At 44.8% G+C, this 55,195-nt stretch carries 73 protein-coding genes and 1 other annotated feature (1 of these 74 cut by a window edge); of the genes, 3 read left to right on the top strand and 70 right to left on the bottom strand.

What is annotated here, in order from left to right:
• Positions 1-190 precede the first annotated feature (190 nt).
• Positions 191-421 carry a hypothetical protein gene (locus PCH02S_RS28580; protein ID WP_090826664.1) on the bottom strand — a complete coding sequence of 77 codons (231 nt, stop codon included), beginning with the start codon at positions 419-421 and terminating at the stop codon, positions 191-193.
• Positions 422-577: 156 nt separating this feature from the next.
• Positions 578-1,189 (bottom strand): stage II sporulation protein M, encoded by a 612-nt coding sequence (locus tag PCH02S_RS28585; protein WP_164819777.1) that lies wholly within the window; start codon positions 1,187-1,189, stop codon positions 578-580.
• 111 nt (positions 1,190-1,300) lie between these two features.
• Between PCH02S_RS28585 and pdaB the strand changes: the two genes are divergently transcribed.
• The gene (pdaB, locus tag PCH02S_RS28590; protein ID WP_127457518.1) at positions 1,301-2,083 is read left to right on the top strand and encodes a polysaccharide deacetylase family sporulation protein PdaB; all 783 of its coding nucleotides are present in this window, start codon (positions 1,301-1,303) and stop codon (positions 2,081-2,083) included.
• Positions 2,084-2,110: 27 nt separating this feature from the next.
• Here pdaB and PCH02S_RS28595 read toward each other — a convergent pair whose 3' ends face one another.
• Complete coding sequence (locus PCH02S_RS28595; protein WP_127457519.1) at positions 2,111-2,707, bottom strand: KinB-signaling pathway activation protein; 597 nt, start codon at positions 2,705-2,707, stop codon at positions 2,111-2,113.
• Between the two features lie 159 nt (positions 2,708-2,866).
• Here PCH02S_RS28595 and gerD point away from each other — a divergent pair, with 159 nt between their 5' ends.
• Positions 2,867-3,616: a spore germination lipoprotein GerD gene (gene gerD, locus PCH02S_RS28600; RefSeq protein WP_164819778.1), complete on the top strand. Its 750-nt coding sequence runs from the start codon at positions 2,867-2,869 to the stop codon at positions 3,614-3,616.
• A gap of 47 nt (positions 3,617-3,663) precedes the next feature.
• Here gerD and PCH02S_RS28605 read toward each other — a convergent pair whose 3' ends face one another.
• The 63 genes from PCH02S_RS28605 to PCH02S_RS28915 all read right to left on the bottom strand — a co-directional run bounded on the left by PCH02S_RS28605 (position 3,664) and on the right by PCH02S_RS28915 (position 50,849).
• Positions 3,664-4,770, bottom strand: a complete 1,107-nt coding sequence (locus tag PCH02S_RS28605) for an Mrp/NBP35 family ATP-binding protein (RefSeq protein WP_127457521.1) — start codon at positions 4,768-4,770, stop codon at positions 3,664-3,666.
• 57 nt (positions 4,771-4,827) lie between these two features.
• The gene (gene cwlD / locus PCH02S_RS28610; RefSeq protein ID WP_127457522.1) at positions 4,828-5,589 is read right to left on the bottom strand and encodes an N-acetylmuramoyl-L-alanine amidase CwlD; all 762 of its coding nucleotides are present in this window, start codon (positions 5,587-5,589) and stop codon (positions 4,828-4,830) included.
• A gap of 71 nt (positions 5,590-5,660) precedes the next feature.
• A complete protein-coding gene (gene sat / locus PCH02S_RS28615) occupies positions 5,661-6,833 on the bottom strand; it encodes a sulfate adenylyltransferase (RefSeq protein ID WP_127457523.1) in 1,173 nt (390 codons plus the stop codon).
• Between the two features lie 30 nt (positions 6,834-6,863).
• On the bottom strand, positions 6,864-7,556 hold the full coding sequence (locus tag PCH02S_RS28620; RefSeq protein ID WP_127457524.1) for a phosphoadenylyl-sulfate reductase: 693 nt from the start codon (positions 7,554-7,556) through the stop codon (positions 6,864-6,866).
• A gap of 263 nt (positions 7,557-7,819) precedes the next feature.
• A complete protein-coding gene (gene rpsI / locus PCH02S_RS28625; RefSeq protein WP_090826682.1) occupies positions 7,820-8,212 on the bottom strand; it encodes a 30S ribosomal protein S9 in 393 nt (130 codons plus the stop codon).
• 18 nt (positions 8,213-8,230) lie between these two features.
• Positions 8,231-8,668 carry a 50S ribosomal protein L13 gene (rplM, locus tag PCH02S_RS28630; protein ID WP_127457525.1) on the bottom strand — a complete coding sequence of 146 codons (438 nt, stop codon included), beginning with the start codon at positions 8,666-8,668 and terminating at the stop codon, positions 8,231-8,233.
• A gap of 172 nt (positions 8,669-8,840) precedes the next feature.
• A complete protein-coding gene (gene truA, locus PCH02S_RS28635; protein ID WP_127457526.1) occupies positions 8,841-9,602 on the bottom strand; it encodes a tRNA pseudouridine(38-40) synthase TruA in 762 nt (253 codons plus the stop codon).
• 108 nt (positions 9,603-9,710) lie between these two features.
• A complete protein-coding gene (gene rplQ, locus PCH02S_RS28640) occupies positions 9,711-10,076 on the bottom strand; it encodes a 50S ribosomal protein L17 (protein ID WP_057304263.1) in 366 nt (121 codons plus the stop codon).
• A 24-nt stretch (positions 10,077-10,100) separates the two neighbouring features.
• The gene (locus PCH02S_RS28645; RefSeq protein ID WP_029196443.1) at positions 10,101-11,045 is read right to left on the bottom strand and encodes a DNA-directed RNA polymerase subunit alpha; all 945 of its coding nucleotides are present in this window, start codon (positions 11,043-11,045) and stop codon (positions 10,101-10,103) included.
• Positions 11,046-11,171: 126 nt separating this feature from the next.
• Positions 11,172-11,567, bottom strand: coding sequence for a 30S ribosomal protein S11 (gene rpsK, locus PCH02S_RS28650; protein ID WP_028557470.1), 396 nt, complete (start codon positions 11,565-11,567; stop codon positions 11,172-11,174).
• 18 nt (positions 11,568-11,585) lie between these two features.
• On the bottom strand, positions 11,586-11,954 hold the full coding sequence (gene rpsM / locus PCH02S_RS28655; RefSeq protein WP_127457527.1) for a 30S ribosomal protein S13: 369 nt from the start codon (positions 11,952-11,954) through the stop codon (positions 11,586-11,588).
• A 19-nt stretch (positions 11,955-11,973) separates the two neighbouring features.
• Positions 11,974-12,087, bottom strand: a complete 114-nt coding sequence (gene rpmJ, locus PCH02S_RS28660; protein ID WP_029196444.1) for a 50S ribosomal protein L36 — start codon at positions 12,085-12,087, stop codon at positions 11,974-11,976.
• Positions 12,088-12,194: 107 nt separating this feature from the next.
• Positions 12,195-12,413: a translation initiation factor IF-1 gene (infA, locus tag PCH02S_RS28665; RefSeq protein WP_009676800.1), complete on the bottom strand. Its 219-nt coding sequence runs from the start codon at positions 12,411-12,413 to the stop codon at positions 12,195-12,197.
• A 2-nt stretch (positions 12,414-12,415) separates the two neighbouring features.
• Entirely contained in the window at positions 12,416-12,721 is a 306-nt protein-coding gene (locus PCH02S_RS28670) for a KOW domain-containing RNA-binding protein (protein WP_127457528.1), read from the bottom strand.
• Between the two features lie 10 nt (positions 12,722-12,731).
• Positions 12,732-13,484 carry a type I methionyl aminopeptidase gene (gene map / locus PCH02S_RS28675; RefSeq protein ID WP_127457529.1) on the bottom strand — a complete coding sequence of 251 codons (753 nt, stop codon included), beginning with the start codon at positions 13,482-13,484 and terminating at the stop codon, positions 12,732-12,734.
• Entirely contained in the window at positions 13,484-14,134 is a 651-nt protein-coding gene (locus tag PCH02S_RS28680) for an adenylate kinase (RefSeq protein ID WP_127457530.1), read from the bottom strand. Before PCH02S_RS28680 ends, map begins: the two co-directional genes overlap by 1 nt.
• A gap of 85 nt (positions 14,135-14,219) precedes the next feature.
• Positions 14,220-15,524: a preprotein translocase subunit SecY gene (gene secY / locus PCH02S_RS28685; RefSeq protein ID WP_127457531.1), complete on the bottom strand. Its 1,305-nt coding sequence runs from the start codon at positions 15,522-15,524 to the stop codon at positions 14,220-14,222.
• Complete coding sequence (rplO, locus tag PCH02S_RS28690; RefSeq protein WP_127457532.1) at positions 15,524-15,964, bottom strand: 50S ribosomal protein L15; 441 nt, start codon at positions 15,962-15,964, stop codon at positions 15,524-15,526. The genes secY and rplO overlap by 1 nt, the downstream gene beginning before the upstream one ends.
• A 36-nt stretch (positions 15,965-16,000) precedes the next feature.
• Positions 16,001-16,189 carry a 50S ribosomal protein L30 gene (gene rpmD, locus PCH02S_RS28695; protein WP_079417994.1) on the bottom strand — a complete coding sequence of 63 codons (189 nt, stop codon included), beginning with the start codon at positions 16,187-16,189 and terminating at the stop codon, positions 16,001-16,003.
• 11 nt (positions 16,190-16,200) lie between these two features.
• A complete protein-coding gene (rpsE, locus tag PCH02S_RS28700) occupies positions 16,201-16,698 on the bottom strand; it encodes a 30S ribosomal protein S5 (protein ID WP_029196451.1) in 498 nt (165 codons plus the stop codon).
• Between the two features lie 26 nt (positions 16,699-16,724).
• Entirely contained in the window at positions 16,725-17,093 is a 369-nt protein-coding gene (gene rplR / locus PCH02S_RS28705; protein ID WP_127457533.1) for a 50S ribosomal protein L18, read from the bottom strand.
• A gap of 100 nt (positions 17,094-17,193) precedes the next feature.
• Positions 17,194-17,736, bottom strand: coding sequence for a 50S ribosomal protein L6 (gene rplF, locus PCH02S_RS28710; RefSeq protein WP_127457534.1), 543 nt, complete (start codon positions 17,734-17,736; stop codon positions 17,194-17,196).
• A gap of 29 nt (positions 17,737-17,765) precedes the next feature.
• Positions 17,766-18,164 carry a 30S ribosomal protein S8 gene (gene rpsH, locus PCH02S_RS28715; protein ID WP_029196454.1) on the bottom strand — a complete coding sequence of 133 codons (399 nt, stop codon included), beginning with the start codon at positions 18,162-18,164 and terminating at the stop codon, positions 17,766-17,768.
• Between the two features lie 32 nt (positions 18,165-18,196).
• Positions 18,197-18,382, bottom strand: coding sequence for a type Z 30S ribosomal protein S14 (locus PCH02S_RS28720; protein ID WP_029196455.1), 186 nt, complete (start codon positions 18,380-18,382; stop codon positions 18,197-18,199).
• 36 nt (positions 18,383-18,418) lie between these two features.
• Positions 18,419-18,961 (bottom strand): 50S ribosomal protein L5, encoded by a 543-nt coding sequence (gene rplE, locus PCH02S_RS28725; RefSeq protein WP_127457535.1) that lies wholly within the window; start codon positions 18,959-18,961, stop codon positions 18,419-18,421.
• 33 nt (positions 18,962-18,994) lie between these two features.
• Positions 18,995-19,348, bottom strand: coding sequence for a 50S ribosomal protein L24 (rplX, locus tag PCH02S_RS28730; protein ID WP_209856245.1), 354 nt, complete (start codon positions 19,346-19,348; stop codon positions 18,995-18,997).
• A gap of 51 nt (positions 19,349-19,399) precedes the next feature.
• Positions 19,400-19,768 carry a 50S ribosomal protein L14 gene (rplN, locus tag PCH02S_RS28735; RefSeq protein ID WP_028557485.1) on the bottom strand — a complete coding sequence of 123 codons (369 nt, stop codon included), beginning with the start codon at positions 19,766-19,768 and terminating at the stop codon, positions 19,400-19,402.
• 35 nt (positions 19,769-19,803) lie between these two features.
• Positions 19,804-20,067, bottom strand: coding sequence for a 30S ribosomal protein S17 (rpsQ, locus tag PCH02S_RS28740; protein ID WP_127457536.1), 264 nt, complete (start codon positions 20,065-20,067; stop codon positions 19,804-19,806).
• A 27-nt stretch (positions 20,068-20,094) separates the two neighbouring features.
• A complete protein-coding gene (gene rpmC, locus PCH02S_RS28745; protein WP_028557487.1) occupies positions 20,095-20,292 on the bottom strand; it encodes a 50S ribosomal protein L29 in 198 nt (65 codons plus the stop codon).
• Positions 20,282-20,716 carry a 50S ribosomal protein L16 gene (gene rplP / locus PCH02S_RS28750; RefSeq protein ID WP_127457537.1) on the bottom strand — a complete coding sequence of 145 codons (435 nt, stop codon included), beginning with the start codon at positions 20,714-20,716 and terminating at the stop codon, positions 20,282-20,284. The genes rpmC and rplP overlap by 11 nt, the downstream gene beginning before the upstream one ends.
• Positions 20,717-20,719: 3 nt before the next feature.
• Positions 20,720-21,382 (bottom strand): 30S ribosomal protein S3, encoded by a 663-nt coding sequence (gene rpsC / locus PCH02S_RS28755; RefSeq protein ID WP_127457538.1) that lies wholly within the window; start codon positions 21,380-21,382, stop codon positions 20,720-20,722.
• 13 nt (positions 21,383-21,395) lie between these two features.
• Complete coding sequence (gene rplV / locus PCH02S_RS28760) at positions 21,396-21,728, bottom strand: 50S ribosomal protein L22 (protein WP_028557490.1); 333 nt, start codon at positions 21,726-21,728, stop codon at positions 21,396-21,398.
• 31 nt (positions 21,729-21,759) lie between these two features.
• Entirely contained in the window at positions 21,760-22,038 is a 279-nt protein-coding gene (gene rpsS, locus PCH02S_RS28765) for a 30S ribosomal protein S19 (RefSeq protein ID WP_029196461.1), read from the bottom strand.
• Positions 22,039-22,086: 48 nt separating this feature from the next.
• Positions 22,087-22,917, bottom strand: coding sequence for a 50S ribosomal protein L2 (gene rplB / locus PCH02S_RS28770; protein ID WP_127457539.1), 831 nt, complete (start codon positions 22,915-22,917; stop codon positions 22,087-22,089).
• A gap of 30 nt (positions 22,918-22,947) precedes the next feature.
• Positions 22,948-23,238: a 50S ribosomal protein L23 gene (gene rplW, locus PCH02S_RS28775; protein ID WP_127457540.1), complete on the bottom strand. Its 291-nt coding sequence runs from the start codon at positions 23,236-23,238 to the stop codon at positions 22,948-22,950.
• Positions 23,235-23,861 (bottom strand): 50S ribosomal protein L4, encoded by a 627-nt coding sequence (gene rplD, locus PCH02S_RS28780; RefSeq protein ID WP_127457541.1) that lies wholly within the window; start codon positions 23,859-23,861, stop codon positions 23,235-23,237. The genes rplW and rplD overlap by 4 nt, the downstream gene beginning before the upstream one ends.
• A gap of 16 nt (positions 23,862-23,877) precedes the next feature.
• Entirely contained in the window at positions 23,878-24,501 is a 624-nt protein-coding gene (rplC, locus tag PCH02S_RS28785) for a 50S ribosomal protein L3 (protein ID WP_029196463.1), read from the bottom strand.
• A gap of 45 nt (positions 24,502-24,546) precedes the next feature.
• On the bottom strand, positions 24,547-24,855 hold the full coding sequence (rpsJ, locus tag PCH02S_RS28790) for a 30S ribosomal protein S10 (RefSeq protein ID WP_028557496.1): 309 nt from the start codon (positions 24,853-24,855) through the stop codon (positions 24,547-24,549).
• Between the two features lie 239 nt (positions 24,856-25,094).
• Complete coding sequence (tuf, locus tag PCH02S_RS28795) at positions 25,095-26,285, bottom strand: elongation factor Tu (RefSeq protein ID WP_127457542.1); 1,191 nt, start codon at positions 26,283-26,285, stop codon at positions 25,095-25,097.
• Between the two features lie 133 nt (positions 26,286-26,418).
• Complete coding sequence (gene fusA / locus PCH02S_RS28800; RefSeq protein ID WP_127457543.1) at positions 26,419-28,494, bottom strand: elongation factor G; 2,076 nt, start codon at positions 28,492-28,494, stop codon at positions 26,419-26,421.
• Between the two features lie 38 nt (positions 28,495-28,532).
• On the bottom strand, positions 28,533-29,003 hold the full coding sequence (rpsG, locus tag PCH02S_RS28805; RefSeq protein ID WP_127457544.1) for a 30S ribosomal protein S7: 471 nt from the start codon (positions 29,001-29,003) through the stop codon (positions 28,533-28,535).
• A 44-nt stretch (positions 29,004-29,047) separates the two neighbouring features.
• A complete protein-coding gene (rpsL, locus tag PCH02S_RS28810) occupies positions 29,048-29,467 on the bottom strand; it encodes a 30S ribosomal protein S12 (protein ID WP_028557500.1) in 420 nt (139 codons plus the stop codon).
• A 160-nt stretch (positions 29,468-29,627) separates the two neighbouring features.
• Positions 29,628-29,879 carry a ribosomal L7Ae/L30e/S12e/Gadd45 family protein gene (locus PCH02S_RS28815; RefSeq protein WP_127457545.1) on the bottom strand — a complete coding sequence of 84 codons (252 nt, stop codon included), beginning with the start codon at positions 29,877-29,879 and terminating at the stop codon, positions 29,628-29,630.
• Between the two features lie 183 nt (positions 29,880-30,062).
• Complete coding sequence (gene rpoC / locus PCH02S_RS28820; protein ID WP_127457546.1) at positions 30,063-33,683, bottom strand: DNA-directed RNA polymerase subunit beta'; 3,621 nt, start codon at positions 33,681-33,683, stop codon at positions 30,063-30,065.
• 69 nt (positions 33,684-33,752) lie between these two features.
• The gene (gene rpoB / locus PCH02S_RS28825; protein ID WP_127457547.1) at positions 33,753-37,292 is read right to left on the bottom strand and encodes a DNA-directed RNA polymerase subunit beta; all 3,540 of its coding nucleotides are present in this window, start codon (positions 37,290-37,292) and stop codon (positions 33,753-33,755) included.
• 379 nt (positions 37,293-37,671) lie between these two features.
• Positions 37,672-38,268: a class I SAM-dependent methyltransferase gene (locus tag PCH02S_RS28830; RefSeq protein ID WP_127457548.1), complete on the bottom strand. Its 597-nt coding sequence runs from the start codon at positions 38,266-38,268 to the stop codon at positions 37,672-37,674.
• Positions 38,269-38,402: 134 nt separating this feature from the next.
• Positions 38,403-38,768 (bottom strand): 50S ribosomal protein L7/L12, encoded by a 366-nt coding sequence (gene rplL / locus PCH02S_RS28835; protein ID WP_127457549.1) that lies wholly within the window; start codon positions 38,766-38,768, stop codon positions 38,403-38,405.
• 62 nt (positions 38,769-38,830) lie between these two features.
• Positions 38,831-39,340 (bottom strand): 50S ribosomal protein L10, encoded by a 510-nt coding sequence (gene rplJ, locus PCH02S_RS28840; RefSeq protein WP_127457550.1) that lies wholly within the window; start codon positions 39,338-39,340, stop codon positions 38,831-38,833.
• 65 nt (positions 39,341-39,405) lie between these two features.
• Positions 39,406-39,559, bottom strand: a sequence feature (ribosomal protein L10 leader region).
• Between the two features lie 55 nt (positions 39,560-39,614).
• The gene (gene rplA, locus PCH02S_RS28845; protein ID WP_127457551.1) at positions 39,615-40,307 is read right to left on the bottom strand and encodes a 50S ribosomal protein L1; all 693 of its coding nucleotides are present in this window, start codon (positions 40,305-40,307) and stop codon (positions 39,615-39,617) included.
• Positions 40,308-40,422: 115 nt separating this feature from the next.
• Entirely contained in the window at positions 40,423-40,848 is a 426-nt protein-coding gene (rplK, locus tag PCH02S_RS28850; RefSeq protein ID WP_029196472.1) for a 50S ribosomal protein L11, read from the bottom strand.
• A gap of 89 nt (positions 40,849-40,937) precedes the next feature.
• Positions 40,938-41,471 (bottom strand): transcription termination/antitermination protein NusG, encoded by a 534-nt coding sequence (nusG, locus tag PCH02S_RS28855; RefSeq protein ID WP_126144113.1) that lies wholly within the window; start codon positions 41,469-41,471, stop codon positions 40,938-40,940.
• 24 nt (positions 41,472-41,495) lie between these two features.
• Positions 41,496-41,708, bottom strand: a complete 213-nt coding sequence (gene secE, locus PCH02S_RS28860) for a preprotein translocase subunit SecE (RefSeq protein ID WP_127457552.1) — start codon at positions 41,706-41,708, stop codon at positions 41,496-41,498.
• Between the two features lie 19 nt (positions 41,709-41,727).
• The gene (gene rpmG / locus PCH02S_RS28865) at positions 41,728-41,877 is read right to left on the bottom strand and encodes a 50S ribosomal protein L33 (protein WP_079418041.1); all 150 of its coding nucleotides are present in this window, start codon (positions 41,875-41,877) and stop codon (positions 41,728-41,730) included.
• 232 nt (positions 41,878-42,109) lie between these two features.
• Positions 42,110-42,754, bottom strand: coding sequence for an RNA polymerase sporulation sigma factor SigH (gene sigH, locus PCH02S_RS28870; protein WP_028557511.1), 645 nt, complete (start codon positions 42,752-42,754; stop codon positions 42,110-42,112).
• 118 nt (positions 42,755-42,872) lie between these two features.
• Positions 42,873-43,385 (bottom strand): NYN domain-containing protein, encoded by a 513-nt coding sequence (locus PCH02S_RS28875; RefSeq protein WP_127457553.1) that lies wholly within the window; start codon positions 43,383-43,385, stop codon positions 42,873-42,875.
• A 5-nt stretch (positions 43,386-43,390) separates the two neighbouring features.
• Entirely contained in the window at positions 43,391-44,131 is a 741-nt protein-coding gene (gene rlmB, locus PCH02S_RS28880) for a 23S rRNA (guanosine(2251)-2'-O)-methyltransferase RlmB (protein ID WP_127457554.1), read from the bottom strand.
• 54 nt (positions 44,132-44,185) lie between these two features.
• Positions 44,186-44,617, bottom strand: coding sequence for a Mini-ribonuclease 3 (locus PCH02S_RS28885; protein WP_127457555.1), 432 nt, complete (start codon positions 44,615-44,617; stop codon positions 44,186-44,188).
• Positions 44,614-46,014, bottom strand: coding sequence for a cysteine--tRNA ligase (cysS, locus tag PCH02S_RS28890; RefSeq protein ID WP_127457556.1), 1,401 nt, complete (start codon positions 46,012-46,014; stop codon positions 44,614-44,616). The genes PCH02S_RS28885 and cysS overlap by 4 nt, the downstream gene beginning before the upstream one ends.
• A complete protein-coding gene (cysE, locus tag PCH02S_RS28895; protein ID WP_127457557.1) occupies positions 45,995-46,666 on the bottom strand; it encodes a serine O-acetyltransferase in 672 nt (223 codons plus the stop codon). The genes cysS and cysE overlap by 20 nt, the downstream gene beginning before the upstream one ends.
• 346 nt (positions 46,667-47,012) lie before the next feature.
• On the bottom strand, positions 47,013-48,467 hold the full coding sequence (gene gltX / locus PCH02S_RS28900; RefSeq protein WP_127457558.1) for a glutamate--tRNA ligase: 1,455 nt from the start codon (positions 48,465-48,467) through the stop codon (positions 47,013-47,015).
• A 30-nt stretch (positions 48,468-48,497) separates the two neighbouring features.
• Positions 48,498-48,983, bottom strand: a complete 486-nt coding sequence (ispF, locus tag PCH02S_RS28905) for a 2-C-methyl-D-erythritol 2,4-cyclodiphosphate synthase (protein WP_127457559.1) — start codon at positions 48,981-48,983, stop codon at positions 48,498-48,500.
• A complete protein-coding gene (gene ispD / locus PCH02S_RS28910; RefSeq protein WP_127457560.1) occupies positions 48,980-49,684 on the bottom strand; it encodes a 2-C-methyl-D-erythritol 4-phosphate cytidylyltransferase in 705 nt (234 codons plus the stop codon). Before ispD ends, ispF begins: the two co-directional genes overlap by 4 nt.
• A gap of 97 nt (positions 49,685-49,781) precedes the next feature.
• Positions 49,782-50,849: a PIN/TRAM domain-containing protein gene (locus tag PCH02S_RS28915; protein WP_127457561.1), complete on the bottom strand. Its 1,068-nt coding sequence runs from the start codon at positions 50,847-50,849 to the stop codon at positions 49,782-49,784.
• Positions 50,850-51,005: 156 nt separating this feature from the next.
• On the opposite strand from PCH02S_RS28915, the gene PCH02S_RS28920 reads away from it, so the two are divergent.
• A complete protein-coding gene (locus tag PCH02S_RS28920) occupies positions 51,006-51,401 on the top strand; it encodes a DUF1573 domain-containing protein (RefSeq protein ID WP_127457569.1) in 396 nt (131 codons plus the stop codon).
• Positions 51,402-51,480: 79 nt separating this feature from the next.
• Here the strand turns inward: PCH02S_RS28920 and pssA are convergent, their stop codons facing one another.
• The 4 genes from pssA to clpC form a co-directional block, all read right to left on the bottom strand.
• A complete protein-coding gene (gene pssA, locus PCH02S_RS28925) occupies positions 51,481-52,230 on the bottom strand; it encodes a CDP-diacylglycerol--serine O-phosphatidyltransferase (RefSeq protein ID WP_127457562.1) in 750 nt (249 codons plus the stop codon).
• Between the two features lie 86 nt (positions 52,231-52,316).
• The gene (disA, locus tag PCH02S_RS28930; RefSeq protein WP_127457563.1) at positions 52,317-53,396 is read right to left on the bottom strand and encodes a DNA integrity scanning diadenylate cyclase DisA; all 1,080 of its coding nucleotides are present in this window, start codon (positions 53,394-53,396) and stop codon (positions 52,317-52,319) included.
• Between the two features lie 40 nt (positions 53,397-53,436).
• Positions 53,437-54,804 carry a DNA repair protein RadA gene (gene radA, locus PCH02S_RS28935; RefSeq protein WP_127457564.1) on the bottom strand — a complete coding sequence of 456 codons (1,368 nt, stop codon included), beginning with the start codon at positions 54,802-54,804 and terminating at the stop codon, positions 53,437-53,439.
• Between the two features lie 156 nt (positions 54,805-54,960).
• On the bottom strand, positions 54,961-55,195 hold the 3' portion of the coding sequence (gene clpC / locus PCH02S_RS28940) for an ATP-dependent protease ATP-binding subunit ClpC (protein WP_127457565.1). 2,207 nt of this gene lie beyond the right edge of the window; 235 of the gene's 2,442 nt are visible here — the last part of the coding sequence; its start codon lies off the right edge, out of view; it ends in the stop codon at positions 54,961-54,963.

Raw genomic sequence — 55,195 nt, forward strand, 5'->3', positions numbered from 1 at the left:
AATTTCTTCCGTTTATCACCACCTCTGTTTAGCGGCGACTTTTTAAATATACCACATTCGCCCGGAACATTGCAAGTCTTTTTTTGAAATAACTTTTCGAGTCATTTTAAGTCAGCTTGCTTGTCCTTATTTTTCAAGGGGCGAGATATAAAATAACACATAAGGAGAGGGTAAGTCAAGAACATACCCCCTATTTTTTTTGAGCCTGGTAGTTGCGGTTTCTTGCATATTTCGAAATTTCTTTGGGAGTCGCTAAACGAGCATACATCCTGAAGATAACTTTATATCTGGATTCTATGGCCCCTTTAATTTCTTGATCGATTCGTTTGTCGTTTAAATCAAATAACATTTCATCTAATTCTTTACGTAATACGTAATCTAACTCTCTGCATTCCCGATCATTGAACAAAAATCCGAGCATACATCCACCCAAACCCCTCTCGACTGTAGAGATTAATGGCACTAACAGTAGAGTCGAAAGAAGCGGCCAACTCAAACCCTCGTTTGCCCGCCACCCTACTGCTTTACTGTTATGCTCAGATTTTGCCATTTTTATGACAAGATCCCTGAAAAATTTTTACAGATGAACCAACCAGTAGGTGAGTGTACTTTCAATGATTGCCGCAAGGAACAAAAGAACAACGATTGCAACACTTAGAGGTTTGGTTAAGGTTAGTACTTTCTTAAGTTCTGGAATAGCCGTTCTATTGGCTGCAGGAATAAATATTTGCGCGGCACTTTTCCAGACCAACATGCCTATTTTAAGTCCATAAGCACAGGCAAGAAGTATAACTGGGATTTCGATGATACCATGCGGAAGAATCCCTTTGAGCACAATAGCTAGGGTACTCTCATGTGTTTGCAGCGATAGAACATACCCTAATATCATACCGTTTGCAACCAACATGAAGAGCGGCAGCACACCCAAAGGAAGCCCAAGAAAAATAATGGCCACAGATTTGATGGCATTATTCAGGAAGATAATAAAGAAAAACCATATTTGCGGATTGTCTTTCTTACTGAGCGATTGACTTATCGACTTAATTCCTTCTAGTTGATCTTTTAAAAAGTGTGAAAATTGATCTGAGTTTGCCCAGCCTAAATAGAAACTGACGCCAAATACTAAAACAACGACGATGAAATAGTGCTTCATTTCTTTAAAATGCTGCAATAAAGGTTTAAATGTCATTTCTCTTTCCTCCAATTTCGGAAGCATAAGTACTGTGTACGAGCATACATTATTTATCAAAGAGTATACAAGCCTTACCCGTTGTAAGGCATAAGGAGGTACAGGCTGTAAATGAACTATTTTTTTGTACTGAATGCCAAGAAACTCAAGCAATATGTATTTATTGCCCTTGCCATCGTATTCGCAGCAGCTATTGTCTATTCGGAGCAAAGCAACGTGTCTGTCTTTTCTAATGCTGAGCCTTCGGCGATTTATAGTGTGCAGACAGAGAAAAAGGTTATTGCATTAACCTTCGATATTTCCTGGGGAGAGAAACGAGCTGAGCCCATTCTGAACATTCTTAAAGATAAAGGGGTAAAGGACGCAACTTTCTTCCTCTCCTCGCCTTGGAGTAAAACTCACCCCGATATCGTAGAACAAATTAAGAAAGATGGCTTCGAAATCGGCAGTCACGGTAATAAGCATGATAATTACAGCACACTTAGCGATGAAGAAATACGCAAACAAATAACGACAGCACATGGTATATTGACGGAATTAATCGGAAAAGAGCCCAATCTGATCCGATTGCCCAATGGGGATTTCGACAAACGTGTGCTACGAATCGCCAACGATCTAGGTTATTCCGTTATTCAATGGGATACAGACTCGCAGGACTGGCTCAACAAAGGCGTGGATACGATTATAAACCGCGTTATTACTAAGGCTCATCCAGGAGACATTGTTTTGCTGCATGCCAGTGATTCTTCCCAACAAACCCATGAGGCCTTACCTGTTATTATTGATCAATTGAGATCCAAAGGTTATGAATTCGTTACAGTTAGTGAACTAATCAAACAAACTGAAGTACAAACAACCCCTGTGGAAGACAGAACAATGAAACAACTTAATTAATTTCCACAAAAAAAAGAGCTAATTGAATTAGCTCTTTTTGTTATCTAATATTTTATGTAAAATCAGAATTTGCCATGCATTACAAACCAATAGTGGAGCTAACATAAACAAGCTCGAAGCAGCATTGTCTAATTTAAGCGCGGGAACGGCTTCAAGCACGGATACGGCGCACATAAAGAATAAGGTCGGAATAAAGGCGTTTCGATTCGTCATTTTGACTTTCCAGTAAGCAACTCCCAAAGAAATTATCAGTATGATCAGCGGCAAAATAAAGTAACTTAATACGGAATCATTTCCTTCAAAATTGGTCATTCTGAGATACACAAGGTCAATCAATACGACGATGACAATCGTTAGTTGTAAAAGATCCCACACCGTCTTGGATTTAATAATACCCGCGGCAATAAATCTAACGATCAGATAAGCGAAAAAGCCCATTTGACTTAGGACGCTAATCGTCGCTCCCCCAAGCAGCATATTTACCACATTGAAGCCTACAGCCGACAACCCCATAACAGAGAATTCTTTATCGGAAAATTGTAAAATTAGCCCGATTCCTATAGAGACAATCATTCCTAATAATAGTGTTGTCCAAAATAAATGAAACCATTTGCGAAGCGTCACGTGCATTCCCTCCATCATAGACTCTAATTGTTAATTGTACCAACGATTGAGATAAAAAGCCAATGATTTGCCCTTATAATCTATCCCTAACCACGCATACTAATATTACTTAGCTAGGGAAGGGAGCTTTTTCTCATGATAATAAGAAGGTTAAGCCCAATGATGGTCCTGCCGCTCATTACTATCGCTTTACTTCTTTCTTCGTGCGGGACTGACAAATCATCGCAGGGTCAATCACAAGCGGGTACGTATAAAGAACAAAAGACCATGATTCTTGATATTTTAAAGTCAGAAGACGGCAAAAAAGCAATTAGTGCAGCCAATCGCAGCATCATGAATGGCGATGTTGGTGCCACAGGCGTAGCTGGCCAGTCTCAGATCAAACTACTCTCAGCCAACGAATCTTTGCAACTACAAATGGCCGTCAAAGATGTTTTAACAGCAAAAGAAAATAACATGTTTCTCACAGATATGATGAAGGATCCAAAATTTGCAGGAGATTTCGCAAAAGCCATTCAAAAAGAAACAAAACAAATGTTTAAAGAATTGTTAAAAGATCCTGAATATCAGAAGTCACTTGTTGATGTGATGAAAAATCCTGACTACGAGAAAATGATGCTCGATGTCATGAAAACTGCAGCTTATCGTCAGCAAATGATGACCGTAATGGAAGAGTCGATTCAAAGCCCTCTTTTCCGCGCACATATGGTCGACTTACTTAAATCCGCTATTGCTCAGCAGAGCAAGCCTGATCAAATGCCTACGGCAAAAGCCGCTCAAAAGAAGGATGAAAGTGGCGGGGATAGTAAAGATAAAGGTAGTGGAGACAATAAACAAAAGGATGAGAAAAGCGACTCTGAAGATACCGACAAGAAGAAGAAAGAATCCGGTTCATCCGATTCGCAATAAAACACGAAAAAGGGCTAACGGAGAGGTTCTCCGCCAGCCCTTTTCTATTACTTTTCTAATTTGGCGATGATATTCGCGGCCACATCCAGATAGATTTGACCTGTTTTGGATTCTTGTTTATACACCGAAGGTGAATAATCAATTTCTGAAATGTGATTATCAGGAGCTCCCAGCGGTATCTGAGCTAATAATTCACTGTGCAAATCATCCGCAAGTCTAGCTCCGCCGCCTTTTCCAAATACGTAATCCTTGCTGCCGCAATCTTTGCACTCATAGTAGGACATATTTTCAACAATCCCTAACACTTCATGGTTCGTTTGAATCGCCATTGCGCCAGCTCTAGCCGCTACGAAAGCTGCAGTTGCATGCGGCGTAGTCACGATCACTTCTTTACTTTGTGGAATTAGCTGATGCACATCAAGTGCAACATCCCCTGTGCCTGGAGGAAGATCTAGAAGGATATACTCCACATCCCCCCAGTTCACTTCGTTAAAGAAGTTCCGCAGCATCTTACCCAGCATCGGCCCACGCCAAATAACGGGTGCATTATCTTGAACAAAGAAACCCATAGAAATAACTTTGACACCGAATTTCTCTACTGGCAGGATGACATTATCAACGAGCTTAGGCTGTTCTTCAATGCCCATCATATCTGGGATGCTAAAGCCGTAAATATCTGCATCGATGATGCCTACTTTTTTCCCTTGGCGTGCTAACGCAACAGCTAGATTCACCGTCACGGTCGATTTACCTACGCCCCCTTTACCACTGGCAACAGCAATAAACTGTACCTTGGACGCTTCACCCAATATGGGTTGATCGATAGGAGGTTGTACGGGTTTGGTGTCCTTAGTGTTATCTGAAGCGCTTGAAGTTGGTTTATGTAGCTCCTCAATCTGATTTCGTTCATAGTCCGTCATCAATCTAAAGCGAATATGAACCTGCACTGCTCCTAGTTGTTCTATAGCTTCACGAATAAAGTTCTTCGCCGTGTCTTTATAAGCTTCATCTTCCGTTGCAACGATCAAACTTAGCGAGACACTTTCTTCTTTTATTAAAATATCCCGAACCAAATTCAGCTCGACAACACTTTGGTTATATCGAGGCTCTTGCAGAGGTTTTAAAGCTTCTAATAGCAACTCTTTATTTATCATAGCCACTCACCTTTATTAAGAGATCGTAATTATATTAGTGGCCTTTATTATAACACATTATGATTCAGAACCCACTTTCTCGCCGGCATAAAATCTAAGAACACCCTGATAAATGGCGGCGGCGACCATTTTCTGATATTTCTCGTCAGCAAGAAGTCTTGCTTCATCCGGATTAGAAAGGAACCCTACTTCTACGAGTGCACTCGGAATTTTTAAAGTTTTTAGCAAATACACCGTTTTGTCTGCAGGCTTCGCGACACGATCAGTATTTTCCAAATTTCTTTTTAATTCGAGTTGAATTAGTGCAGCAAGGTTGGAGTTATTGGGATTATTCGTGTAGTAGAACGTTTGTGCCCCTTTCCACTTGGGTGAAGGAATACTGTTCAAATGAACGCTCAGGAACATATCGGCATTTTTCTCATTTATCATATCCGCTCGATTGTGGAGATCTTCTGTTTTCCTTTTACTGTACCCTTTGGTACTTGGGTCTGCTAGATCTGTATCCGTTTCTCTGGTCATTACAACGAGCGCCCCTGCTTGCTGTAAATAATCACGCAATTGCAAAGTAATGGCTAGATTGATATCTTTCTCAATCACACCTTCTTTGCTCGAAGCACCGCCGTCCGGACCGCCATGCCCGGCATCCAGCGCGATGGTTTTACCCGATAACGGTAATGTCCAGTCTGACCATGTTTTCGTCGCCGGAAGCTCATAGGCATAGATAAAAACAACGAGCGCTACCAGTAAAGTCGAAAGTGCTAGCTTGAGGCTGCTGTGAAAAGTCAGCCAGACGACCAACCGCTTCTTCCTTTTACGCATAAAAAATCCACCTCTGTTCCCCATAGACTCTGTATCATCTATATGGGACAGGGTGGACAAATATACCTTGCTTACACGTGATAATCAGGGTCTCGAAGCCCTTCAATTAAAACTTGAGCAACCTCTTGACGAGTAAACTCCGGCGGCGGGCACTGTCCATCTCTAAGAAGGCCGCGTACCTTCGTACCAGAGAGGTGCATGTGGTATGACTTATCATGTGGACAAGTTTTACTAGACGCCATGTTACCGCATTTGGTGCAGTAGAAGCTGTGCTCAAAAAATAGAGGAGTGATCCCCAATTCATCTGCTGTAAACCCGCTGAAAATCTCTTGCGCCTCATACGTACCGTAGTAGTCGCCTACGCCTGCGTGGTCGCGTCCAACGATAAAATGAGTGCAACCATAGTTTCTACGCACTATAGCGTGCAGAATCGCCTCACGTGGCCCTGCATAGCGCATAGCGGCCGGATAAACGCCAAGATGCGTACGATTCTTTGGATAGTAGTTCTCGAGGAGAACTAGATAGCTTTTCATCCGAACATCAGCGGAAATGTCATCGGACTTTGTTTCACCAACAAGCGGGTTGAGAAATAGAGCATCCACAATTTCCATCGCAGATTTCTGAATGTATTCATGCGCACGATGGACCGGATTACGCGTTTGGAAACCAACAACGGTTTTCCAGCCATTTTCCGCAAAAATACGACGCGTCTCCGATGGATCATAGTAGAACTCTTCAAACTTCTTCGGCTTAGGACGATTCAGCATCTGGATCGGTCCACCGATATTGGTAGAGGATCGAGAAAAGAGCTTATTAACACCTGGATGAGCCGTATCATCCGTTTTGAAAACTTTAACAGCTTCGTTCACTTGGTCAACTTTGTAGATGCTAGTCGTGTCTAAAATAGCGTAAGGTACGCCATCTTCCTCGCCTACAAGCGCAACCTGCTCACCAATAGTAATGGAAGCAGCAATGTCAGGAGGAATGGACAACGTAATTGGAATACTCCAGACCGTCCCATCTGTCAGGCGCATAGTTTCTACAACAGTATTGTAATTTGCTTCATCAAGAAAACCGATTAGAGGGGAGAACGCGCCTACTGCAATAAGATCAAGGTCAGAAATGGTCCATGAGTTTACACGAATTTGTTTCAAGGAAGCCGCGATTTTGAGAAATTCTTCTCTATGCTCTGCCGGTACCAAGCGGTTGATTAATTCGCCACCATGTGGTTTGATCCTCGTCATTGACGTAGTCCCCCCATCATCCCGCCATTCTTATTTATGGAGACCGCATTCCGTTTTCTCCGTATTCGCCCAACGGCCTGCGCGTGGATCTTCTCCTTCTGCTACTTGACGTGTGCAATGCGTGCAGCCAATGCTGGGATAGTTACGATCATGCAGCGGGTTATAAATTACATTATTCTCACGAATGTAATTCCATACATCTTCTGACGTCCAGTTAGCCAACGGATTGAATTTAATCAAACCAAATTTCACATCATATTCTACTTTTTTAGCATTTGCACGAGTCGGAGCTTGATCGCGGCGGATTCCCGTAATCCATGCATCATAGTTTTTTAGAATATCTGTAAGCGGATCGACCTTGCGAATGTTGCAGCATTGATTTGCATCGCTTTTCCAAAGCTCGTCGCCAAATTTCTCAGCTTGTTCTTCAAGCGTAAGTTTCGGCAGTACTTGAACGAACTTCGTTCCGTAATGCTGCTCAAGACGATCCCGAGTTTCATAGGTTTCTGGAAAATGAACATTCGTATCCAAGTAGAAAATATCTACGTTCGGATTAATCTTTTGAAGCATATCAACGAGTACAACATCTTCCGCACCAAAACTACATGCAAGTGTTAAACTAGGGAATTTTTCAACAGCTAATCTCAAAACAGCTTCAGCTGGCTGATTTTCAAATTCTTCAGCGGCTTTAGTAACAAAGGCTTCTTTTTCGAAAAGATTCATGGGTACTTTACCTCCATTTTTAATTCCGAGTGATATTGTATGATTTATACTTAATTATAACTGAGTTATTCTTTCTGTCAATGACTTATCATCATTTTGGTATTAACTTCACCTTATTTATACCCTTATATATATTCAAACGATGAAAAATGGCACGTGTTGAGAATACTTTTCAACAAAAAAATAAAAACCTGCATAAAGACAAAAAAACCTCCCCAGCAAGCTGCCAGGAAGGTTTCTTTTGAGCGCCGAAGCGCAAGATCTTAACGTTTGGAGAATTGAGGAGCGCGACGAGCGGCTTTCAATCCATATTTTTTACGCTCTTTCATACGGGAATCACGTGTTAGGAATCCAGCTTTTTTCAAGGATCCACGGTATTCAGGATCAGCTTTCAACAAAGCGCGGGAGATACCGTGACGGATTGCTCCAGCTTGTCCGCTGATTCCACCACCATTAGCAAGAACCAAAACGTCGTATTTACCGACAGTTTCTGTCAAAGCCAAAGGTTGTTTAACGATAAGTTTCAAAGTTTCTAGACCGAAATACTCATCTAGATCACGTTTATTGATAATGATGCGTCCTTCACCCGGTACTAGGCGCACACGCGCTACCGAATGTTTACGACGACCCGTTCCATAATATTGAACTTGTGCCACGAAACGTTCCTCCTTATATTAACCGCGAAGATTCCAAACTTCTGGTTGTTGTGCTAGATGTGGGTGTTCTGCTCCACCGTATACTTTAAGCTTTGTTTTCAAGCTGTCGCCAAGACGGTTCTTAGGAAGCATACCGTGTACAGCGAATTCGATCATACGGTCAGGTTTGCTGTTAAGCAAGTCCTGAGCGGAAGTCACTTTCAAACCACCTTGGTATAAAGAGTGACGGTAGTACATTTTGTTTTGCATTTTTTTACCAGTAAGCTTAATTTGGGAAGCATTGATAACAACTACGAAATCACCAGTATCTACGTGTGGAGTGAACTCCGGTTTGTGCTTACCGCGGATAATGCTAGCAACTTCACTTGCAAGACGACCAAGTGTTTGGCCTGCAGCGTCAACAATGTACCATTTACGCTCTACTTCATTTGGCTTCGCCATATATGTCGTGCGCATGCTGAATCCTCCTAAAAATATATCTCAAATACATATTTATTATAGTTAACTTACATAATCGATGGATGGTTGTGGCAGCTGCGGATCAGGGGCTGTGGGATAGCCGATCACGAAACGCCAAGTTATATTTTACACGAAACCTAGTGAAGAAGCAAGAAAAGTTTCAACTTTTTTAATACTCTACTTTCCACAACATTAACCCCATCGCTTCGGCAGTTGGCCCTGCTTCAGCCCGGTTTCTGGCCTCAAGAATGCGCTGCATATCGCTGCTAGGTCTCTTGCCTTCGCCAATCTGAATTAACGTGCCTACAATAATCCTAACCATGTTATAAAGGAAGCCGTTCCCCGTCACAATGATCCGAATCCTTTCAACCTGACCCCCACCGATTAACTCGTCGGTTTCAAGCACCATACGAGCCTCGTAGAGGGTTCTCACCTTTACTTCCTTATCCGTTCTCACCGTGCAAAACGAAGTGAAATCATGCTCTCCTAGCAAACAAGGGAGCGCCTCTCTCATGGCTTCCACGTTTAAATGCGTAGGGTGATGGTATTCATAATTGCGGTGAAAGACATCAGGGAAGCGCACCGAACGAATCGTGTAACAGTAAGTCTTGCGTTTCGCGGCTTTGCGGGAGTGAAAAGAAGGGGGGACCTCCTCCGCCGTATGAGCGACGATGTCCTTGGGTAGTCTAGCGTTTAGAGCTAAACACCAACGTTCCACAGGTATCTTGGAATTCGTGGTAAAATTAATAACTTGCGCTTTGGCGTGAACACCCGCGTCAGTGCGCCCCGAGGAGGCCACTTTCACTTGCTCACCAGTCAACAGATAAACAGCCTGTTCTAACCGCTGCTGGATGGTATCCGCATTGGGTTGAATCTGAAAGCCTGAGTATGCTGTGCCATCATAACTTATAGTAAACCGTAGATTTCTCAAGGCTTGTTCCTCCATGAGTCATCCTTCCTACCGTATAGGTCAGGTAAAAGACTGCAAAAAAAGGGCTTCACCAGAATCTATGATTCCGTCCACCCTTTCCCATCCGTCTTATGCGCGATCTACTAGCTCTAGGTATACCATTGGTGCTGCGTCACCGCGGCGTGGTCCCAGTTTAAGGATACGCGTGTATCCACCTGGACGCTCGGAGTAACGAGTAGCCAAATCGGAGAAAAGTTTTTGAATCGCATCTTGATTTTCGTTTGCAGCCTCTCTACGAACAAAAGCAGCAACCTGACGGCGAGCATGAAGATCTCCGCGTTTCGCAAGAGTGATTAACTTCTCAGCGATGGAACGAATTTCTTTTGCTTTTGCTTCTGTAGTTTGAATGCGTTCATGTATGAACAAATCTGTAACCAGATCACGGAACAATGCTTTACGATTACTGGAATCGCGGTTCAACTTCCTGTAGTTCATTGAATTAACCTCCTTCTGACAAGACTATTCCTCGGTACGAAGACCCAAACCAAGCTCTTCGAGCTTTTCTTGAACTTCTTCAAGCGATTTGCGACCTAAGTTCCGAACTTTCATCATGTCTTCTTCTGTTTTGGTAATAAGCTCTTGTACGGTGTTAATCCCTGCACGCTTGAGACAGTTGTAAGAACGAACAGATAGATCAAGCTCTTCGATAGTCATCTCCAGAACTTTCTCTTTCTTATCTTCTTCTTTCTCCACCATAATCTCAGCATCTTTGGCTTCGTCCGTCAAACCGACGAACAAGTTCAGATGTTCAGTTAAGATTTTGGCGCCCAAGCTTACTGCTTCTTCTGGTCTAATACTTCCATCGGTCCACACTTCGAGGGTCAACTTATCATAGTTCGTCACTTGGCCGACGCGAGTATTCTCGATACTGTAATTTACTCGGGTAATAGGCGTGTAGATCGAATCAATTGGAATCACACCGATTGGTTGCTCTTCATGCTTATTTTTATCCGATTGGACGTAACCGCGTCCTCTGCCCGCATGAATCCTCATGTGAAGACGCGCATCCGGAGACAAGGTTGCAATATGCAGATCCGGGTTAAGAATCTCCACATCGCTATCACCGCGAATATCTGCCGCAGTAATATTACCTTCTCCTTCTGCATCAATTTCAAGCACTTTCTCCTCATCGGAGTGAATTTTCAACGAAAGTCCTTTAAGATTAAGGATAATTTCCGTTACATCCTCAAGCACGCCAGGAATCGTTGAAAACTCATGCAAAACGCCATCGATTTGGACAGAGGTTACTGCAGCCCCGGGTAAAGAGGACAGTAAGATACGACGTAGTGAGTTACCTAATGTTGTACCATAGCCACGCTCCAAAGGCTCTATGATAAATCTTCCATAAGCGCCGTCTTCACTTAAAGCTACAGTTTCGATTTTTGGCTTTTCGATTTCGATCATGAAATGTACCCTCCATTCAATACGTCGTTTCCCTCTGGATACTTCGCTTCAAAATTTCATAGTATGCCTATCCTTCAAACCATTATTCACGTTTTTAAGATAATTATACTACAAAGTAATCCTGAATTATACGCGACGACGTTTTGGAGGACGGCAGCCATTGTGAGGAACCGGAGTCACGTCTTTAATCAGGTTTACTTCAAGACCTGCTGCTTGCAAAGAGCGGATTGCTGCTTCGCGGCCAGCGCCTGGACCTTTAACCATAACTTCAACAGTTTTCAAGCCGTGCTCCATAGCTGCTTTAGCTGCTTTTTCAGCTGCCATTTGTGCCGCAAAAGGTGTACTTTTACGGGAACCTTTGAATCCAAGGTTTCCTGAAGATGCCCAGGAAATTGCGTTGCCATGAGGATCCGTGATCGTTACGATCGTATTGTTAAACGTTGAACGGATATGTGCAACTCCGGACTCAATATTTTTACGGTCACGACGTTTCGTACGGACTACTTTTTTAGGTTTTGCCATTAGCTCTAACCCCCTTTATTATTTCTTCTTATTAGCTACTGTACGACGAGGACCTTTACGTGTACGAGCATTAGTTTTAGTACGTTGACCACGAACAGGAAGACCACGGCGGTGACGAAGACCACGGTAGGATCCGATTTCGATTAGACGTTTGATGTTCAGGGAAATCTCACGGCGAAGGTCGCCTTCTACTTTAAGGGTTTTGTCAATTACATCACGGATTTTGCTCACTTCATCTTCCGTCAGGTCGCGAACGCGAGTGCTGCCGTCAATACCTGTTGTAGCGATGATTTTCTGAGCAGTTGTAGTGCCGATACCGAAAATGTAAGTCAACGCGATTACTACTCGTTTGTCACGAGGTAAGTCAACTCCAGCTAAACGTGCCATCTACAGATTGCACCTCCTTTTAACCTTGTTTTTGTTTGTGCTTTGGATTTTCGCAAATTACCATAATGTTACCTTTACGGCGAATAACTTTGCATTTCTCGCAAATCGGTTTAACCGATGGTCTAACTTTCATTTCTAAGCCCTCCTTATCATCGTAAGCAACCATGTTGCGTTTTCTGTTAGAAAACTTGCTTCGTAAGCATACGCCTTGAGAGAGTAACTTACATGTAAGCCGAACATTTATTTAAAGCGGTAGGTTATACGGCCTCTCGTTAAATCATAAGGCGATAATTCTACGGTAACCTTGTCTCCAGGTAAAATGCGGATAAAGTGCATTCTGATTTTACCAGATACATGGGCTAGGATTTTATGACCATTTTCCAATTCAACCTTAAACATTGCATTCGGAAGAGGTTCAATCACTGTACCTTCTACTTCAATTACATCTTCTTTGGCCACAGTCATTCTCCTTTCTCTTGTGCTTCAACTTGCTTGAGTTCAACGAATTTGGCAATTGCGAAGCGCAACTTTCCATTAGTAACACGACCTGTTTCCCTAATGCTTGACTCCACTTCACTACTAATCGTTTCTTGTATTTGAAGATGATTCAGGTTCTTCTTCTTCGGCTGATCGAATTTCCGATTTACGCCGTCTGCAAGCCAGACAAAGCGATCATCGACAATACCAATCACGACCGCATATTCTCCGGGGTCTCTACCGCGAAGCACCTTTACGATTTGACCCACCTTCGGCATCAACCTATCCATTCATCATCACCTACGATCTAGGCAAGGTTAATATTTCGTAACCAGAAGCCGTTATAGCAACCGTATGTTCAAAATGAGCGCATAATGTACGATCCGCGGTGACAACAGTCCAATCGTCTTCGAGTGTTTGGACGAATCTTTCGCCAACGACCACCATGGGTTCAATGGCTAGGACCATGCCTGGTTTGAGACGGGGACCTTTGTCAGGTACACCGTAATTCGGAATTTGTGGTTCTTCGTGAAGATCCGTTCCGATACCGTGACCGACATACTCTATAACCACGGAGAAGCCTGCGTCTTCAATACAAGTTTGGATTGCATGCGACAACGTGTAGAGTCTAGCATCCGGTTTAGCTTCTGCTATGCCTCGATACAGTGATTCTTCTGTCACGGCTAACAAACGTTTAGCTGTTTCAGATATCTCACCGACAGGATACGTCCAAGCAGAATCTCCATGATAACCTTTATACTGAGCGCCAATATCAACAGAGATAATATCGCCCTCAACCAGCTTTCTTGGACCAGGAATACCATGAACTAATTCTTCGTTGACTGAAGCACAAATGCTTCCAGGAAAACCGTTATAGCCTTTGAAAGATGGAATTGCTCCCTGACTGCGAATGTAATCCTCAGCGATCTGATCAAGTTCTTTCGTTGTAATGTTCGGACGAATTGCCCTCGCCAATAAGCGATGCGTATCTGCTACGATACGACCTGCTTCTCGCATAAGGTCTAGTTCAACCTCGGACTTACAAATGATCATTACGCTAGACCTCGTAGCAGTGAACTAATTTGTTCGGTTACCGCATGAATGTCTTGTTCCCCGTTAACCTCACGCAATAATTCCCTCTTTTGGTAGTAATCCAGCAGCGGAGCGGTTTTGTTGATGTACTCATCCAAACGCGTTCCGACTTTCTCTTCCGTATCATCAGATCGTTGGTACAACTCACCTGAACACTTATCGCATACGCCATCTTGCTTTGGTGGGTTGAAGATTACATGATACGTAGCACCACAGGATTTACAAATTCTTCGGCCGGTTAGTCGTGCGAGCAAAAAGCTGCGATCAACGGAAAGATTGATTACTAATTCAATCTTCTTGCCTAAGGAATCTACAATTTCAGCCAAAGCATCTGCCTGAGCAACAGTTCTCGGGAACCCGTCAAGCAGGAAACCTTTATCGCAGTCCGGTTGAGCAAGACGCTCTCTTACAATACCGTTTGTGATTTCATCAGGAACAAGAAGCCCCTTATCCACATAACCTTTGGCTTCAACACCAAGTGGTGTTCCTTGGCTCATCGCCAAGCGAAACGCATCTCCAGTTGAGATATGAGGAATTTGAAATTCACTTACGATCTTTTCAGCTTGCGTACCTTTGCCTGCACCAGGAGGCCCCATAAAAATTACGTTCAACTTTAAATCCTCCCATCGCACTCGGCATTACGAACAGCACAATAGGTGCCGATGTCGCATAATTTGCCCCATCAGAACCTATTTGCTATTTATTGATAAACCCTTTGTAATGCCGTTTAATCAATTGGCTCTCGATTTGTTTCATCGTTTCAAGACCAACGCCTACTACGATAAGTAAAGAAGTACCACCAATCCGAACCGAACTTGGCAAACCTGCAAGACCTCCAAAAAGCATAGGGAGAATCGAGATTGCTGAAAGAAACAGAGCTCCAGAAAGAGTAATTCTAGTCATTACACGAGTCAGATAAACAGAAGTTGTTTTACCAGGTCTGATCCCCGGTATGTAGCCGCCATTTTTCTTCATCTGATCAGCCATTTGAACTGGATTAATTTGTACGAAAGTGTAGAAGTATGTGAAACCGATAATCAACAGTACATACAGAACAATCGCTAACGGAGCAGTCTGGTTAATACTCAAGTTGTTAATAATCCATTCTGCAACGACATTACCTCTCCAGTAACTTGCAATGGTTGGAGGGAACATTAATAACGAAAGTGCGAAGATAACTGGGATTACACCAGCAGCATTCACTTTAAGTGGAATGTGCGTAGTTTGACCACCATACATTTTACGACCAACTACACGCTTAGCATATTGTACAGGAATCTTACGAACCCCTTGTTGTACAAAGATGACACCAGCAATAATCAGCACAACAACGATAGCAATAATGATCAGTTTTACGATATTCAGGAATAAAGCTCCTTCGGTCGCAAACAGTGACTTGTAGATTTGCTGTATGCTTGTAGGAATCGCCGCGACGATACCTGCAAAGATGATAATGGAAATACCGTTGCCAATCCCAAATTCAGTGATTTGCTCCCCGAGCCACATCAAGAAAGCTGTACCAGCAGTCAGTACGATAGCAATCAAAGCAAATGTTGCGAACCCTGGATCAATAACGAGCCCGTTATATAAGCGGTTGAACCCGATTGAAAGACCGAATGCTTGCACAATACCTAGGATGATCGTACCGTAGCGAGTAACTTGCGTCATCTTCTTTCTTCCAACATCGCCTTCTTTCGCCCATTGCGCAAAGCGCGGGACTACATCCATGGACAAAAGCTGAACGATGATAGAAGCTGTGATGTAAGGCATAATTCCCATCGCGAAGATGGAGAACTGGAAGAGCGCACCGCCGGAAAACGTGTTAAGCAAACCAAAGACATCGCTCTGATTCGCTTGGTCTTGAAGTTTAAGAACATCTGTATTTATGTTAGGCACCGGAATGAACGCACCTAAACGGTAGACGATTAACAAGATGAGTGTAAAAACAATCCTTCTACGCAAATCCTCTACCTTGAAGATGTTGGCTATGGTACTGAACATTAAATCACCTCGGTTTGACCGCCGGCAGCTTGGATTTTCTCAATCGCTGATTGAGAGAACTTATTCGCTTTAACGGTTAATTTTACTGTGATTTCACCGTTTCCTAAAATCTTGATGCCGTCTTTAGGAGCTTTAACAATACCAGACTCCATCAAAACTTCTGGAGTAACTTCGGTACCAGCTGCGAAATTGTTCAAATCTTCAAGGTTCACGATTGCGTACTCCGTACGGAAACGGTTCGTGAAACCACGTTTTGGTAAACGACGGTATAATGGATTTTGTCCACCCTCGAATCCAGGACGAACGCCACCACCGGAACGTGCGTTTTGACCTTTGTGTCCGCGAGTTGATGTTTTACCCATACCACTACTTGTTCCACGTCCAACACGTTTGCGAGTTTGACGAGCGCCTGTAGCAGAACTTAGTTCATGTAACTTCATCGTTGTACACCTCCTCTAGATCTTAATATCGTGCAATTATGCTTCGATTTCTTTAACTTCTACCAAATGGCTCACTTGATTAACCATACCTCTGATTGCTGCGTTGTCTTGGTGAAGAACAGTTTGGTGCAGCTTGCGCAGACCAAGAGTTTTCACAGTAACACGTTGCGTTTCAGGGCGGCCAATCAGGCTGCGTTTTAGGGTAATTTGTAGTTGTTTCGCCATGTTTACCCCTCCTAACCTAGTAACTCTTGAACAGTTTTACCACGAAGCTTTGCAACTTCTTCCGCTTTTTTCAAACGGCTTAAGCCTTCAAGCGTTGCGTTAACCATGTTCATAGAGTTCGATGAACCCAGGGATTTTGTCAAAATATCGCCGATACCAGCAAGTTCAAGAACTGCACGAACTGGTCCGCCTGCGATAACTCCTGTACCTTGGGAAGCCGGTTTAAGCAGAACGCGTCCTGCTCCAAACTTACCAGTTACAAGGTGAGGAATAGAAGTGCCTACGATTGGAACATGAATCAAGTTCTTTTTCGCATCTTCAATTCCTTTGCGGATTGCATCAGGAACTTCGGATGCTTTACCGATTCCTGCGCCAACCCAGCCATTGCCATCGCCAACGACAACAAGTGCGCTGAAGCTGAAACGACGTCCGCCTTTTACTACTTTAGCTACGCGATTAATATTAACAACTTTTTCTGTTAGCTCTAAAGTATTAGGATCTACACGCAAGTCTTTTACCTCCTTATATCTATTTCCTAGAATTCTAGTCCAGCTTCACGAGCTGCGTCAGCCAATGCTTGAACACGTCCATGATAGAGGTAGCCACCGCGGTCAAATACCACTTTGTCTACACCTTTCTCTTTCGCACGTGCTGCGATCAATGCGCCAACTTTACGAGCAGCTTCTACGTTACCGCCGTTACCGATATCGCTTTTCAGATCTTTATCTTGAGTGGATGCTGCAGCGATTGTAACACCAGTTGTGTCATCGATCAGTTGAGCATACATGTGTTTGGAAGAACGGAAAATGTTCAAACGTGGGCGAGCAGTTGTACCTTCAATTTTCTTACGAACGCGAAGGTGTCTTTTCAAACGTGCTTTGTTTTTATCGCCTTTAGTAATCATCTATACTTACACTCCTTTCATCACTTATGATGCGAGGCTTACGCTTAGATAGCAAGCTTTCTCACGAAAGCTCTTAGCTATTACCCGCGATCTAACGTTCTTATTTCTTCTTACCAGCTTTACCTTCTTTACGAAGAATGCGCTCGCCTTCATACTTGATACCTTTACCTTTATACGGCTCAGGCTCACGTACGGCACGAACTTTAGCTGCCATTGCACCTACGCGCTCTTTATCAATTCCGCGAACGATGATTTTTGTGTTTGAAGGAACTTCAAACTCAATACCGCTCTCTGGCGTGATTTCAACTGGGTGAGAGTACCCAACGTTAAGAACCAGTTTGTCACCGCTTTTGTTAGCACGGTAACCTACGCCTACTAGATCCAAAGATTTCACGAAGCCTTCCGTTACACCACTTACCATGTTGGCAACAACACTACGTGTTGTACCATGCAAAGCACGGTGGAGCTTGTTGTCGGAAGGACGCTCAACGGAAATCTCGTTTTCTAGAACACTAACTTTCATATCTTTATGAAGTTCACGGGACAAGGAACCTTTAGGGCCTTTAACCGTGATTTGAGTATTCTCTAGTGTTACATTTACACCACTTGGAATGGTGATTGGTTTGCGACCAATACGAGACATGTTTGCACCTCCATTCAATTACAATTGTATTACCAAACGTAGCAGATAACCTCTCCGCCAGCTTTGGATTGACGAGCATCTTTATCCGTCATAACTCCTTTAGATGTGGAGATGATGGCAATCCCTAATCCGCCCAATACACGAGGGATTTCTTGTGATTTCGTATAAACGCGTAGTCCTGGTTTGGAGATTCTCTTCAAACCGGAGATAACACGCTCATTGTTTGAACCGTATTTCAGGAACAAACGAATGATACCTTGTTTGCTATCTTCAACGTACTCAGCATCACGGATAAATCCTTCTTTTTTAAGGATTTCAGCGATTTCCCTTTTCACTTTTGATGCAGGGATTTCAACTGTCTCATGACGTACGATATTCGCATTACGAATGCGAGTTAGCATATCTGCAATTGGATCTGACATGACCATTTGTGTAAACCTCCTTCCCGAAAATAGGGTGATTACCAGCTTGCTTTTTTCACGCCTGGAATCTGACCTTTGTGTGCTAATTCGCGGAAACAAATCCGACAAATTTTGAACTTGCGAAGCACTGAATGCGGACGTCCGCAGCGCTCACAACGTGTGTATGCTTGCACTTTAAACTTCGGGGTACGTTGTTGTTTGACTTTCATCGAAGTTTTTGCCACTTAATATAACACCTCCTGATAGGTACGACCTGGAACCTATTTAACGAAAGGCGCTCCGAGTTGTGTTAAAAGCTCGCGAGCTTCCTCGTCGGACTTAGCCGTTGTTACGATAACGATATCCATACCACGAACTTTATCAACCTTATCATACTCAATTTCAGGGAAAATGAGTTGTTCTTTCAAACCAAGCGTGTAGTTTCCACGGCCATCAAAAGCCTTGTTGGAAATACCGCGGAAGTCACGTACACGTGGAAGTGATACGTTGAAAAGTTTATCCAAGAAATGATACATGCGCTCGCCGCGAAGTGTAACCTTCACACCGATTGGCATGTTCTCACGAAGTTTGAAACCCGCGATTGCTTTTTTGGATTTAGTTACAACTGGTTTTTGACCAGCGATTTTTTGAAGATCTTCTACTGCAGTATCAAGTACTTTAGAATTCGATACAGCCTCACCAACACCCATGTTGATAACAACTTTCTCGATTTTAGGAACTTGCATTACTGTTGAGTAGTTAAACTTTTGAATTAACGCTGGAGTAATTTCGTTCAAATAACGATCTTTCATTCTTACTGCCATGACTCAATTGCCTCCTTTCCATGCTTGTTTGTATTAGTCGATAACTTCGCCGGATTTTTTCGCGATACGAACTTTCGTTCCGTTATCCAATACTTTGTATCCTACGCGAGTAGGTTTGCCGCTCTTAGGATCAATCAGCATCACGTTAGATACGTGGATTGCAGCTTCTTGATTCAAGATACCGCCTTGTGGGTTTTGTTGGGATGGTTTCGCATGTTTCTTAACCATGTTTACACCTTCAACCAGTACACGGTTTTGACGAGGATAAGCAGCGATTACACGGCCCTTCTTACCTTTGTCTTTACCAGTGATTACAAAAACCGTATCGTCTTTTTTCACGTGCAGTTTATTGTTATGAGATTCTAATCTCTTTTTAGTTCTTGGCATTAGCTTCTACACCTCCTGAGGTTTCCCGTAAGGAAAACAGACTAACTGTTCTTAGATAACTTCTGGAGCCAAGGATACGATCTTCATGAAGTCTCTGTCACGAAGTTCGCGTGCAACTGGTCCAAAGATACGTGTACCACGTGGACTTTTATCTTCTTTCACGATAACAGCCGCATTCTCATCAAATGAGATATAAGATCCGTCTTTACGGCGAGCACCGCTCTTCGTACGAACGATAACTGCTTTAACAACGTCACCTTTTTTGACAACGCCACCAGGTGTTGCTTCTTTTACTGAACATACGATCAAATCACCAATGTGACCAACGCGACGACCAGTACCACCCAAAACACGGATACACATCAATTGCTTAGCACCGGAGTTGTCAGCAACAGCCAAACGAGTAAATGGTTGAATCATCGTATTCCCTCCTTTCGGGGTTCATATCTAGATTATTAGATAACAACTGCAACTTCAAGAACTTCAACAAGTCTCCAAGATTTATCTTTGGACAAAGGTCTAGTTTCAGAAATTTTCACAGTGTCACCGATTTTAGCTTGATTGTTTTCATCATGAGCTTTGAATTTCTTCGTATATTTGATTCTCTTGTGGTAGAGATCATGCTTTTTGTAAGTTTCAACAGCAACAACAATGGTTTTATCCATTTTATCGCTGACAACTTTACCGATCAGAACTTTACGTTCGTTACGTTCAGCCATCTAAGGAAGCCTCCCTTCTAGATTTGGTTACCCAATACCCAATTCTCTTTCACGCAAAATAGTCTTGGCACGAGCGATCTCTTTACGCAAATCACGAATTTGAGTCGGATTGTCCAATTGACCAGTAGCTAGTTGAAAACGGAGGTTAAAGAGTTCTTCTTTAAAACCATTAACTTTTTGCTCGATTTCAGCAGTGGTTAAGTTCCGGAATTCACTACCCTTCATTTGCTTCACCGCCTACTTCTTCTCTTTTCACGAACTTCGTTTTGATTGGAAGCTTGTGAGCAGCAAGACGCATCGCTTCGCGAGCTACCTCTTCGCTAACACCAGCAAGTTCAAACAATACTTTGCCCGGTTTTACAACGGAAACCCATTTTTCCACGTTACCTTTACCGCTACCCATACGAACTTCAAGCGGTTTTTGTGTAATTGGTTTAGCTGGGAAAATTTTAATCCATACTTTACCGCCACGTTTGATGTAACGTGTCATGGCAATACGAGCTGCTTCGATTTGACGGTTGGTTACCCAAGCCGGTTCAACTGCTTGCAGACCATATTCGCCAAAAGTTACTTCCGTTCCACCTTTAGCGCGACCTTTCATGCTACCGCGGTGTTCTTTGCGGTGTTTTACACGTTTAGGTACTAACATGATTTAATTTCCTCCTTCCGGCTGAGCCTTTTTCTTAGCTGTCGGAAGCACTTCTCCACGATAGATCCATACTTTTACACCAATACGTCCGTAAGTAGTATGTGCCTCTGCAGTACCGTAGTCGATATCAGCACGAAGCGTATGAAGTGGAACAGTTCCTTCGCTATATCCTTCCGTACGAGCGATCTCAGCACCGCCAAGACGTCCGCTAGTTGCTACTTTGATACCTTTTGCACCGGATCTCATTGTTCTTTGCATAGCTTGTTTCATTGCACGACGGAAAGAAACACGACGCTCCAATTGAAGGGCAATTGCTTCAGCTACTAGGATAGCATCAAGGTCAGGGCTTTTGATTTCAGAAATGTTGATGTGAACTTTTTTATTGGACAAGCCAGCGATGTAGTTGCGAATTACTTCTACTTCAGCTCCGCCTTTACCAATAACCATTCCTGGTTTTGCAGTATGAATCGTAACGTTCACACGGTTAGCCGCGCGCTCGATGTCGATGTGGGAAACTGCAGAATCTTTAAGTTTATTTTTTAAGTATTCGCGGATTTTGACGTCTTCAAGCAACAGAGTTCCGAAATCTTTCTCTGCAAACCATTTGGACTCCCAATCACGAATAATACCAATTCTTAGGCCTACCGGGTTGACTTTCTGACCCACACGTTATCCCTCCTTATTTCTCAGATACCACGATTGTAATGTGGCTGGTACGTTTTTTGATCGCGCTAGCGCGGCCCATTGCACGTTGTTGGAACCTTTTCATTGTTGGTCCTTGGTTAACAAACGTCTCAGAAACCACTAGCTTATTAGGATCTAATGAGTAGTTATGCTCTGCATTGGCAATTGCGGAGTTTAGAAGTTTCTCCAGGATTGGAGAAGCTGCTTTAGGCGTATGACGCAGAATCGCGATCGCTTCACCTACCGCTTTTCCCCGAATCAAGTCAACAACTAGCTTTGCTTTACGAGGAGCAATCCGAGCGTGGTTCAATATTGCTTTAGCTTGCATGGTAGTACCTCCTCTCGGTTAAAAATTGAAATTAACGTTTACCGGTTTTCTTATCGTCATCGTGACCTTTGTAAGTACGTGTTGGAGCAAATTCACCAAGCTTATGTCCAACCATATCTTCTGTTACGTATACAGGCACGTGTTTTCTTCCATCGTACACTCCGAAAGTGTGACCAACGAATTGCGGGTAAATCGTAGAACGACGGGACCACGTTTTGATAACCAGTTTTTTGCTGGATGTGTTCAAGTCTTCTACTTTTTTCAGTAAGTATCCATCGATAAATGGACCTTTCTTTAAGCTGCGACCCATGGGTGTTCCTCCCTTCCTTGAACCTCAAGAAAATTCATATATCCTAGATTACTTCGTACGACGACGTACAATGTATTTATCGGATGCTTTACCTTTTTTACGAGTTTTGTAACCAAGCGTCGGTTTACCCCATGGAGACATAGGTGATTTACGTCCGATTGGTGCGCGTCCTTCACCACCACCGTGTGGGTGATCATTCGGGTTCATTACAACCCCACGAACTTGAGGACGATTGCCTTTCCAACGATTACGTCCTGCTTTACCGATTTTCACGAGCTCGTGATCTTCGTTACCAACAGAACCTACAGTTGCGCGGCAAACTTTAAGAACTTTACGAACTTCACCAGAGGATAGGCGAATTGTTACATAAGTTTCTTCTTTACCAAGAAGTTGAGCTTCCGTACCAGCAGCGCGCACTAGTTGTGCACCTTTACCAGGTTTCAACTCAATGTTGTGGATAACTGTACCTACTGGAATGTTTTCCAAAGGAAGAGCGTTACCGATTTTAATATCGGATTGTGGTCCGGATACGATGCGATCGTCCACTTTAAGACCTTTAGGAGCGATGATGTATCTTTTCTCACCATCAGCATAGTGAATCAATGCGATGTTTGCGGAACGGTTAGGATCGTACTCGATTGTAGCAACGCGTCCTGGTATTCCATCTTTAGTGCGTTTGAAATCGATGATACGGTATTTACGTTTGTGTCCGCCGCCATGGTGACGAACCGTAATTTTACCTTGGTTGTTACGGCCAGCTGTTTTGCTTAAAGGAGCAAGCAAAGATTTCTCTGGTGTTGATGTTGTGATTTCTTCAAAAGTAGAAACCGACATCGCACGACGAGCTGGTGAGGTTGGTTTATATTTTTTAATTGGCACTCTGATTTCCTCCTTACTTTAAGAAATGGTTTATACCGATTCAAAGAATTCCAATTCTTTGCTTTCTGCGCTTAGGGACACGATAGCTTTCTTCCAGATGGAAGTGTAGCCGGAGTGACGACCATAACGTTTTGGCTTAGCTGGCATTCTGAGTGTGTTTACATTTGTAACTTTCACTTTGAAGATTGCTTCGATGGCTTGTTTGATTTCTGTTTTGTTAGCGCGAAGATCCACTTCGAAAACATACTTTTTGTTAGCCATTAGGTCGCTTGTACGCTCAGTGATGATCGGGCGCTTGATAATGTCGCGTGGATTTTTCATTGTGCAAGCACCTCCTCAACTTTCTGTACAGCTTCTTGCGTAATGATCAATTTGTCATACAACATGACATCACGAACATTTACGCCATTAGCAGCAACGAATTTCACACCTGGGATGTTACGAGCAGACAAAGCAACGTTGGAGTCGTTATCTACGCCCACAACCAATACTTTGCGATCAACTTTCAGGTTGTTCAAGATTGCTACGAATTCTTTCGTCTTAGGAGCATTCAATTGAAGTTGATCCAATACGATCAAGTTGTTATCAAGAACTTTCGAGGACAAAGCGGATTTGATCGCTAAGCGACGAACTTTTCTTGGCAATTTGAAACCATAGCTACGAGGAGTTGGTCCGAATACGGTACCGCCGCCTTTCCACTGTGGAGCACGAATACTACCTTGACGAGCACGGCCTGTTCCTTTTTGTTTCCAAGGTTTACGACCACCGCCGCGAACTTCCGAACGACCTTTTGTTTTGTGAGTTCCTTGACGCACAGCCGCTTGTTGCAAAAGAACAGCTTCGTGAATCGCATGAACGTGAGGCTCAATTCCGAAAACAACGTCAGACAGTTCAACTTCCCCTACCTGAGCACCTGTTACATTATATAAAGCTACTTTTGGCATCTGTCTTCCTCCTTTCTTACTTTTTAACAGCAGACTTCACGCTAACGTAGCTGTTTTTAGGACCAGGAATGGAACCTTTAACTAGCAATACATTACGTTCAGCATCTACTTTGATGATTTGAAGATTTTGTAAAGTTACAGTCTCGTTACCCATGTGTCCTGGCAACTTTTTACCTTTTGGAACGCGGTTCGCTTGAATGGAACCCATCGAACCTGGTCCGCGGTGGTAACGGGAGCCGTGAGCCATAGGGCCTGTTGACTGGTTATGTCTTTTGATGTTACCTTGGAAACCTTTACCTTTGGAAGTACCCGTTACATCAACGAATTCGCCCTCTGTGAACAGATCTGCTTTCAATTCCTGGCCAACTTCATAGTCACCCAATTGAATGCCGCGAATTTCTTTAACGTAGCGCTTAGGCGTTGCCCCTGCTTTTTTCGCATGGCCAAGCTCTGGTTTAATGATACGGCTAGCTTTCACATCATCAAAACCGATTTGGATTGACTCATAACCGTCGTTATCCACATCTTTCTTTTGAAGAACCACACATGGTCCCGCTTGAATGACAGTTACCGGAACTACATTACCCTCCGGAGTAAACAACTGAGTCATCCCTAGTTTTTTTCCTAAGATACCTTTCATCGTTGACACCTCTTTTCCTTCCTAAACGTTCATTCTATAGTTGTTTTACAGTTTGATCTCGATGTCTACGCCAGACGGTAAGTCCAAACGCATTAGAGCATCAACTGTTTGTGGTGTTGGATTCACAATATCGATTAGACGCTTATGCGTACGCATTTCGAATTGCTCACGCGAATCCTTGTACTTGTGCACCGCACGAAGAATCGTGATGATTTGCTTCTCTGTCGGAAGCGGAATCGGACCGGATACACCTGCACCGGAACGCTTGGCAGTTTCCACGATTTTCTCAGCTGATTGATCAATGATTCTGTGATCATAAGCTTTCAAACGGATACGAATTTTTTGCTTTGCCATATAAGTCCCTCCTTCTATCGCCCAATTTAGTATCGGACATACTCCGTGAAAATTCTCCAACAACCATTCCCATGGCAAAGGGTCCGGGTGTGTCGGCAACCTTTCACATCATCGCAACGTCACAGACCAACGTTTAATATTATATAAAATTTAAAAACTAAATGCAAGCAAAACTTTAGGCATTTGCATAAAAAAACACCCACCGCCTAAACGATGAGTGTTTCTTCTATATAAAGGGATTACTTTTGAATTGTAGCAACCGCGCCCGCACCAACAGTACGTCCGCCTTCACGAATCGCGAAACGAGTTCCTTCTTCGATAGCGATTGGGTTGATCAGTTCAACTGTAACTGTGATGTTATCACCAGGCATAACCATCTCAGTACCTTCTGGAAGAGAGATGATACCAGTTACGTCAGTTGTACGGAAGTAGAACTGTGGACGGTAACCAGTGAAGAAAGGCTTGTGACGGCCACCCTCTTCTTTAGTCAGAACGTAGATTTGAGCTGTAAAGTTAGTGTGTGGTTTAACGGAAGCTGGTTTAGCAAGAACTTGTCCACGCTCGATATCTTTACGGTCTACACCACGAAGCAATGCTCCGATGTTGTCACCAGCTTGAGCGGAATCAAGCAATTTACGGAACATCTCTACGCCTGTTACAACGCATTTACGAGTTTCTTCCGCGATACCAACGATTTCAACTTCGTCTTGTACTTTAACAGTACCACGCTCTACACGGCCTGTAGCAACTGTTCCACGACCAGTGATGGAGAATACATCCTCAACCGGCATAAGGAAAGGCTTGTCAGTTTGACGCTCAGGAGTTGGGATGTAAGTGTCAACTTGCTCGAACAACTCAACGATTTTGTCAGCCCAAGCACCGTCTGGGTTTTGAAGAGCTTCACGAGCTGCACCGCGGATGATTGGAGTATCATCGCCTGGGAACTCATATTCGTTAAGAAGGTCGCGAACTTCCATCTCAACCAATTCAAGCAACTCATCATCTTCAACCATGTCACATTTGTTAAGGAATACTACGATGTAAGGTACGCCTACTTGACGGGAAAGAAGGATGTGCTCGCGAGTTTGCGGCATAGGGCCGTCAGCTGCGGATACAACCAGGATCGCTCCGTCCATTTGAGCAGCACCAGTGATCATGTTTTTAACATAGTCGGCGTGACCTGGGCAGTCAACGTGTGCGTAGTGACGGTTAGGTGTTTCGTACTCAACGTGAGCTGTGGAGATTGTGATACCGCGCTCGCGCTCTTCTGGAGCTTTATCGATTTGGTCGAATGCTACTGCAGCTCCACCATATCTTTTGGACAATACAGTTGTGATAGCAGCTGTCAAAGTTGTTTTACCATGGTCAACGTGACCGATAGTACCGATGTTAACATGCGGTTTATTACGTTCAAATTTAGCCTTTGCCATTTTAAACGATTCCTCCTTAGAGTGACTATTAGTTTTATATTAAATTGATCAGTAAGTATATGTTTATATACTTTGCTCTGCATCAATCTTGGTAAACGCGCTCATCCCTAATGGACGACGTTGTCGTTTATCCCTAGGCGCCTTTGCCTTTTGCAATAATTTCTTCTGCAATGGACTTAGGTACTTCTTCATAATGTGAAAGTTCCATGGAGTAAACACCACGGCCTTGTGTTCTCGAACGAAGTGTTGTGGAGTAACCAAACATTTCGGAAAGAGGTACCTTAGCACGGATGATTTGCGCACCATGACGGTTATCCATACCTTCAATACGTCCACGACGGGAGTTAAGGTCACCCATAACATCGCCCATGTACTCTTCTGGTACAGTAACTTCAACCTTCATGATTGGCTCAAGAAGAACCGGTTTACACTTGTCTTTAGCAGCTTTAAGCGCCATGGAACCCGCAATTTTAAACGCCATTTCATTGGAGTCAACATCGTGGTAAGAACCATCGACAACTGTAGCTTTGATGTCTACTAGAGGGAATCCTGCAAGAACCCCGTTCTTCATAGACTCTTCGATACCCGCTTGGATCGGAGCGATGTATTCACGAGGAATCGAACCACCCACGATTTTGCTTTCGAAGACGAATCCAGCGCCTGCTTCTTGAGGCTCGAATTCAACCCAACAATGTCCGTATTGACCACGGCCACCGGATTGACGAACGAATTTACCCTCAACTTTAGCTGGTGCACGGAAAGTCTCACGGTAAGCAACTTGCGGTTTACCTACGTTTGTTTCTACTTTGAATTCACGAAGCATACGGTCAACGAGGATCTCAAGGTGAAGCTCACCCATACCCGCGATGATCGTTTGGCCAGTTTCTTCATCCGTAGAAGCACGGAAAGTAGGATCTTCTTCAGACAGTTTTTGCAACGCGATACCCATTTTGTCTTGATCCGCTTTCGTCTTCGGCTCAACAGCAAGCTGGATAACCGGTTCAGGGAAGTTCATGGACTCAAGGATAACTGGGTTTTTCTCATCACAAAGCGTATCTCCTGTCGTTGTATCTTTCAGACCAACGGCAGCCGCGATATCACCGGAATATACGATGCTGATTTCTTGACGGCTGTTCGCATGCATTTGCAGGATACGACCAACGCGCTCACGTTTGCCTTTTGTCGCATTGATGACATAGGAACCGGAGTTAAGAACACCAGAGTATACGCGGAAGAATGTAAGACGACCAACGAAAGGATCTGTCATGATTTTGAACGCAAGAGCTGAGAACGGTTGGTCATCAGCAGACTTACGAGTCACTTCAGTTCCATCGTCAAGTACACCTTTAATATCAGGTACATCAATTGGAGCAGGCAGGTAATCAATTACCGCATCCAACATCAATTGAACACCTTTGTTACGGTAGGAAGAACCTGCGATAACAGGGAAGATTTTAACCTCAACTACACCTTTACGAAGTGCAGCTTTGATTTCTGCCACTGTCAGTTCTTCGCCTTCTAGATACTTCATTGTAAGCTCTTCATCAAGCTCAGCAACTTTCTCTACAAGCTCCAAACGCAGTTCTGCTACTTTATCTTTGAACTCAGCAGGAACTTCGACTTTCTCGATGTCCTTACCAAGATCATCTTTGTACATATATGCAACTTCTTCAACCAGGTCAATGATACCTTTGAAATCACTCTCAGCACCGATTGGCAATTGAATAGCTACAGCATTTGCACCAAGTTTCTCACGCATGGATTGAACAACTTGCAGGAAGTCTGCACCGATGATATCCATTTTGTTAACATAGGCAATACGTGGGACGTGGTATTTATCAGCTTGTCTCCAAACTGTTTCGGATTGAGGTTCAACGCCCTCTTTCGCACTAAATACACCTACTGCTCCGTCCAAAACGCGAAGGGAACGCTCTACCTCAACGGTAAAGTCAACGTGCCCCGGGGTATCGATAATATTGATGCGGTGACCAGCCCATTGCGCAGTTGTAGCAGCGGAAGTAATCGTGATTCCGCGCTCTTGCTCCTGCTCCATCCAGTCCATCGTAGCAGCACCTTCGTGCACCTCTCCGATTTTGTGAACTTTACCAGTGTAGTACAAGATACGCTCTGTAGTTGTCGTTTTACCAGCATCGATATGAGCCATGATCCCGATATTACGCGTGTTTGCTAAGGAGAACTCTCTAGCCATAGGTCGTTATTTCTCCTTTCAGTGTGTGAATCAAAATTCTACCAACGATAGTGAGCGAACGCTTTGTTAGCTTCAGCCATCTTGTGTGTATCTTCACGTTTTTTAACGGAAGAACCTGTGCTATTGCTAGCATCGATAATTTCATAAGCCAATCTTTCTTCCATCGTCTTCTCACCGCGAAGACGGGAATAGTTGACCAACCAACGCAAACCAAGTGTCGTACGACGCTCAGGTTTAACTTCGATTGGAACTTGATAGTTCGCTCCACCTACACGGCGAGCTTTAACTTCAAGAACTGGCATGATGTTTTTGATAGCAGCTTCGAACACTTCCATCGGCTCTTTACCTGTACGATCTTTCACGAGGTTAAAAGCGTTGTATAGAATGGACTGTGCTACCCCTCTTTTTCCATCGATCATAATACGATTGATAAGACGAGTAACAAGTTTGCTATTATAAATCGGATCTGGCAATACGTCTCTGCGAGTAACTGGACCTTTACGAGGCATAGTTATCCCCCTTTCTTATAAGAATCATTCTTGATGATTTTTTCTTATTTTTTAACTTTTGGACGTTTAGTACCGTATTTGGAACGGGATTGCTTACGGTTGTTAACACCGGAAGTATCCAACGCGCCACGCACGATGTGATAACGTACCCCTGGAAGGTCTTTAATTCTTCCTCCACGGATCAATACAACGCTGTGCTCTTGCAGGTTGTGACCGATACCTGGAATGTATGCTGTCACCTCTACACGGTTCGTTAAACGAACACGAGCATATTTACGAAGTGCGGAGTTAGGCTTCTTAGGAGTCATAGTACCTACACGAGTGCAGACACCACGTTTTTGAGGTGCACTCAAATCCGTTGCCTCTCTTTTCAAAGCGTTAAAACCTTTTTGCAAAGCTGGTGATTTAGACTTATCCACCTTCGCTTGACGACCTTTACGTACTAGTTGGTTAATTGTTGGCATATCGCCACCTCCTCCCTACATTCATAACATGATAAACTTCTTCAAGCCCACAGATCCAGGCGAGTCATAAATGAGCAAAGAGAAAGTCTTTGCCAAGGTCAGCTGCAAAAGTTACGGAAACTTATGTACACCATCCCACTAACAAAAACGTCTTAAGCGTTTATTCATTTACAACAGCTGCTACCGCAGCTCCAACTTCAATTCCACATGCTTTACCTAGCAGCTTCATAGAATCCACATAGGTTATTGGCACACCCTTTTGGTTACAGAGAGCTACCAGCTTTATCGTCAATCGCGGATCTGCATCTTTAGAAACAAAAACTTCAACAGCCTTATCTTGCTCGACCGTCTTAGTGACTTTCTTCGTCCCTACACTTATATTCTTCGCCTGTTTGACTTTATCATAAGACATAAGGCACCCCTCCTGAGAAAGGAAAGAATATCAACTTAGGCACACTACGATATATTAGCATTTTGGTGTTCCAGTGTCAAGGAAGAACTTCTTTCTTTCCGCATAATTTTCGCATAATCATAGATTCGTAATAAAAACCAAGAGGGACAGCACATATGGCCATCCCTCTCAGATGAATAGTCGTTATTCAACGGCTACTGTTTCTTTTTCGAGATCCTCATCTTGCACGAGCACTTCGTTAGGATCCGTAATACGGATGTTCCGGTAACGAGGCATACCCGTTCCTGCAGGAATGAGTTTACCGATAATAACGTTCTCTTTCAGACCAAGCAATTGGTCGACCTTACCTTTGATAGCTGCATCCGTCAAGACACGAGTTGTTTCTTGGAAGGACGCCGCAGACAAGAAGGAATCAGTTTCAAGAGACGCTTTGGTGATACCAAGCAAGATAGGTCTTGCAACAGCTGGCTCATTGCCGGCGAACAAGGCTACTTTGTTGGCTGCTTCATATTCATGAATGTCTACGAAGGAACCTGGAAGCAGAGTTGTGTCTCCAGCATCAACGATGCGGATTTTACGCAACATTTGACGAACCATAACTTCAATATGCTTATCGTTAATTTCTACCCCTTGGTTACGGTAAACACGTTGAACCTCTTGCAGAATGTAGTTCTGCACGCCGCGGATACCTTTGATGCGAAGCATTTCTTTCGGATCGATAGATCCGTCTGTCAGCTCGTCTCCGGCTTCCACTTGTTGGTTCAGGGATACACGTACGCGGGAACCGTAAGGAACTGCATAAACCTTGGATTCCGCTTCACCTTGGACTTCAATTTCACGACGATCTTTGGCTTCGCGAATTTCTTTGACGACACCGTCGATCTCGGAAATGATCGCTTGACCTTTCGGATTCCGAGCTTCGAAAAGCTCTTGAATACGCGGCAAACCTTGCGTAATATCGTCTCCGGCAACACCACCGGTATGGAACGTACGCATTGTCAACTGTGTTCCCGGCTCACCGATGGATTGAGCGGCGATGATACCTACAGCCTCACCAATCTCAACGAATTGGCCAGTCGCCAAGTTGCGGCCGTAACATTTCTTACAAACACCATGATTTGTACGGCAGCTAAGAACGGAACGAATTTGAAGTCTTTCAATGCCAGCATCGATAATCGCATCAGCAATTTCAGACTCAATCAATTCGTTGCGTTGAACGATAACTTCGCCTGTTTGTGGATGACGAACAGTTTCAAATGCATAGCGCCCTTCAATACGGTCGTAGAGATCCTCAATAACCTCTTTACCGTCTTGGATTTTGCTAACCATGAAACCTTTATCCGTGCCGCAATCGTCTTCACGAACGATAACATCCTGTGCAACGTCTACGAGACGACGAGTCAAGTAACCGGAGTCAGCTGTACGAAGCGCTGTATCGGCAAGACCTTTACGCGCACCGTGCGTGGAGATAAAGTACTCCAAGATTGTCAGACCTTCACGGAAGTTCGATTTAATCGGCAACTCCATAATTTTACCGGATGGATTCGCCATCAAACCACGCATACCGCCAAGCTGTGTAATCTGAGATTTGTTACCCCGTGCTTTGGACTCAACCATCATCGAGATGGAGTTGTACTTATCAAGGGATTTCATCAGAATATCTGTGATTTCATCCTTCGCTTTACTCCAGATCGCGATAACACGGTCATAACGCTCTTCATCCGTAATCAAACCGCGGCGGTATTGGTTCGTTACTACGCGCACTTTCTCTTCACACTCTTTAAGAATTCCTTCTTTTTCAGTCGGAACAACAACGTCAGAGACCGCTACGGTAATACCCGCTTTAGTAGAATATGTGAATCCAAGTTCTTTAATTTTATCAAGGATCATCGATGTTTGCGTCGTGTGGTATTTACGGAAGCACTCAGCAATGATGGAGCCAAGGTATTCCTTACCAACCGCTTTATTCTCAGGACGCTCAAGCATGATGGCTCTTAGATCAGCACCTTTATCAAATACAAAGTGAGAATCCGGAATACCATTCAGCAAGTTCGTTTTGGTAGGCTCATTGATGAACGGGAAATCACTTGGATAGATTTCGTTCATAATGATTTTACCGATAGTCGTAATCAACATTGCATTTTGTTGTTTTTCGGTAAAGCTGGTTTTGTTCAACGCTTTAGCCGGAATTGCAACACGAGCATGCAAGGCCATTTTACCCGATTGGTAGGATGAAATCGCTTCGTGTACTGTTCTGATGATAGATCCAGCACCTTTAGCAAATTTGTTATCCGTTGTTAAATAGAAGCTTCCAAGAACCATATCCTGTGAAGGCGTAACAACCGGTTTACCGTCTTTCGGGTTCAAAATGTTACCTGATGCCAGCATTAGCAGACGAGCTTCAGCTTGAGCCTCAGATGACAATGGTACGTGGACCGCCATTTGGTCACCGTCGAAGTCAGCGTTATACGCTGTACATACGAGAGGATGCAGCTTGATGGCACGACCTTCAACGAGAATCGGCTCGAACGCCTGAATCCCGAGTCTGTGCAATGTAGGGGCACGGTTCAGAAGAACCGGGTGCTCCTTAATAACTTCTTCAAGAACATCCCAAACATCCGGACTTACACGCTCAACTTTACGTTTCGCGCTCTTGATGTTGTGGGCCAAACCTTTATTAACAAGCTCCTTCATCACGAAAGGCTTGAACAATTCAAGCGCCATTTCCTTAGGAAGACCACATTGGTACATCTTCAGGTGAGGTCCTACTACGATAACGGAACGACCAGAATAGTCAACACGTTTACCGAGCAAGTTTTGACGGAAACGTCCTTGTTTACCTTTCAGCATATGGCTGAGAGATTTCAATGGACGGTTACCAGGACCTGTAACAGGACGGCCGCGACGACCGTTGTCGATAAGAGCATCTACCGCTTCTTGCAGCATACGCTTCTCATTTTGAACGATGATGTCCGGTGCCCCTAGGTCGAGCAATCTTTTGAGACGGTTGTTACGGTTGATAACTCGGCGATAGAGATCATTCAAGTCGGAAGTCGCGAAGCGTCCTCCGTCAAGCTGTACCATCGGACGAAGCTCCGGCGGGATGACAGGAAGCACATCTAGAATCATCCAACCTGGAAGGTTCTTCGAGTTACGGAAAGCTTCCATAACTTCCAAGCGCTTGATCGCACGATTACGGCGTTGGCCTTGCGCTGTTTTCAATTCTTCTTTGAGTGTATCTACTTCACGTTCGATATCGATATCGATAAGAAGCTTTTTAACAGCTTCAGCACCCATACCAGCCTGGAACGCATAGCCATACTTCTCACGGTAGCTGCGGTACTCTTTTTCAGAAAGCAGCTGCTTTTTCTCCAAAGGTGTATCCCCTGGATCAGTAACCACGTAGGAAGCGAAGTAGATGATTTCCTCCAAGGATCTTGGAGACATATCCAACGCAAGACCCATGCGGCTTGGGATACCTTTGAAGTACCAGATATGAGATACAGGAGCAGCAAGCTCGATGTGTCCCATACGCTCGCGGCGCACTTTCTGGCGGGTTACTTCAACACCACAACGGTCACAAACGACGCCCTTGTAACGGACGCGTTTGTATTTACCGCAATGACATTCCCAATCTTTGGTTGGCCCGAAGATCTTTTCACAGAAAAGACCTTCTTTCTCAGGCTTTAAAGTTCTGTAGTTAATGGTTTCCGGCTTCTTTACTTCCCCACGGGACCAAGAGCGAATTTTATCGGGTGATGCCAAACCGATTTTCATAAACTCGAAGTTGTTAACGTCCATCAAGGAGCAACCCTCCTTTAAGAATTTAAACCCACTATGCAGTGAATCGATCTCGATCTATTGTGGCGTTCTTTATTCGTTGACTCCTAATTCAGAGCCCTCTAAATTTAGGTTTAATTTATCGCTAGTGACTTCATCGTCATCATCGGCTTCTCGCATTTCGATCTCTTCTTCGTCGCCGGAAAGGATTTTGACATCCATACCCAAACTTTGAAGCTCTTTGATCAAAACTTTGAATGATTCCGGAACACCCGGTTCTGGAACATTCTCGCCTTTGACAATGGACTCGTATGTTTTCACACGGCCTACGACGTCATCGGACTTCACAGTAAGAATTTCTTGCAGCGTATAGGCAGCGCCGTATGCTTCAAGCGCCCATACCTCCATCTCCCCGAAACGTTGTCCACCAAACTGTGCTTTACCACCCAGCGGCTGCTGAGTAACAAGGGAGTAAGGTCCTGTGGAACGGGCATGGATTTTATCATCAACCATGTGTGCCAATTTGATCATGTACATGACGCCAACCGTAACTTCGCGTTCGAACGACTCCCCTGTACGACCATCGTACAGAATCGTTTTACCGCTACGTTGCATGCCAGCTTCTTCCATTGCATCAAATACGTCATACTCACGCGCTCCGTCGAATACAGGCGTAGCTGCGTGGATACCAAGGTACTTGGAGGCCATACCCAAGTGAACTTCAAGCACTTGACCGATGTTCATCCGGGAAGGAACCCCTAGTGGATTCAGTACAACTTCAACCGGCGTACCATCCGGAAGGAAAGGCATATCTTCTTCAGGGAGAATCCGCGCTACTACCCCTTTGTTACCATGACGTCCCGCCATTTTGTCGCCTTCGGAAATTTTCCGTTTTTGCGCAATGTAGACACGTACGAGTTGGTTCACGCCTGGAGGCAGCTCATCGCCGTTCTCACGAGTAAATACTTTCACATCAACAACGATACCATCTGTACCATGCGGTACACGAAGGGATGTATCACGAACTTCACGAGCTTTCTCTCCGAAGATCGCATGCAGCAATCTTTCTTCCGCAGTAAGTTCAGTCACACCCTTAGGTGTTACTTTACCAACCAGGATGTCGCCTGCGCCGATCTCGGCACCGACACGGATAATGCCGCGCTCGTCAAGATTCTTCAGTGCATCTTCCCCTACGTTCGGGATATCGCGAGTAATCTCTTCAGGTCCAAGCTTCGTGTCACGAGCTTCAGACTCATATTCCTCAATGTGAATGGATGTGTAAACATCCTCTTTCACAAGCTTTTGGCTTAACAAGATCGCATCCTCGTAGTTGTAACCTTCCCAAGTCATGAAGGCAACGACAACGTTACGGCCAAGAGCCAATTCGCCTTGCTCAGTCGATGGTCCATCAGCAAGAATATCTCCAGCTTTAATCAATTGACCCTTCTTCACGATCGGGCGTTGATTAATGCACGTACCTTGGTTGGAACGCATGAATTTGTGAAGCTTATATTTGACGACGTTACCGCTGACCAATTTGCCGTCTACCATTTCCTGGCGGCGCAGCCAAATTTCATTTGCAGCAGCTTTCTCAATAATTCCATCAAATTTGGAGACAATACATACTCCCGAGTCCTTAGCGACTTTGTGCTCCATCCCTGTACCTACAAGAGGTGCTTTTGGAATCAAAAGCGGTACCGCTTGACGCTGCATGTTGGAACCCATCAACGCACGGTTGGAGTCATCGTTTTCAAGGAACGGAATTAACGCAGTCGCAACGGATACAACTTGCTTCGGAGAAACGTCCATATAGTCGACACGTTCAACCGGCAGCGTTAAGTTATCATCCTTGTAACGTACGATAATCGCGGAATCAACAAATTTGTTCTCTTCCGTCAACTGCGCGTTCGCTTGCGCGATAACGTAGTTATCCTCTTCATCCGCAGTCAGGTAAGCGATTTGATCAGTCACCGTTCCCGTCTTCGGATCTACCCAACGGTACGGAGCTTCAATGAAGCCATACTCATTAATACGGGCAAATGTAGACAGGGAGTTGATCAAACCAATGTTCGGTCCCTCTGGAGTCTCAATTGGACACATACGGCCATAGTGAGAGTGATGCACGTCACGAACTTCCATCCCTGCGCGCTCTCTCGTCAAACCGCCCGGTCCGAGTGCAGATAGTCGTCTTTTGTGCGTCAGCTCAGCAAGAGGGTTCGTTTGGTCCATAAATTGAGAAAGTTGAGAACTACCGAAGAACTCTTTGATAGACGCAATAACTGGTCGAATGTTGATCAATGCTTGCGGCGTAATAACATTCGCGTCTTGAATGGACATACGTTCACGAACAACACGTTCCATACGGGATAAACCGATACGGAATTGGTTCTGCAGCAATTCACCAACGGATCGAAGTCTACGGTTACCTAAGTGGTCAATATCATCCGTATTCCCGATGCCATGCAGCAAGTTGATGAAATAGTTAATGGATGAAATGATATCGGCAGGCGTGATGTTTTTAACTTGTTTGTCGATAACCCCGTTAGAGATTACTTTAACAACCTTGCCTTCTTCTGTTGGTGAGTAAACATTAATGCACTGAACAGGGATTGTATCCGCGCCAGTTACACCTTTTGGAATGGAAAACTCTTTGTAGCCTGCTCCTTTTTCGATAAAAGGAAGGATTTCGTCTAATACACGACGATCCAGCAACTGTCCTGCTTCAGCGATGATTTCTCCCGTTTCGGAATCTACCAAAGTTTCAGCCAGACGTTGATTGAACAATCTATTTTTGATGTGTAATTTCTTGTTGATTTTGTAACGACCTACGTTAGCCAAATCATAACGCTTCGGATCAAAGAAACGAGCAACGATCAAGCTTCTTGCATTATCAAGCGTAGGCGGCTCACCCGGACGAAGACGCTCATAGATTTCGATTAACGCTTTTTCCGTAGAATCCGTGTTATCTTTATCGAGCGTATTACGGATATATTCATTGTCACCAAGCAAATCCAAAATCTCTGCATCTGTGCCAAATCCTAAAGAACGAAGCAATACCGTAACTGGAATTTTGCGCGTGCGGTCGATACGAACATAGATAATGTCCTTCGCATCCGTCTCAAGCTCCAACCAAGCCCCACGGTTCGGAATAACCGTTGCCGTGTAAGTTTTTTTGCCGTTTTTATCCACTTTCGTGCTATAATAAACACTGGGGGAACGAACGAGCTGGGAGACGATTACACGCTCCGCACCGTTAATAATGAACGTTCCCGTATCGGTCATAATAGGGAAATCCCCCATGAACACTTCCTGTTCCTTGACCTCGCCGGTTTCCTTATTAATCAAACGGACTTTGACTCTTAACGGCGCCGCATAGGTTACGTCGCGTTCTTTGGATTCATCAACCGAATACTTAGGATCGCCTAAGCTATAGTCAATAAACTCCAGTACTAGGTTACCTGTGAAATCTTGAATCGGAGAGATATCCTGAAACATCTCACGTAATCCCTCTTCCAAAAACCACTCATACGATTTTTGCTGGATTTCAATCAGGTTTGGAATGCCCAGCACCTCATTAATTCGTGCATAAGTCCTGCGTTTACGTCGTCCAAATTGAACAAGATGTCCCGCCAACTTTCATTCACCCCTCAACTCTACTCAATAAATAAAAAGAAGAAGAAAAACTTCGACCGACGTACACTCAGGACGCCTCCGTTATTGGAGCCCGTCCGAATTAAGCGACTGTATGGATGAAGATTTTTCCCTGTAATCAATAAGACTTTCCAAATATTTCTTTCCATCCTGTTAGAATTTCCTAAAATTCAAACATTATACGTTACAAGTTCAAATTTTATTCATCCTGGAGGAAAAAAAGACTTGACATTTTTGTTAACTAAAGACATGTGTCCCATCTTAATACTGACATTTTTTAATAATACCACATATGAAATATCAAGTCAAACTAATTTCCACGATTGTCAGATAAGACTTCCGTTTACAAAATACTGGAGCCTTACTTTGTGGCTTTGAGAATTTTGTACCCTTTGTCCTTGGATACTTCAATAACTTCGCTGTAGATCGACTCAAGTTTCTTCATCGCTGAAGGCGCGCCTTGTTTTTTCTGAATGACAACCCATATTGATCCACCGTCAACCAAACAATCATAGGCATCTGTAAAAATGCGATGCACAACTTCCTTGCCGGCACGAATCGGAGGATTGGTGAGCACGGCGTCAAAACGCTGTTCTTTCACCTGCTCCAGAAGATCGCTCTGTAGAATCGACACATTAGTAATTCCATTGCGCCGCGCATTTTCAGTACTTAGCTCAATAGCCCGCTCATTAATGTCGACCATTGTCACATGCCCCTTCGGACACATTACCGCTGCTGATAAACCAATCGGACCATAACCGCAACCAACATCTAGCACCTTGGCATTCTCTTTCAACTGCATCGTTTCAATCAAGTGCTTGCTTCCATAATCCACACCTTTTTTCGAAAAGACGCCAGCATCCGTCAGGAATGTGTACTTTCTGCCACGCAGTTCCTCTTGCGCCACATTGACATCATGCTTAACTGTAGGACGCTGCGTATAATAATGCTCTGACACGTTAAGATTCCCTCCTCTTTTTTACCAATAGGAAAATCAAATAACTGCGAGCGTTCCTAAGGCTTTCCTAAGGGTAAAAGCTTAGGTAAAAAAACCTCTTGAAGGCAAGCTTCAAGAGGTTTCCTGAAAAGAAATTACTTAACTTCTACAGATGCGCCAGCTTCTGTAAGCTTAGCTTTAACAGCTTCTGCTTCTTCGGAGCTAACTTTTTCTTTTACTGGTTTTGGAGCGCCGTCAACTAGGTCTTTCGCTTCTTTCAGGCCAAGACCTGTGATTTCGCGAACTACTTTAATTACGTTGATTTTGGAAGCACCAGCGCTAGTCAAGATAACGTCAAACTCAGTTTGAGCTTCTTCAACTGCTACTGCTGCGCCACCGCCAGCTGCTACTGGAGCTGCTGCTGTTACGCCAAACTCTTCTTCAATTGCTTTAACCAGGTCGTTCAATTCCAAGATTGTCATGCCTTTGATTGCTTCTAGGATCGTTGCATTTGTGCTCATGGTTAAACCTCCATTATCATTAATAAATTAGTTTGTTGTTATAAAACACTTCGTACACTGAATTAAGCTTGACCTTCAGCTTCTTTTTTCTCAGCAACTGCTTTAACAGCAAGTGCAAAGTTACGAACAGGAGCTTGAAGAACGCTAAGCAACATGGAGAGAAGACCATCTCTGGATGGAAGTTCAGCAAGTGCTTTAATTTGATCGTATCCAACTACGCGGCCTTCGACCACGCCACCTTTTACGCTCAATTGATCATTCTTTTTCGCAAATTCAGTCAAGATTTTCGCTGGAGCAACCAGATCGTCTTTGCTGAAAGCAATGGCAGTAGGACCCGTTAGGTACTCATCCAATTCACTTAGTTCAGCATTTGCCGATGCGCGTCTAGCCAACGAGTTCTTGAGAACTACGAATTCAATACCAGCTTCGCGCAGGGTTTTACGCAGCTGAGTTACTTGAGCTACGTTCAAACCGCGGTAGTCAGCGATGATTGTAGAAGCACTAGCTTTGAACTTTTCAGTTACTTCAGCTACCGCTTGTTGTTTCTCTGCAAGAATTTTCGCGTTTGCCATAGTACACCTCACTTCTTATGCATTTATGATTCAATATCACAAACTGTAGGAGCATCAGCATTCCTTATAACAATAAGAAATGCCTTCGTAGACGCTACGAAGGCATGATGTGTTCACTTTTTCCCTGATGTACAAAGAAATCGCTATATATATCATAACACCTCGGTAGGAAATTAAGCACGAGGCACCTACTGTCTACGGTTTGCATATTCGTTTTTATGACCTTTGATAGAGTATCACGTCCAGTGGGCCGAAGTCAACTGGAAGCTATTACTTATCTGAAGGAGCTTACGTTTACTCGAACACTTGGTCCCATTGTGGAGGATACAGCAATGTTTTTCAGGTAGACACCTTTAGCAGCTGCTGGTTTCGCTCTTACAAGTGCATCAACCAATGCTTTGAAGTTTTCGTTCAACTTGTCTGCATCGAAAGATACTTTACCAAGTGGAGCATGGATTTGTCCTGCTTTGTCAAGACGGTACTCGATTTTACCAGCTTTGATCTCCTGAACAGCTTTGGTAACGTCGAAAGTAACTGTTCCTGCTTTAGGGTTTGGCATTAAACCTTTACCCCCGAGGATACGACCCAGTTTACCAACTTCGCTCATCATGTCTGGAGTAGCTACGCAAACGTCGAACTCGAACCAACCTTGTTGAATTTTGTTGATCATGTCAGCATCACCAACAAAATCTGCACCAGCTGCTTCAGCTTCTTTCGCTTTCTCGCCTTTAGCAAATACAAGTACACGTTTCGTTTTACCAGTACCGTGTGGAAGTACTACAACACCACGAACAGCCTGATCTTGTTTTCTTGGGTCTACACCCAGACGAACTGCAACATCTACAGTTTCATCAAATTTAGCAGGAGCTGTTTTCTTAACAAGCTCGATTGCTTCTGACGGATCGTACAAAGTTTCAGCATTAACAAGCTGAGATACTTCGCGGTATTTCTTACCGTGTTTAGGCATAATGTATATCCTCCTTAGTGGTATTAGCGGATAATCCTCCCACCGAGCGACCTCAAAGTTTTCCAAGAAAACTTCTACGTAAACCGCGGTTTACACAGCCGCATTCCTTGCGGAATTAATCTTCGATAGTGATTCCCATGCTGCGAGCTGTACCTTCAACCATACGCATTGCAGCCTCAACGGATGCAGCATTCAGGTCAGGCATTTTTTGTTCTGCGATTTCACGAACTTTCGCACGTTTCACAGTTGCAACTTTCTTTTTGTTTGGTTCACCGGATCCTTTTTCGATACCAGCAACGACGCGAAGAAGAACTGCAGCCGGAGGCGTTTTAGTGATGAATGTAAAGGAACGATCCTCGAATACTGTGATCTCAACCGGAATGATAAGGCCTACTTGATCAGCAGTACGAGCGTTAAACTCTTTACAGAATGCCATGATGTTCACACCTGCTTGACCCAATGCTGGACCGATCGGTGGTGCTGGATTTGCTTTCGCAGCTTGAACTTGAAGCTTCACGATTTTAATAACCTTTTTTGCCATGATAGACACCTCCTGTTTATAATATAGATCCCACTAACGAAGGTCTATCCCGAGGAATAGACCTGGTAGAAACCCTTGGTTGTCTTGTGTTATAGCTTTTCCACTTGGTCGAAATCGAGCTCAAGCGGGGTTTCCCTACCAAACATGTTGACATGCACCTTAAGTTTACCCTTGTCAGCCACAATTTCCTCAACAGATCCGACAAAGTTTGCGAAAGGTCCCACCTTGACGCGTACAGTCTCTTTGAGTTCGAAGTCGATCTTCGCCTTCGGCTCTTCCATTCCCATATGCTTCAAAATAGATTCAACTTCCTCAGGTAATAATGCAGTCGGTTTAGAGCCGGATCCCGTAGAACCTACGAATCCGGTAACTCCTGGCGTATTACGAACTACGTACCAAGAATCGTCCGTCTGAATCATTTCTACGAGAACATACCCTGGATAAACTTTACGCATGACGACTTTTTTCTTGCCGTCTTTATTCACCAGTTCCTCTTCCATAGGCACAAGCACACGGAAGATCTTGTCCGTCATTTCCATGGATTCAACACGTTTCTCCAGGTTGGCTTTCACTTTGTTCTCATACCCTGAATAGGTATGTACGACGTACCATCTTTTTTCCATGAATAAATTCACCTATAGTCCTGTTTATTTAAAAACAAGGCGCAGCAACTCAGAAATTCCAAGATCCAGCACAAAAAAATAAATAGCAACAAAAGCTACAGTACCCAACACAACAAGCGTATAGGTAATCATCTCTTTGCGACTTGGCCACTTGACCTTTTTGAGTTCTGTCCAACTGTCGGTGAAGAAGGAAAAAGTGGATCCGAAGCTTTGTCTCATTCTAGCCAAGAACCCCACAAACTACACCTCCAAAGAACTACCTAGTCTCGCGATGAGCAGTATGTTCATTGCAAAATTTGCAATATTTCTTCAACTCAATACGGTCGGGATTGTTGCGCTTATTTTTAGTGGATGCATAGTTTCTTTGTTTGCAATTTGTGCACGCTAATGTGATGATGACCCGCATGATGTACACCTCCTACAGACACGTTCTAATTAAAGCCCTTCGAAGCGCGTCAAAAAGAAAGCGACTTTTAGGGCTACCTGAAATACTTTATCACAACCAGTTACAGAGTGTCAAGGCAGAAGTCTCACAATTGCAAGAGTAATATCAGTATAGACGCTCCAGTATGATAATAAACCTCGTACAAATAAAAGGCCCGCGCAGCCAAGACCAAGCAAGGCAGCGCGGGCGCATTTTACAAATCTCTAACTTCCAAATAGCGTTCAAGCTTGCGTTTCACACGTTGAAGAGCATTGTCAATCGACTTGACATGACGATCAAGGTCCACCGCAATCTCTTGGTAGGATCTTCCATCGAGATAGAGCATAAGAACTCTACGCTCCAAGTCACTCAATATCTCTCCCATTTTATCTTCAAGTCCCGTAAATTCTTCTTGATTAATCACAAGCTCCTCAGGATCTGTGACCCTGGAACCGCTGATGACGTCAAGCAGCGTACGATCAGAATCTTCATCATAGATAGGCTTGTCCAGTGACACGTAGGAATTAAGAGGAATGTGCTTCTGACGTGTTGCTGTCTTAATCGCCGTGATGATCTGTCGGGTAATGCACAGTTCAGCAAAGGCTTTAAAAGAAGCAAGCTTGTCTCCTCGGAAGTCGCGGATAGATTTATATAAACCTATCATTCCTTCCTGCACAATATCTTCTCGGTCTGCACCTATCAAAAAATAAGAACGTGCTTTGGCACGTACGAAATTCTTATATTTGTTGATAAGATATTCCAACGCTTCGCTACTGCCTTCACGGACTGCCTCGACAATGTCTTCATCTGGCTTGAGGTCATAATCATACATTCTCAGTTCTTTGAGGTCGACACTCACCAACAATCCCTCCGGCCTGCAGGACTACCCAGATTCACATTAAAAGTTTAGGTTAAGTATACATGATGAAATCTCACACCGTCAACGGGGACCCCCACCATTTCTAGCATTTGGAGGATTACTCCCCTCTTCGCCAGCGTTCGAACTGCGCCTTTAACTCGTTGCTCAATTTGCCTTCAAACGGATTGCGTTTCGCCGACGTCTCCGGCTGAATGCGGTCTCGAACTTCTTTGCGATTCTGTTTGATTTTGATGAGAAGTTCACCAGCCGGCAATCGAAGAGCTCCTTTACCGAAAATAACATGCTGCTCAATCATATCGGAGGTGGCCACATAGATTTGCTTACGTCTTCCCATCAGATTCGTAACCAATCGTTCAATCCGTTCATCCGCGGTTTCCTTCTCTTTGGTGTAGAGGACGTTCAACTTGCTCTGTACATACTTCTTCCCAAGTCCAGGTACCATGTAAGCGTCAAAAACCAGGTATACCTTCATACCTGAGTACGATTGGTATTCAGCCAGCATATGAATCAACTTATCGCGGGCCCCTTCCAAGTCGGTATCCTTCAGCTTATTCAGTTCAGGCCATGCCCCTATGATATTGTAGCCGTCTACGATTAGAAACTCTTCCATCTGCTTTAACTCTTAGTTCGTTGGCGAACCACTTCATACATCAGTACACCCGCGGCAACAGAGGCATTCAGAGAGTTCACGTGTCCCGCCATCGGCAGCTTAACCAGGAAGTCACATCTCTCTTTAATCAGCCTTCCAACACCTTTACCTTCATTACCGATGACAAGAGCTATGGGCATACTGAAATTCGCTTTATATACATCTTGCGCTGCCGTCACATCCGTTCCCGCGACCCAAACTCCTTGCTCTTTGAGCTGTTCGATGGTCTGCGAGATATTCGTTACTCGAGCAACAGGAACATACTCTACCGCTCCCGCAGATGTCTTGGAAACCGTTGCTGTTAGACCTACGGAGCGTCTTTTGGGAATAATGACACCATGAACTCCCGTGCAATCCGCTGTTCGCAGGATCGAACCCAGGTTGTGCGGATCTTCAATCTCATCAAGAATGAGGATAAAAGGATCCTGGCCAAGCGCCTTAGCTTTAGCAAGAATATCCTCTACTTCTACGTATTCATAGGCTGCTACCTGCGCTATAACCCCTTGGTGCTGAAGCCCTTCTACCATTTGATCAAGCTTACGTTTGTCTGTAAATTGTACAAGAATCCCTAAATTTTTGGCCTCCGCTACAATCGGGCCAGCGAATTGCTTCTGCGCATTCTCAGCAATCCAAATTTTGTTGATTGTTCGACCGGCACGGATCGCCTCCATTACGGAGTGCTTCCCGCCAATATATTCCTCATCCATCTCTTGCTTCCTCCTAGATATTCCTCGTTTAACATAACTTACATCCGCAGTGGACTAAGCTTTATTCTTGTGATCCAGAACAAAATCCAATATTTCCTTCAACCGCTCAAAAGATTGCTTGTAATACAAATATCCAATTAAGCACTCAAACGCGGTGCTGTGCCGGTATTCAAGCACATCCGCGTTCTTGGCTGTCGTTCCTGATTTGGCATTGCGTCCGCGCTTTACCATGTCAATCTCTTCTTCCGTCAGCATCGGCATCAGCGCATCCAACACCTTGGATTGCGCCTTAGCCGATACATAGCCGGTGGCTGCTTTGTGCAAATGATTAGGCCGATGGTTCCCGCCAGAAATCACATATTGCCGAATATAGACCTCATAGACCGCATCGCCAATATAGGCGAGCACGAGAGGATTCAGCAAATGAGGACTCTTGGATGGCGGAAAAACGAACAGATTCGCAGCTTCAGTATAAGTCTCACTCATTTGCGGCGCCAACGAATTCCTTGTGGTGTATCCTCAAGGAATATCCCTTTCTCTGTGAGCAGATCACGGATTTCGTCCGCACGCGCCCAGTTCTTCGACTTCCTCGCTTCCGTCCGGTCGACAATCAGCTGCTCAATCTCTTCGTCCAACAATTCGTCAGCCTGTTTCGACAAAATGCCCAACGTTTGATCAAACACCTGAAGCTGATCCAAGAACATTTGCAAAGCGGCAGCATTCACCCGCTCCTGCTGCAAGTACAGGTTCGCTTCTGCAACGAGATCGAACACCGCCGTGATCGCATCCGGGGTATTGAAGTCGTCGTTCATCTTCTCGACGAACTGAGCGGCGATCGCCGCTACACGCTCCGTATGAGCAGCTTCGATCTCCCCTGTTACTGAGGCTGTGGCCAGACGATGCTTCAGGTTATCATTTGCATTTTGAATGCGCTCCAACGCATTGGCCGCTTGCTTGAGGCTCTCATCGCTGAAGTTCAACGGATTGCGGTAGTGAGCGGATAACATAAAGAAACGGAAAACTTCCGGTTTGATTTGTTTCACAAGATCGCGGATGAGAATGCCATTCCCCAGCGATTTGGACATTTTTTCATTATCAATGTTAAGGAAGGCATTGTGCAACCAGTAATTGGCCATTGGATGGCCGGTCACCGCTTCGGTTTGCGCGATCTCGCACTCATGATGCGGGAACGTCAGATCTTGCCCGCCGCCGTGAATATCAATCGTTTCACCCAGATATTTGCGCACCATAGCGGAGCACTCGATATGCCAGCCCGGACGACCTTGACCCCAAGGGCTATCCCAATAGATCTCTCCCGGTTTGGCAGCTTTCCAAAGAACAAAATCCTGAGGATTCTCTTTGCGGTCATCCACTTCAATGCGAATTCCGTATTGGAGTTCTTCCAGATTTTGATGAGAAAGCTTGCCGTATTCGGCGAATTTCGTCGTCCGGTAATAGACGTCGCCGCGGGCTTCATAGGCGTAGCCTTTTTCAACCAAAGCAGCGATGAATTCAATGATTTCTTGAATATTGTCCGTTACACGGGGATTCAATGTAGCTTCATGCACCCCAAGCGTTTGGATATCCTCCAAGAAGGCGGCAATAAAGGTTTCTGCCAGCTCCGGAACGGTAACAGCCATTTCCTCGGCTTTACGAATCATTTTATCATCCACATCGGTAAAGTTTGTAATATAAGTGACTTCATAGTTCTGAGACTCTAAAAAGCGGCGTACGACATCAAAGAAAATAACCGGTCTGCCATTTCCAATATGAATGTAGTTGTATACGGTCGGTCCGCACACATACATCTTTACCTTACCTGGTTCTAAAGGTACAAACTCTTCCTTCTTGCGTGTTAACGTATTATACATTCTGAGCGTCATGTTCTCTCGCTCCTCCATTCTTAACCCGTTCTAGTTCCAACTGTCTTCGCAATTCATTAATTTGCTGCTGCATTTCCTGGAATATATCAATAATGGGATCCGGTAAATTGCCATGGTCCAACCGGTTCACACGCACACCATCCCGCTTCACAAGCTTTGCTGGCATCGTTACAACGGTACTGTTCGAAGGAACCTCTTGGATAACCACCGCATTGGAGCCAATCCGTGAATTCTCGCCAACAAGGAAGGAGCCTAAAATCTTGGCACCCGAACCAATAACTACATTATTGCCAATAGTTGGATGTCTCTTACCTTTCTCTTTCCCTGTTCCCCCCAGTGTGACCCCTTGATACAAAATAACATCGTCGCCAATCTCACAGGTTTCCCCGATGACGACACCCATCCCATGGTCAATAAACAATCTTTGGCCGATCGTAGCACCTGGATGAATCTCGATGCCTGTCATGAAACGGCTCCACTGGGAGACAACACGGGCAATCGTGAACATCTTCCTTTTATAAAACCAATGACCGATTCGATGCGCCCATATGGCGTGAAGGCCAGAGTAAGTAAACACAACCTCAAACCAGCTGCGTGCAGCCGGGTCGTTATCGAATACGGCGGAAATATCAGATTTGATCGTTCGCCACATGCTCTCACCTTCTTTTGTAGGAAATCATACTCCTGCGTATAATAAAAAGCCCCCGCAGCCATATGGCTGCAGAGGCGTGATTAATCGCGGTTCCACTCTGCTTGGTGACTCGGAAGTCTCCCAACTCAATAACCCGTAACGTGGGCATATCGGCTGCGCCTACCTTACTCTGAATCCGAGTATTCGGCGCGGCAGCTCCCAGGTGCATTTCCGGTTAGAGGGAATGGATAACTCACAGCCAAAGCCTGACGGCTTCGATTATCCTCTCTGATAAATCCCTAAATAATCGTACTCTCCTGATCATTGCATTCCTTATTGAACTAAGTATAGCGAAAAGAACCCTGTATTACAACAAGTTCCGTAGACGCGAAGCGACTTTTTCTTTTCCAAGCAGATAAAGCGACACATTGAGGTCAGGTCCATGCACTTGTCCTGTCAGCGCAGAACGGATCGACATAAACAATTGCTTCCCTTTATAGCCCGTATCCTTCTGAACTTGCTTCAACAATGCAGGGATCGCCTCCACCGTGAATGACTCAGCTTGCTCGACTTGCCCCAAGAAGCTGGTCAATACAGCAGGCACATGCTCTTCTTTCAAAACTGCTGCTGCTTCGTCGTCGATAACAAGCTCTTCCTTGAAAAAGATGCCCGACAGTTCGACAATTTCCGCCGCGAAGCGCATTCTCTCTTGATTGAGGCCGACTAGAGCCGTCACCCACGCCTGGCCCGCTTCATCCAGTTGCGGCTCGATGTATCCGGCCTTTTGCAGGTGAGGGACACACAGCTCAACAACGCGCGAGAGCGGAGCTTTTTTCAAATAGGCGTTGTTCATCCAGTTCAATTTATCCATATCAAACACAGCCGGACTCTTCGACACACGGTCGAGGTCAAACTGGGCGATCAATTCTTCCTTCGTAAACATTTCTTCTTCGCCGCCAGGAGACCATCCCAGCAGAGCGATAAAGTTCACAACAGCTTCCGGTAAATAACCTAACTCCCGGTACTGCTCGATGAACTGGATAATGGACTCATCCCGTTTGCTCATCTTCTTCCGGTCTTGGTTAAGAATCAGCGCCAAGTGCGCAAATTCCGGAACAGGCATTCCGAGAGCTTCGTACATCAGAATTTGTCTAGGCGTATTGGACAGATGCTCTTCCCCGCGAATAACCAAATTGATTTTCATCATGTGGTCATCCACGATAACAGCAAAGTTATACGTCGGAATCCCGTCAGGACGCGCGATAATAAAATCGCCGATGCCATTGGATTCAAACTCAACATGCTCGCGAACCTTGTCTTCGAAGCCGATGATGCGGTCTGCCGGCACAAGGAATCGAGTCGAAGGCTTGCGGCCCTCCGCTTCAAAAGCGGCAATTTGCTCAGGCGTCAAGTGACGGCATTTCCCGGAGTAACCGCCCATCTCGCCGCGTGCTTCCTGCTCTGCCCGCTCCTGCTCCAGATCGGCTTCCGAACAGTAGCAAGGATACGCATGACCGCTCTGAAGAAGCTGGTTGAGGTAGGTTTGATAAATATCAAGTCTCTCCATCTGACGATAAGGACCGTACGGCCCCCCGATATCTACGCTCTCATCCCACTCTAATCCAAGCCATCTTAGCCCATTCAATTGATCCTCGATGCCGGATTCTTTATGGCGGGTTTGATCCGTATCTTCAAAACGCACAACGAAAGCTCCGCCATGGCGGCGCGCCAATAAATAATCAAAAAGTGCCGTACGAGCACCGCCTATATGTAAATGTCCCGTTGGACTTGGTGCATAGCGCACACGCAAAGGTTGGTTCATGACTATACCCTCTCTCCCCAATAATACCTGCTATTCTAGCATATCTCGAATTAAACAAACAACCGATTGCGCCGCAATCCCTTCGCCTCGGCCCGTGAAGCCCAGCTGCTCCGTCGTTGTAGCTTTCACGTTGACTTGCTCCGGCTTCGCTTCTAGGGCATCGGCAATAATTTCTACCATTTGCGGGATGTACCGTGCCATCTTCGGCTTCTGGGCAATAATCGTGGAATCTGTGTTCCCCAGACGATATCCTCGATCTTTGGCAAGCTGCCACACGTGTTTCAAAAGGACCAGGCTGTCCGCATCCTTGAATTCCGCCGCCGTATCCGGGAAGTGCTTCCCGATATCTCCTAAGCCCAGAGCGCCTAGAATCGCATCGCTCACCGCATGTAAGAGCACATCCGCATCGGAGTGGCCCAGCAGCCCCTTTTCATAAGGAATCGTCACGCCTCCAATAATGCATTTACGGCCTTCCACCAACTGATGAACATCAAATCCTTGTCCTACACGAATCATTGTTGTTCCTCTCCCCTTACGTTCTGTAGTATCCATTCTGCCCATGGCAAATCTTCCGGTGTCGTTATCTTGATATTGTAATAGTCCCCTTCAACAACATGCACCGTTGTTCCTATACGCTCTACCAGCATAGCATCGTCTGTCCCCAGAAAGCCTTCCTGAAGGGCACGCCGGTGCGCCTCCTGTAAAAGAGAAAGCCGAAAAGCTTGCGGGGTTTGGATGGCCCACAAGCTTCGTCTATCCGGTGTAGATTGTATTCGCTTTTCGGAATCTACGACTTTGATCGTATCCTTCACGGGTACCGCCAGCACAGCTGCGTCCTGTTCTTTCGCCTTTGACAGACAATCGAACACATGTTCTTTTTTGACAAAAGGACGAACACCGTCATGTACGAGCACCCAAGCGGTATCCTGCTCCAGGGCTTCTAGGCCCTGTCTGACGGAGTCCTGACGCTCCGCCCCGCCTGCCAGCACATGAGTGACCTTGGAAAGCGCATAGCTCTGTACATAGCCTGTACAGCGCTCTACGTCATTTCCGCCTACAACTAAAATGATTTCATTCACTTCATGTATGTTTTGAAATAATTGCAACGTATGTACCAGAATTGGCTTCTGTCCCAGTTGTAAATATTGTTTGCTTTCCGCCGTTCCCATGCGCGAGCCCTTGCCCGCCGCCACGAGGATAACCCCTAGCTTCCCCATAAGTCCTAAGCCCTCCAACTCCACCTGAGCGCTTTCTATTCGAAAGCTTTCCTAGCAACTAGTAAGTGTTATGTTACATCTCCCTATCATACTGGTTTTATTGCGCTTTTTCCAATAATTTCGGTTTCGCGAAAATCATGCGGCCCGCCGATGTTTGCAGCACACTGGTCACCATCACTTCGAGCGTCATGCCAATGAATTCACGACCGCCTTCCACGACAATCATCGTGCCATCGTCCAGATAAGCGACACCTTGTCCATGCTCTTTGCCATCTTTAATGACTTGAACAATAATTTCTTCACCCGGCAGAACAACAGGCTTCACGGCATTCGCCAAATCGTTGATATTTAGCACGGAAACACCTTGTAATTCACAAACTTTATTCAGGTTAAAATCGTTCGTAATCACTTTGCCTTGCAGCACCTTCGCCAGACGGACCAACTTGCTGTCTACTTCGGAGATCTCTTCGAAATCGCCTTCATAAATAAGCACTTTCACTTCGAGTTCCTTTTGAATTTTGTTTAAAATATCAAGTCCCCGCCGCCCGCGATTCCGCTTGAGCAAGTCCGATGAGTCCGCAATATGCTGCAACTCTTCCAGTACAAACTCCGGTATAACGAGGGTCCCTTCGATGAAACCTGTTTTGCAAATATCCGCAATACGTCCGTCAATAATGACACTTGTATCGAGAATCTTATGTTCCTCGTAAGGACGGTGTGTCTGCTTCTCCGGAGCGACTACCCGGCTCATCGCAATAATCTGAACCAGCTCTTCCCGCTTGCTGTAACCGATGCGAAACCCCATCACTGCTAGAACCCCCGAGACGACGAAGGGTAAAATAGGACTTGCCCACTTCACCTGATCGAGTACAGGGAATACCAATACCGATATAAGCAGTCCAATAACTAGTCCTAATGTACCTGAGAGCAGATCGGACACAGGAATGTCCGCAACATTTCTTTCCCCTTTGACAAGCAGCTTCATCCCCTTGCCTGCAACCCATGCTGAAAGAATGAACATAACTACCGCGCATAAACTATTGATGACTATTGCTTTTCCTGACTCATTCATGAAACCTGTCGTTCGAAGGATGGCGTCACTCCAGCCAAATCCTAAACTAGCACCCATGATGGCCAAAATGAACTGTACCCATTTCCTCATCATAGATTCACCCCCTGCATCAACATATTAATAAAGCTACATTACAATTATGTTCCAATTTATCCATCGTTAATCACTTCTTCAGATGTAAAATTGAAATATTAAGGGCCTTCCATTATAATGAAATTGGAAGTTACCAACACACCCGAGGTGGATGGAATGAGCTCCTTGACTTTAAAGCAGTTTCAAGATCAAGTATCCGAATTGTTGCTCCGTCACCGAAGCCTGCTTGATGTCTTATCCAAATTTCAACAGTCCGGTGCAGCTGCTAACCGTTCCGTGGTGAAATCCATTACAGAATGTGGCTGTATTCAGGTCAACGCAGCGAAGCAAGAGTACCATCCAGAGATGACTTTGAATGAGGCTAAGGATGTGCTGGGCACTCATGTATCCGGTCACCTGTGTGAACAATGCATCGAGGTTGTCAGTAGTGAACTGGGCAGGAACTTGTTCTATATGTCCGCACTCAGCAACATTCTTGATGTTAACCTGGAACAAGTCGTTGAGAATGAATCCAAGAAATGCACAACACTAGGACTCTTCAACATGTCATGAACATGAAGATGAACAAACAAAAAAGCATTTATTTTCTCTGAGATGATCAGAAGAAAATAAATGCTTTTTATTTTGCTGATTAAACGTCGGACTTAACGGAATTTGAATCGTCTACACCGCGTCGTTTGTTTTTTCTGCGGATTCGGATGAAAAAGCCATCAACGTTTTTTTTTAAGCCATAAAGCGCGTACAACAGGAGCGGTACGAAGATCATTTTGGAAATGGACTCAGGCCATTTGATTGCAATCAGGACAGCTACAGCAACGATAACGGGTGTAATCCAAATTGCCGCTTTAGGAATACCCGCTTTCTTGAAGTTCGGGTACTTCACAGTACTTACCATTAAGTATGACAACATGATCGTACTTACCAAAAGCACGTAGACGTTGATTTCGTTCACGAACAACGCTAATGTACAAAGCACACCGCCAGCAGCCGGAATCGGCAAACCGATGAAATAGCCAGGTGTACCAGCAACAACGTTGAAACGGGCCAAACGAAGCGCTCCACAAATGGGGAAGATCGCCGTGACGATCCAGGCAAATGCCGGACTGATCACACTCGGATCATTAAAAGCGACTACATACATGATAAAGGCTGGTGCAACACCGAAAGAAATAACGTCGGACAGCGAGTCTAGCTCTTTACCAAATTCACTTTGTGCATTCAATGCCCTTGCTACACGGCCGTCAAGACCATCAAGCAGCATGGCAACGATGACAAGTACAGCTGCGACTCCATGCTCTCCACTGAAAGCAAGAATAATCGACAGAACACCTAGGAATAAGTTCCCTACTGTAAAAAGACTGGGAATTGATTTCGTTAACATATGTTTTTGTCCACCTCTGGATTTACTATGCCCTAAACTTGACTTTATAAAACCTCAACATTAGATACTTTATGATTGTATCCACTTTAAATATGTCTGTCAATGAACACTTGTTCTTGAATTCTTTTGAGGCCCTCTTTAATAGCTCGCGCCCTCACTTCACCGATTCCATCAACTTCATCCAGCTCTTCAATCGTTGCCATCATCATGTGCGGCAGGTAGCCAAATTTCTCTACAAGATTCGCAATAATGATCGAGGGAAGCCGCGGTATTTTCCCAAGAACCCTGAATCCACGCGGAGAAACCGGCTCTTCAACTATTGAATTCGTATGCGGATAGCCGAGTAATCGAATGATTTGGTGCGGTTCCAGCAACTCATCCGAAGATAACCGTTTCAAACCAGCTTGCATTTCTTTGACTCGTTCTTCGGATAATTCCCTTACATAATCTTTTACGAGCAAACGCGCTTCAAGTTCCGCATTGCCAACAAGTTCTTCCAATTGCATGCTAATTAAACGGCCTTCATTCCCCAACTCGTTAATATAGCGATTGATTTCCGCCTTGATGCGCAGCACCATTTCAAATCGGGCAATGACATTGGTGACATCGTGCAGCGTAACCAGCTCTTCAAACTCCGACGCACTCAGGTTCGTCAGCGACTGATCCAATACCACTTTATACCGCTCCAACGTTTGGATGGCTTGATTAGCTTTCGTTAGGATAACGCCTATATCTTTGAGCGCATAGCGCAAGTTTCCTTGATAAAGGGTGATGACATTGCGTCGTTGCGAAATCGAAACAACCAGCTTATTGGTTTGCTTCGCAACACGTTCAGCAGTCCGATGACGGATGCCAGTCTCCGACGAGGAAATGGAGGAATCCGGGATTAATTGCGTATTTGCATATAGAATACGTTTGATATCTTCGCTGAGGATGATCGCTCCATCCATTTTGGCAAGCTCATATAAATAATTGGGTGAAAAATCACAATCGATCGAAAATCCGCCGTCGACAATTTCTCTTACTTCCGCGCTATATCCAACAACAATAAGTCCGCCCGTTTTGGCGCGTAATACATTCTCCAAACCGTCGCGGAACGATGTGCCAGGGGCTACCATTTGCAGCAATTGGCTCATGACGTCTCGCTTTATCTCTTCTTTACTCATAGTTTCCTCCTGAAGGCTTGCAGGTTGAATGATTCAAGAGCTAATCCAGTGCCGCTTTCAATGCTTCCGACACGGTGTTCACCCCAATAATCTCCATTCCGGGCGGATGCGTCCACCCCTTCAAACTTTTCTCTGGCATAATGACTCTGCGGAATCCTAATTTCTCGGCTTCCTTCACCCGCTGATCAATCCGCGACACGCCACGAACTTCACCGGTCAACCCGATCTCACCGAACACGACATCAAAAGGTCTCGTTGCATGATCCCGAAAGCTGGATGCGATACTAATCGCAATTGCTAAATCAACGGCAGGCTCATCAAGCTTGACGCCGCCAGCCACGTTCAGGTAAGCATCCTGGTTCTGCAAGAACATGCCCATGCGTTTCTCTAGAACGGCGATGATTAAAGAAAGTCGGTTGTGATCGACACCAGTCGCCATCCTTCTTGGGGATGGGAAATTCGTCGAAGAGACCAACGCCTGAATCTCTACCAATACCGGACGCGTTCCTTCCATACTCGCAACCACGGTAGAACCGGCAACACCAAGCGGTCTTTCGGACAGGAACAGTTCAGAGGGGTTGCTCACTTCGACAAGTCCTACTTCCTGCATCTCAAAAATGCCGATCTCATTCGTAGACCCGAATCGATTCTTGACTGCGCGGAGCACGCGGTAGGAGTGATGCCGCTCTCCTTCGAAGTAAAGAACACAATCAACCATGTGCTCCAGCATCCTAGGTCCCGCAATGGCACCTTCCTTCGTCACATGGCCGACAAGGACCGTTGCAATCCCTTTCCCCTTAGCTATTCTCATAAAGTGACCCGTGCATTCCCGAACTTGCGAAACGGTGCCCGGGGCCGATGTGATGGCAGGATGGAAGACAGTCTGAATAGAGTCAATCACCAGGAAATCGGGTTCAATTTCTTGAATGGCTTCTTCAATAAGCTCAAGGTTCGTTTCACAAAGAACATACAGCAGCGGAGATGAGGCATTCAAGCGATCTGCACGAAGCTTCGTCTGTTTAACGGACTCTTCCCCCGATATATAAAGCACCTTCTGATGTGCTTGCGTCAGCTCGAAAGAAGTTTGGAGCAGTAACGTTGATTTCCCGATTCCCGGATCCCCACCTACGAGAATCAAAGATCCAGGCACAATACCTCCGCCTAAGACGCGATTCAATTCCTTGTTGCTGGTCACAACCCTAGGCTCTGGGCTACTTTCTATATGTATGATGGGGGTAGGTTTTTCTTTCGTGCGAGGAGCAGAAGAATTCATCCCCTTTGTACGTACGACCGTTTCGATTTCTTCCACCATCGTATTCCAAGACTGACAACCTGGGCATTTGCCCATCCATTTTGGCGATTCATACCCGCATTCTTGACAGCAAAATTTCGTCTTCTGTTTACTCATGACGTAAGTGACTCCTTAGATCTTTAAATTCATTATTTGGCTATCCTTACCAATAAAGTTTACCATTTTTACGAAGCCCATGAAAGGTCATCTGAAAATAAAAAGCATTTTGCCACACCCAGGAACGGATGCAGCAAAATGCTTCTTTGCTTGCTTTTATTTAGCTGCTACGCCTTCGCCCTTCCGGACAACCAGCTCGCCTTCGCTCTCATCAATCGTTAAGGAGTCGCCCTTCGCGATATTGCCTCTGAGAAGCTCTTCAGACAGACGGTCCTCAATATGCTTCTGGATGGCTCTGCGAAGCGGTCTTGCGCCGTAAGTCGGATCATATCCTTCTTTGGCCAGGAAGGCTTTGGCTTTGTCTGTCAACAAGAAGTCCACCTCTTGTTCT

The sequence above is a fragment of the Paenibacillus chondroitinus NBRC 15376 genome (assembly GCF_004000765.1).
Taxonomy (GTDB): Bacteria; Bacillota; Bacilli; order Paenibacillales; family NBRC-103111; genus Paenibacillus_E; species Paenibacillus_E chondroitinus.

What these genes read in the sequence shown, in the direction of transcription:
- PCH02S_RS28580 (WP_090826664.1), bottom strand. Translation starts at nt 421, where the DNA reads ATGCTCGGATTTTTGTTCAATGATCGGGAATGCAGAGAGTTAGATTAC.
- PCH02S_RS28585 (WP_164819777.1), bottom strand. Translation starts at nt 1,189, where the DNA reads ATGACATTTAAACCTTTATTGCAGCATTTTAAAGAAATGAAGCACTAT.
- pdaB (WP_127457518.1), top strand. Translation starts at nt 1,301, where the DNA reads ATGAACTATTTTTTTGTACTGAATGCCAAGAAACTCAAGCAATATGTA.
- gerD (WP_164819778.1), top strand. Translation starts at nt 2,867, where the DNA reads ATGATGGTCCTGCCGCTCATTACTATCGCTTTACTTCTTTCTTCGTGC.
- PCH02S_RS28605 (WP_127457521.1), bottom strand. Translation starts at nt 4,770, where the DNA reads ATGATAAATAAAGAGTTGCTATTAGAAGCTTTAAAACCTCTGCAAGAG.
- cwlD (WP_127457522.1), bottom strand. Translation starts at nt 5,589, where the DNA reads ATGCGTAAAAGGAAGAAGCGGTTGGTCGTCTGGCTGACTTTTCACAGC.
- sat (WP_127457523.1), bottom strand. Translation starts at nt 6,833, where the DNA reads ATGACGAGGATCAAACCACATGGTGGCGAATTAATCAACCGCTTGGTA.
- PCH02S_RS28620 (WP_127457524.1), bottom strand. Translation starts at nt 7,556, where the DNA reads ATGAATCTTTTCGAAAAAGAAGCCTTTGTTACTAAAGCCGCTGAAGAA.
- rplM (WP_127457525.1), bottom strand. Translation starts at nt 8,668, where the DNA reads ATGCGCACGACATATATGGCGAAGCCAAATGAAGTAGAGCGTAAATGG.
- rplQ (WP_057304263.1), bottom strand. Translation starts at nt 10,076, where the DNA reads ATGAACTACAGGAAGTTGAACCGCGATTCCAGTAATCGTAAAGCATTG.
- PCH02S_RS28645 (WP_029196443.1), bottom strand. Translation starts at nt 11,045, where the DNA reads ATGATCGAAATCGAAAAGCCAAAAATCGAAACTGTAGCTTTAAGTGAA.
- rpsK (WP_028557470.1), bottom strand. Translation starts at nt 11,567, where the DNA reads ATGGCAAAACCTAAAAAAGTAGTCCGTACGAAACGTCGTGACCGTAAA.
- rpsM (WP_127457527.1), bottom strand. Translation starts at nt 11,954, where the DNA reads ATGGCACGTTTAGCTGGAGTTGACTTACCTCGTGACAAACGAGTAGTA.
- rpmJ (WP_029196444.1), bottom strand. Translation starts at nt 12,087, where the DNA reads ATGAAAGTTAGACCATCGGTTAAACCGATTTGCGAGAAATGCAAAGTT.
- PCH02S_RS28670 (WP_127457528.1), bottom strand. Translation starts at nt 12,721, where the DNA reads ATGGATAGGTTGATGCCGAAGGTGGGTCAAATCGTAAAGGTGCTTCGC.
- map (WP_127457529.1), bottom strand. Translation starts at nt 13,484, where the DNA reads ATGATCATTTGTAAGTCCGAGGTTGAACTAGACCTTATGCGAGAAGCA.
- secY (WP_127457531.1), bottom strand. Translation starts at nt 15,524, where the DNA reads ATGTTCAGTACCATAGCCAACATCTTCAAGGTAGAGGATTTGCGTAGA.
- rplO (WP_127457532.1), bottom strand. Translation starts at nt 15,964, where the DNA reads ATGAAGTTACATGAACTAAGTTCTGCTACAGGCGCTCGTCAAACTCGC.
- rpmD (WP_079417994.1), bottom strand. Translation starts at nt 16,189, where the DNA reads ATGGCGAAACAACTACAAATTACCCTAAAACGCAGCCTGATTGGCCGC.
- rplR (WP_127457533.1), bottom strand. Translation starts at nt 17,093, where the DNA reads ATGATTACTAAAGGCGATAAAAACAAAGCACGTTTGAAAAGACACCTT.
- rplF (WP_127457534.1), bottom strand. Translation starts at nt 17,736, where the DNA reads ATGTCTCGTATTGGTCGCAAACCAATCACCATTCCAAGTGGTGTAAAT.
- rpsH (WP_029196454.1), bottom strand. Translation starts at nt 18,164, where the DNA reads ATGGTCATGTCAGATCCAATTGCAGATATGCTAACTCGCATTCGTAAT.
- rplE (WP_127457535.1), bottom strand. Translation starts at nt 18,961, where the DNA reads ATGGCAGTAAGAATGAAAGATCGTTATTTGAACGAAATTACTCCAGCG.
- rplX (WP_209856245.1), bottom strand. Translation starts at nt 19,348, where the DNA reads ATGCCAAGAACTAAAAAGAGATTAGAATCTCATAACAATAAACTGCAC.
- rplN (WP_028557485.1), bottom strand. Translation starts at nt 19,768, where the DNA reads ATGATTCAACCATTTACTCGTTTGGCTGTTGCTGACAACTCCGGTGCT.
- rpsQ (WP_127457536.1), bottom strand. Translation starts at nt 20,067, where the DNA reads ATGGCTGAACGTAACGAACGTAAAGTTCTGATCGGTAAAGTTGTCAGC.
- rpmC (WP_028557487.1), bottom strand. Translation starts at nt 20,292, where the DNA reads ATGAAGGGTAGTGAATTCCGGAACTTAACCACTGCTGAAATCGAGCAA.
- rplP (WP_127457537.1), bottom strand. Translation starts at nt 20,716, where the DNA reads ATGTTAGTACCTAAACGTGTAAAACACCGCAAAGAACACCGCGGTAGC.
- rplV (WP_028557490.1), bottom strand. Translation starts at nt 21,728, where the DNA reads ATGCAAGCTAAAGCAATATTGAACCACGCTCGGATTGCTCCTCGTAAA.
- rpsS (WP_029196461.1), bottom strand. Translation starts at nt 22,038, where the DNA reads ATGGGTCGCAGCTTAAAGAAAGGTCCATTTATCGATGGATACTTACTG.
- rplW (WP_127457540.1), bottom strand. Translation starts at nt 23,238, where the DNA reads ATGAAAAATCCACGCGACATTATCAAGCGCCCGATCATCACTGAGCGT.
- rplD (WP_127457541.1), bottom strand. Translation starts at nt 23,861, where the DNA reads ATGCCAAAAGTAGCTTTATATAATGTAACAGGTGCTCAGGTAGGGGAA.
- rplC (WP_029196463.1), bottom strand. Translation starts at nt 24,501, where the DNA reads ATGAAAGGTATCTTAGGAAAAAAACTAGGGATGACTCAGTTGTTTACT.
- rpsJ (WP_028557496.1), bottom strand. Translation starts at nt 24,855, where the DNA reads ATGGCAAAGCAAAAAATTCGTATCCGTTTGAAAGCTTATGATCACAGA.
- tuf (WP_127457542.1), bottom strand. Translation starts at nt 26,285, where the DNA reads ATGGCAAAGGCTAAATTTGAACGTAATAAACCGCATGTTAACATCGGT.
- fusA (WP_127457543.1), bottom strand. Translation starts at nt 28,494, where the DNA reads ATGGCTAGAGAGTTCTCCTTAGCAAACACGCGTAATATCGGGATCATG.
- rpsG (WP_127457544.1), bottom strand. Translation starts at nt 29,003, where the DNA reads ATGCCTCGTAAAGGTCCAGTTACTCGCAGAGACGTATTGCCAGATCCG.
- rpsL (WP_028557500.1), bottom strand. Translation starts at nt 29,467, where the DNA reads ATGCCAACAATTAACCAACTAGTACGTAAAGGTCGTCAAGCGAAGGTG.
- PCH02S_RS28815 (WP_127457545.1), bottom strand. Translation starts at nt 29,879, where the DNA reads ATGTCTTATGATAAAGTCAAACAGGCGAAGAATATAAGTGTAGGGACG.
- rplL (WP_127457549.1), bottom strand. Translation starts at nt 38,768, where the DNA reads ATGAGCACAAATGCAACGATCCTAGAAGCAATCAAAGGCATGACAATC.
- rplJ (WP_127457550.1), bottom strand. Translation starts at nt 39,340, where the DNA reads ATGGCAAACGCGAAAATTCTTGCAGAGAAACAACAAGCGGTAGCTGAA.
- rplA (WP_127457551.1), bottom strand. Translation starts at nt 40,307, where the DNA reads ATGCCTAAACACGGTAAGAAATACCGCGAAGTATCTCAGCTTGTTAAT.
- rplK (WP_029196472.1), bottom strand. Translation starts at nt 40,848, where the DNA reads ATGGCAAAAAAGGTTATTAAAATCGTGAAGCTTCAAGTTCAAGCTGCG.
- nusG (WP_126144113.1), bottom strand. Translation starts at nt 41,471, where the DNA reads ATGGAAAAAAGATGGTACGTCGTACATACCTATTCAGGGTATGAGAAC.
- rpmG (WP_079418041.1), bottom strand. Translation starts at nt 41,877, where the DNA reads ATGCGGGTCATCATCACATTAGCGTGCACAAATTGCAAACAAAGAAAC.
- PCH02S_RS28875 (WP_127457553.1), bottom strand. Translation starts at nt 43,385, where the DNA reads ATGGAAGAGTTTCTAATCGTAGACGGCTACAATATCATAGGGGCATGG.
- rlmB (WP_127457554.1), bottom strand. Translation starts at nt 44,131, where the DNA reads ATGGATGAGGAATATATTGGCGGGAAGCACTCCGTAATGGAGGCGATC.
- PCH02S_RS28885 (WP_127457555.1), bottom strand. Translation starts at nt 44,617, where the DNA reads ATGAGTGAGACTTATACTGAAGCTGCGAATCTGTTCGTTTTTCCGCCA.
- cysS (WP_127457556.1), bottom strand. Translation starts at nt 46,014, where the DNA reads ATGACGCTCAGAATGTATAATACGTTAACACGCAAGAAGGAAGAGTTT.
- cysE (WP_127457557.1), bottom strand. Translation starts at nt 46,666, where the DNA reads ATGTGGCGAACGATCAAATCTGATATTTCCGCCGTATTCGATAACGAC.
- gltX (WP_127457558.1), bottom strand. Translation starts at nt 48,467, where the DNA reads ATGAACCAACCTTTGCGTGTGCGCTATGCACCAAGTCCAACGGGACAT.
- ispF (WP_127457559.1), bottom strand. Translation starts at nt 48,983, where the DNA reads ATGATTCGTGTAGGACAAGGATTTGATGTTCATCAGTTGGTGGAAGGC.
- ispD (WP_127457560.1), bottom strand. Translation starts at nt 49,684, where the DNA reads ATGGGGAAGCTAGGGGTTATCCTCGTGGCGGCGGGCAAGGGCTCGCGC.
- PCH02S_RS28915 (WP_127457561.1), bottom strand. Translation starts at nt 50,849, where the DNA reads ATGATGAGGAAATGGGTACAGTTCATTTTGGCCATCATGGGTGCTAGT.
- PCH02S_RS28920 (WP_127457569.1), top strand. Translation starts at nt 51,006, where the DNA reads ATGAGCTCCTTGACTTTAAAGCAGTTTCAAGATCAAGTATCCGAATTG.
- pssA (WP_127457562.1), bottom strand. Translation starts at nt 52,230, where the DNA reads ATGTTAACGAAATCAATTCCCAGTCTTTTTACAGTAGGGAACTTATTC.
- disA (WP_127457563.1), bottom strand. Translation starts at nt 53,396, where the DNA reads ATGAGTAAAGAAGAGATAAAGCGAGACGTCATGAGCCAATTGCTGCAA.
- radA (WP_127457564.1), bottom strand. Translation starts at nt 54,804, where the DNA reads ATGAGTAAACAGAAGACGAAATTTTGCTGTCAAGAATGCGGGTATGAA.